The 57,671-nt window shown below is 47.6% G+C and carries 59 protein-coding genes, 1 tRNA gene, 1 rRNA gene and 1 riboswitch (1 of these 62 running past the window's edge); of the genes, 4 read left to right on the forward strand and 57 right to left on the reverse strand.

The window, feature by feature from the left end; genetic code table 11:
• The 39 genes from AC58QD_RS30740 to pth form a co-directional block, all read right to left on the reverse strand.
• Positions 1–70, reverse strand: a 16S ribosomal RNA gene (locus AC58QD_RS30740); the annotation flags it as partial.
• Positions 71–333: 263 nt separating this feature from the next.
• Positions 334–1,836, reverse strand: coding sequence for a lysine--tRNA ligase (gene lysS / locus AC58QD_RS30745; protein ID WP_497338870.1), 1,503 nt, complete (start codon positions 1,834–1,836; stop codon positions 334–336).
• Between the two features lie 100 nt (positions 1,837–1,936).
• Positions 1,937–2,413: a transcription elongation factor GreA gene (greA, locus tag AC58QD_RS30750; protein ID WP_497338871.1), complete on the reverse strand. Its 477-nt coding sequence runs from the start codon at positions 2,411–2,413 to the stop codon at positions 1,937–1,939.
• A 256-nt stretch (positions 2,414–2,669) separates the two neighbouring features.
• Positions 2,670–3,677 (reverse strand): tRNA dihydrouridine synthase DusB, encoded by a 1,008-nt coding sequence (gene dusB / locus AC58QD_RS30755; protein ID WP_497338872.1) that lies wholly within the window; start codon positions 3,675–3,677, stop codon positions 2,670–2,672.
• On the reverse strand, positions 3,677–3,901 hold the full coding sequence (locus AC58QD_RS30760; RefSeq protein ID WP_497338873.1) for a helix-turn-helix domain-containing protein: 225 nt from the start codon (positions 3,899–3,901) through the stop codon (positions 3,677–3,679). The genes dusB and AC58QD_RS30760 overlap by 1 nt, the downstream gene beginning before the upstream one ends.
• A complete protein-coding gene (folK, locus tag AC58QD_RS30765; RefSeq protein WP_497338874.1) occupies positions 3,871–4,425 on the reverse strand; it encodes a 2-amino-4-hydroxy-6-hydroxymethyldihydropteridine diphosphokinase in 555 nt (184 codons plus the stop codon). Before folK ends, AC58QD_RS30760 begins: the two co-directional genes overlap by 31 nt.
• Before the next feature lie 3 nt (positions 4,426–4,428).
• Positions 4,429–4,791 carry a dihydroneopterin aldolase gene (gene folB, locus AC58QD_RS30770; protein WP_497338875.1) on the reverse strand — a complete coding sequence of 121 codons (363 nt, stop codon included), beginning with the start codon at positions 4,789–4,791 and terminating at the stop codon, positions 4,429–4,431.
• Positions 4,778–5,608, reverse strand: a complete 831-nt coding sequence (gene folP, locus AC58QD_RS30775; protein ID WP_497338933.1) for a dihydropteroate synthase — start codon at positions 5,606–5,608, stop codon at positions 4,778–4,780. Before folP ends, folB begins: the two co-directional genes overlap by 14 nt.
• 82 nt (positions 5,609–5,690) lie before the next feature.
• Entirely contained in the window at positions 5,691–6,569 is an 879-nt protein-coding gene (gene pabC, locus AC58QD_RS30780) for an aminodeoxychorismate lyase (protein ID WP_497338876.1), read from the reverse strand.
• Positions 6,566–7,135, reverse strand: a complete 570-nt coding sequence (pabA, locus tag AC58QD_RS30785) for an aminodeoxychorismate/anthranilate synthase component II (protein ID WP_497338877.1) — start codon at positions 7,133–7,135, stop codon at positions 6,566–6,568. The genes pabC and pabA overlap by 4 nt, the downstream gene beginning before the upstream one ends.
• Positions 7,132–8,721, reverse strand: coding sequence for an anthranilate synthase component I family protein (locus AC58QD_RS30790; protein WP_497338878.1), 1,590 nt, complete (start codon positions 8,719–8,721; stop codon positions 7,132–7,134). Before AC58QD_RS30790 ends, pabA begins: the two co-directional genes overlap by 4 nt.
• A 94-nt stretch (positions 8,722–8,815) precedes the next feature.
• Complete coding sequence (cysK, locus tag AC58QD_RS30795; RefSeq protein WP_497338879.1) at positions 8,816–9,754, reverse strand: cysteine synthase A; 939 nt, start codon at positions 9,752–9,754, stop codon at positions 8,816–8,818.
• Positions 9,755–9,870: 116 nt separating this feature from the next.
• Positions 9,871–10,824 carry a peptidylprolyl isomerase gene (locus tag AC58QD_RS30800; RefSeq protein ID WP_497338880.1) on the reverse strand — a complete coding sequence of 318 codons (954 nt, stop codon included), beginning with the start codon at positions 10,822–10,824 and terminating at the stop codon, positions 9,871–9,873.
• A 55-nt stretch (positions 10,825–10,879) separates the two neighbouring features.
• Positions 10,880–11,755 (reverse strand): Hsp33 family molecular chaperone HslO, encoded by an 876-nt coding sequence (gene hslO, locus AC58QD_RS30805; RefSeq protein ID WP_497338881.1) that lies wholly within the window; start codon positions 11,753–11,755, stop codon positions 10,880–10,882.
• Positions 11,756–11,770: 15 nt separating this feature from the next.
• Positions 11,771–12,535: a type III pantothenate kinase gene (locus AC58QD_RS30810; protein ID WP_497338882.1), complete on the reverse strand. Its 765-nt coding sequence runs from the start codon at positions 12,533–12,535 to the stop codon at positions 11,771–11,773.
• A complete protein-coding gene (nadC, locus tag AC58QD_RS30815; RefSeq protein WP_497338883.1) occupies positions 12,532–13,410 on the reverse strand; it encodes a carboxylating nicotinate-nucleotide diphosphorylase in 879 nt (292 codons plus the stop codon). The genes AC58QD_RS30810 and nadC overlap by 4 nt, the downstream gene beginning before the upstream one ends.
• On the reverse strand, positions 13,403–15,013 hold the full coding sequence (nadB, locus tag AC58QD_RS30820; protein ID WP_497338884.1) for an L-aspartate oxidase: 1,611 nt from the start codon (positions 15,011–15,013) through the stop codon (positions 13,403–13,405). Before nadB ends, nadC begins: the two co-directional genes overlap by 8 nt.
• A 36-nt stretch (positions 15,014–15,049) precedes the next feature.
• Positions 15,050–15,988, reverse strand: a complete 939-nt coding sequence (gene nadA, locus AC58QD_RS30825) for a quinolinate synthase NadA (protein ID WP_497338885.1) — start codon at positions 15,986–15,988, stop codon at positions 15,050–15,052.
• Positions 15,989–16,253: 265 nt separating this feature from the next.
• Positions 16,254–18,224 (reverse strand): ATP-dependent zinc metalloprotease FtsH, encoded by a 1,971-nt coding sequence (gene ftsH, locus AC58QD_RS30830; RefSeq protein WP_497338886.1) that lies wholly within the window; start codon positions 18,222–18,224, stop codon positions 16,254–16,256.
• Positions 18,225–18,325: 101 nt separating this feature from the next.
• Positions 18,326–18,865 (reverse strand): hypoxanthine phosphoribosyltransferase, encoded by a 540-nt coding sequence (gene hpt / locus AC58QD_RS30835; protein ID WP_497338887.1) that lies wholly within the window; start codon positions 18,863–18,865, stop codon positions 18,326–18,328.
• A 136-nt stretch (positions 18,866–19,001) separates the two neighbouring features.
• Positions 19,002–20,495, reverse strand: a complete 1,494-nt coding sequence (tilS, locus tag AC58QD_RS30840; RefSeq protein WP_497338888.1) for a tRNA lysidine(34) synthetase TilS — start codon at positions 20,493–20,495, stop codon at positions 19,002–19,004.
• Positions 20,496–20,510: 15 nt separating this feature from the next.
• Entirely contained in the window at positions 20,511–21,425 is a 915-nt protein-coding gene (locus AC58QD_RS30845; RefSeq protein WP_497338889.1) for a protein kinase domain-containing protein, read from the reverse strand.
• Positions 21,409–22,161 carry a VWA domain-containing protein gene (locus tag AC58QD_RS30850; protein WP_497338934.1) on the reverse strand — a complete coding sequence of 251 codons (753 nt, stop codon included), beginning with the start codon at positions 22,159–22,161 and terminating at the stop codon, positions 21,409–21,411. The genes AC58QD_RS30845 and AC58QD_RS30850 overlap by 17 nt, the downstream gene beginning before the upstream one ends.
• A 170-nt stretch (positions 22,162–22,331) precedes the next feature.
• Entirely contained in the window at positions 22,332–24,824 is a 2,493-nt protein-coding gene (spoIIE, locus tag AC58QD_RS30855) for a stage II sporulation protein E (RefSeq protein WP_497338890.1), read from the reverse strand.
• 364 nt (positions 24,825–25,188) lie between these two features.
• Positions 25,189–25,262: transfer RNA gene (locus AC58QD_RS30860), tRNA-Met, on the reverse strand.
• A 131-nt stretch (positions 25,263–25,393) separates the two neighbouring features.
• Positions 25,394–25,879, reverse strand: coding sequence for a S1 domain-containing RNA-binding protein (locus AC58QD_RS30865; protein ID WP_497338891.1), 486 nt, complete (start codon positions 25,877–25,879; stop codon positions 25,394–25,396).
• Between the two features lie 190 nt (positions 25,880–26,069).
• Positions 26,070–26,390, reverse strand: a complete 321-nt coding sequence (locus AC58QD_RS30870) for an FtsB family cell division protein (RefSeq protein WP_497338892.1) — start codon at positions 26,388–26,390, stop codon at positions 26,070–26,072.
• 110 nt (positions 26,391–26,500) lie between these two features.
• Entirely contained in the window at positions 26,501–27,085 is a 585-nt protein-coding gene (yabQ, locus tag AC58QD_RS30875; protein ID WP_497338893.1) for a spore cortex biosynthesis protein YabQ, read from the reverse strand.
• The gene (gene yabP / locus AC58QD_RS30880) at positions 27,082–27,363 is read right to left on the reverse strand and encodes a sporulation protein YabP (protein ID WP_497338894.1); all 282 of its coding nucleotides are present in this window, start codon (positions 27,361–27,363) and stop codon (positions 27,082–27,084) included. The genes yabQ and yabP overlap by 4 nt, the downstream gene beginning before the upstream one ends.
• A gap of 99 nt (positions 27,364–27,462) precedes the next feature.
• The gene (locus AC58QD_RS30885; RefSeq protein WP_497338895.1) at positions 27,463–27,726 is read right to left on the reverse strand and encodes an RNA-binding S4 domain-containing protein; all 264 of its coding nucleotides are present in this window, start codon (positions 27,724–27,726) and stop codon (positions 27,463–27,465) included.
• A complete protein-coding gene (locus AC58QD_RS30890) occupies positions 27,726–27,998 on the reverse strand; it encodes an HU family DNA-binding protein (protein WP_477541714.1) in 273 nt (90 codons plus the stop codon). The genes AC58QD_RS30885 and AC58QD_RS30890 overlap by 1 nt, the downstream gene beginning before the upstream one ends.
• Positions 27,995–28,141 (reverse strand): hypothetical protein, encoded by a 147-nt coding sequence (locus AC58QD_RS30895; protein WP_497338896.1) that lies wholly within the window; start codon positions 28,139–28,141, stop codon positions 27,995–27,997. The genes AC58QD_RS30890 and AC58QD_RS30895 overlap by 4 nt, the downstream gene beginning before the upstream one ends.
• Complete coding sequence (yabN, locus tag AC58QD_RS30900) at positions 28,117–29,583, reverse strand: bifunctional methyltransferase/pyrophosphohydrolase YabN (protein WP_497338897.1); 1,467 nt, start codon at positions 29,581–29,583, stop codon at positions 28,117–28,119. The genes AC58QD_RS30895 and yabN overlap by 25 nt, the downstream gene beginning before the upstream one ends.
• Positions 29,580–31,265, reverse strand: a complete 1,686-nt coding sequence (locus AC58QD_RS30905; protein ID WP_497338898.1) for a putative polysaccharide biosynthesis protein — start codon at positions 31,263–31,265, stop codon at positions 29,580–29,582. Before AC58QD_RS30905 ends, yabN begins: the two co-directional genes overlap by 4 nt.
• A 182-nt stretch (positions 31,266–31,447) precedes the next feature.
• Entirely contained in the window at positions 31,448–31,990 is a 543-nt protein-coding gene (gene spoVT / locus AC58QD_RS30910; RefSeq protein WP_497338899.1) for a stage V sporulation protein T, read from the reverse strand.
• A gap of 247 nt (positions 31,991–32,237) precedes the next feature.
• Positions 32,238–33,272 carry a peptidylprolyl isomerase gene (locus AC58QD_RS30915; protein WP_497338900.1) on the reverse strand — a complete coding sequence of 345 codons (1,035 nt, stop codon included), beginning with the start codon at positions 33,270–33,272 and terminating at the stop codon, positions 32,238–32,240.
• The gene (mfd, locus tag AC58QD_RS30920) at positions 33,256–36,780 is read right to left on the reverse strand and encodes a transcription-repair coupling factor (RefSeq protein WP_497338901.1); all 3,525 of its coding nucleotides are present in this window, start codon (positions 36,778–36,780) and stop codon (positions 33,256–33,258) included. Before mfd ends, AC58QD_RS30915 begins: the two co-directional genes overlap by 17 nt.
• A gap of 80 nt (positions 36,781–36,860) precedes the next feature.
• Positions 36,861–37,094 (reverse strand): anti-sigma-F factor Fin, encoded by a 234-nt coding sequence (gene fin / locus AC58QD_RS30925; RefSeq protein ID WP_497338902.1) that lies wholly within the window; start codon positions 37,092–37,094, stop codon positions 36,861–36,863.
• A gap of 83 nt (positions 37,095–37,177) precedes the next feature.
• The gene (gene pth, locus AC58QD_RS30930) at positions 37,178–37,738 is read right to left on the reverse strand and encodes an aminoacyl-tRNA hydrolase (RefSeq protein ID WP_497338903.1); all 561 of its coding nucleotides are present in this window, start codon (positions 37,736–37,738) and stop codon (positions 37,178–37,180) included.
• Positions 37,739–37,835: 97 nt separating this feature from the next.
• On the opposite strand from pth, the gene AC58QD_RS30935 reads away from it, so the two are divergent.
• The gene (locus AC58QD_RS30935; protein ID WP_497338904.1) at positions 37,836–38,036 is read left to right on the forward strand and encodes a hypothetical protein; all 201 of its coding nucleotides are present in this window, start codon (positions 37,836–37,838) and stop codon (positions 38,034–38,036) included.
• 106 nt (positions 38,037–38,142) lie between these two features.
• Here AC58QD_RS30935 and AC58QD_RS30940 read toward each other — a convergent pair whose 3' ends face one another.
• The 12 genes from AC58QD_RS30940 to AC58QD_RS30995 all read right to left on the reverse strand — a co-directional run bounded on the left by AC58QD_RS30940 (position 38,143) and on the right by AC58QD_RS30995 (position 49,109).
• Positions 38,143–38,778 carry a 50S ribosomal protein L25 gene (locus AC58QD_RS30940; RefSeq protein ID WP_497338905.1) on the reverse strand — a complete coding sequence of 212 codons (636 nt, stop codon included), beginning with the start codon at positions 38,776–38,778 and terminating at the stop codon, positions 38,143–38,145.
• Between the two features lie 72 nt (positions 38,779–38,850).
• Positions 38,851–40,251, reverse strand: a complete 1,401-nt coding sequence (gene glmU, locus AC58QD_RS30945; RefSeq protein WP_497338906.1) for a bifunctional UDP-N-acetylglucosamine diphosphorylase/glucosamine-1-phosphate N-acetyltransferase GlmU — start codon at positions 40,249–40,251, stop codon at positions 38,851–38,853.
• Between the two features lie 160 nt (positions 40,252–40,411).
• Positions 40,412–40,696 (reverse strand): septation regulator SpoVG, encoded by a 285-nt coding sequence (spoVG, locus tag AC58QD_RS30950; protein ID WP_405460949.1) that lies wholly within the window; start codon positions 40,694–40,696, stop codon positions 40,412–40,414.
• Between the two features lie 113 nt (positions 40,697–40,809).
• Complete coding sequence (locus AC58QD_RS30955) at positions 40,810–41,208, reverse strand: RidA family protein (RefSeq protein ID WP_497338907.1); 399 nt, start codon at positions 41,206–41,208, stop codon at positions 40,810–40,812.
• On the reverse strand, positions 41,208–42,041 hold the full coding sequence (gene purR / locus AC58QD_RS30960) for a pur operon repressor (RefSeq protein WP_497338908.1): 834 nt from the start codon (positions 42,039–42,041) through the stop codon (positions 41,208–41,210). The genes AC58QD_RS30955 and purR overlap by 1 nt, the downstream gene beginning before the upstream one ends.
• A 107-nt stretch (positions 42,042–42,148) precedes the next feature.
• Entirely contained in the window at positions 42,149–43,003 is an 855-nt protein-coding gene (gene ispE / locus AC58QD_RS30965) for a 4-(cytidine 5'-diphospho)-2-C-methyl-D-erythritol kinase (protein ID WP_497338909.1), read from the reverse strand.
• A gap of 117 nt (positions 43,004–43,120) precedes the next feature.
• Positions 43,121–43,303, reverse strand: a complete 183-nt coding sequence (locus AC58QD_RS30970) for a small, acid-soluble spore protein, alpha/beta type (RefSeq protein WP_497338910.1) — start codon at positions 43,301–43,303, stop codon at positions 43,121–43,123.
• A gap of 115 nt (positions 43,304–43,418) precedes the next feature.
• Positions 43,419–43,694 carry a biofilm formation stimulator Veg gene (veg, locus tag AC58QD_RS30975; protein ID WP_497338911.1) on the reverse strand — a complete coding sequence of 92 codons (276 nt, stop codon included), beginning with the start codon at positions 43,692–43,694 and terminating at the stop codon, positions 43,419–43,421.
• Between the two features lie 269 nt (positions 43,695–43,963).
• Positions 43,964–44,863: a sporulation peptidase YabG gene (gene yabG, locus AC58QD_RS30980; RefSeq protein ID WP_497338912.1), complete on the reverse strand. Its 900-nt coding sequence runs from the start codon at positions 44,861–44,863 to the stop codon at positions 43,964–43,966.
• A 1,381-nt stretch (positions 44,864–46,244) separates the two neighbouring features.
• Positions 46,245–47,150: a 16S rRNA (adenine(1518)-N(6)/adenine(1519)-N(6))-dimethyltransferase RsmA gene (gene rsmA / locus AC58QD_RS30985; protein WP_497338913.1), complete on the reverse strand. Its 906-nt coding sequence runs from the start codon at positions 47,148–47,150 to the stop codon at positions 46,245–46,247.
• A gap of 7 nt (positions 47,151–47,157) precedes the next feature.
• Complete coding sequence (rnmV, locus tag AC58QD_RS30990) at positions 47,158–47,721, reverse strand: ribonuclease M5 (protein ID WP_497338914.1); 564 nt, start codon at positions 47,719–47,721, stop codon at positions 47,158–47,160.
• Positions 47,722–47,969: 248 nt separating this feature from the next.
• Positions 47,970–49,109, reverse strand: coding sequence for a resuscitation-promoting factor (locus tag AC58QD_RS30995; RefSeq protein WP_497338916.1), 1,140 nt, complete (start codon positions 49,107–49,109; stop codon positions 47,970–47,972).
• Positions 49,110–49,403: 294 nt separating this feature from the next.
• Positions 49,404–49,567: riboswitch (cyclic di-AMP (ydaO/yuaA leader) on the reverse strand.
• Between the two features lie 264 nt (positions 49,568–49,831).
• Between AC58QD_RS30995 and AC58QD_RS31000 the strand changes: the two genes are divergently transcribed.
• Positions 49,832–50,578 carry an ABC transporter ATP-binding protein gene (locus tag AC58QD_RS31000; RefSeq protein WP_497338918.1) on the forward strand — a complete coding sequence of 249 codons (747 nt, stop codon included), beginning with the start codon at positions 49,832–49,834 and terminating at the stop codon, positions 50,576–50,578.
• Entirely contained in the window at positions 50,575–51,780 is a 1,206-nt protein-coding gene (locus AC58QD_RS31005) for an ABC transporter permease (protein ID WP_497338919.1), read from the forward strand. The genes AC58QD_RS31000 and AC58QD_RS31005 overlap by 4 nt, the downstream gene beginning before the upstream one ends.
• 132 nt (positions 51,781–51,912) lie before the next feature.
• Here the strand turns inward: AC58QD_RS31005 and AC58QD_RS31010 are convergent, their stop codons facing one another.
• Both AC58QD_RS31010 and AC58QD_RS31015 read right to left on the reverse strand, forming a co-directional pair.
• Complete coding sequence (locus AC58QD_RS31010; RefSeq protein ID WP_497338920.1) at positions 51,913–52,680, reverse strand: TatD family hydrolase; 768 nt, start codon at positions 52,678–52,680, stop codon at positions 51,913–51,915.
• A 30-nt stretch (positions 52,681–52,710) separates the two neighbouring features.
• A complete protein-coding gene (locus AC58QD_RS31015; RefSeq protein ID WP_497338921.1) occupies positions 52,711–54,000 on the reverse strand; it encodes an HD domain-containing protein in 1,290 nt (429 codons plus the stop codon).
• 437 nt (positions 54,001–54,437) lie between these two features.
• Between AC58QD_RS31015 and AC58QD_RS31020 the strand changes: the two genes are divergently transcribed.
• Positions 54,438–54,701 (forward strand): AbrB/MazE/SpoVT family DNA-binding domain-containing protein, encoded by a 264-nt coding sequence (locus AC58QD_RS31020; RefSeq protein ID WP_405460931.1) that lies wholly within the window; start codon positions 54,438–54,440, stop codon positions 54,699–54,701.
• Between the two features lie 148 nt (positions 54,702–54,849).
• On the opposite strand, the gene rsmI is transcribed toward AC58QD_RS31020, so the two are convergent.
• The 4 genes from rsmI to AC58QD_RS31040 form a co-directional block, all read right to left on the reverse strand.
• A complete protein-coding gene (gene rsmI, locus AC58QD_RS31025) occupies positions 54,850–55,743 on the reverse strand; it encodes a 16S rRNA (cytidine(1402)-2'-O)-methyltransferase (RefSeq protein ID WP_497338922.1) in 894 nt (297 codons plus the stop codon).
• An 18-nt stretch (positions 55,744–55,761) separates the two neighbouring features.
• Positions 55,762–56,541, reverse strand: a complete 780-nt coding sequence (locus AC58QD_RS31030) for a tRNA1(Val) (adenine(37)-N6)-methyltransferase (protein WP_497338923.1) — start codon at positions 56,539–56,541, stop codon at positions 55,762–55,764.
• A 98-nt stretch (positions 56,542–56,639) separates the two neighbouring features.
• Complete coding sequence (gene yabA, locus AC58QD_RS31035; RefSeq protein ID WP_497338924.1) at positions 56,640–57,008, reverse strand: DNA replication initiation control protein YabA; 369 nt, start codon at positions 57,006–57,008, stop codon at positions 56,640–56,642.
• A 25-nt stretch (positions 57,009–57,033) separates the two neighbouring features.
• A protein-coding gene (locus AC58QD_RS31040; protein ID WP_497338925.1) for a PSP1 domain-containing protein crosses the window boundary here: on the reverse strand, positions 57,034–57,671 show its 3' portion. It continues 166 nt past the right edge of the window; only the last 638 of its 804 coding nucleotides appear in the window; its start codon lies beyond the right edge, outside the window; it ends in the stop codon at positions 57,034–57,036.

Below are 57,671 nucleotides of genomic sequence, written 5' to 3' on the forward strand. Positions count from 1 at the left end.
TCCGCTCGACTTGCATGTATTAGGCACGCCGCCAGCGTTCGTCCTGAGCCAGGATCAAACTCTCCATAAAGGTAGAAATTTGACTTGCTCTTAAAACGAGTCTAGCTTGTTATCGACCATTTGGCCGTTAAAACTTGCACGTTCGTTGTTCAGTTTTCAAGGAACAATCTCTTGCTTGTTGGCACCGTTTCAGCGGCGACCTATATAAGATATCATAAAGCTTATCCGGATTGCAAGTGTTATTTTTAATAAAATTTCCGACACAAAAAGAAACGCCCAGATAACGAAGGACTACTTCGTTTATCTAGACGTATTGTATGCCTAACAAGCCGGTTAATCCAAGCTGCGATCCCGCATAGATGGGAACAACAACACATCACGAATAGACGGAGAATCGGTCAATAGCATCACCAATCGATCGATCCCGATTCCGAGTCCTCCTGTTGGAGGCATGCCATACTCAAGTGCACGGAGGAAGTCTTCGTCCATCTCATGCGCTTCGTCGTTGCCATGCTCACGCTCAACAAGCTGAGCTTCGAACCGCTCACGCTGATCGATCGGATCGTTCAATTCCGTGAATGCATTCGCATGCTCACGGCCCACGATGAATAGCTCGAACCTGTCAGTGAACCGCGGATCTTGTTCATTTTTCTTGGCTAGTGGAGAAATAGCAACTGGATGACCCGTAATGAAGGTAGGCTGAATTAGTGTAGGCTCAACAAAATGCTCAAAGAAAGCATTCACGATATGCCCGAAAGTCATGTTGGTCTCAACTGGCACCTTATGCTCCTTAGCCAAACGATGCGCTTCCTCATCACTAATAGGCTCATTGAAGTTGACTCCAACTACTTCACGGATAGCATCCACCATAGAGATACGGCGCCAAGGCGTTGTTAAGCTGACAGGTTGACCTTGATACGTGATTTCCGTAGAGCCGAGCAGCTCTTGTGATAAATGTGCAATCAGGTTCTCTGTCAAACTCATTATATCCAAGTAATCCGCATAGGCCTCGTACAATTCAATCATCGTAAATTCCGGATTATGGCGGGTCGAAACTCCCTCATTCCGGTATACGCGGCCAATCTCATATACTTTCTCAAGACCGCCGACGATCAATCGCTTCAGGTGCAGCTCAATCGCGATACGCATGTGCAATTGCATATCCAGGGCATTATGATGCGTAATAAACGGACGTGCAGCCGCTCCACCTGCAACTGAATGCAGCGTAGGTGTCTCCACTTCCAAGTAACCTTGCGCATCCAGATAACGGCGCATCGCCGAAATAATTTTGGATCGCAGAATAAACGTGTCCTGTACTTCAGGATTAACGATAAGATCGACATAACGCTGGCGATAGCGAAGCTCCACATCCTTTAACCCGTGGAATTTCTCAGGCAATGGATAGATCGACTTAGAGAGAACCTCTAGTGAATTAACCTTTATTGAAGTTTCGCCTGTCTTGGTTTTGAATACCGTTCCTTTAACCCCTACGATATCGCCGAGATCCAGGATATCAAACGCTTTGTACAATGTACTGCCGATCGCATCTTCTCGGACATAGATCTGAATTTTTCCAGTCAAGTCCTGAATATGGGCAAAGCTGGCTTTCCCCATTCCGCGCTTCTGCATGATCCGGCCAGCAACTGTAACTTCAACGTCCTTAGCTTCCAATTCTTCTTTGGGCATTGGCTCGTATTCGCTCAAGATCGCCTTGGCGTGATGGCTGCGCTCGAACTTTTTGCCGAAGGGATCAACGCCTAATTTGCGAAGCTCGTCCAATTTGTTGCGTCGGATGACCAATAATTCGTTCTCATTCAATTCCAATTCCTGACTCATTCTTATTCACTCCTATAAATAACCGATGTAAAGCCGGACACGTCTTAACCTAAAGCTCGATTAAACAAAAAAGCTCCCGAAGGAAGCTTATCCGTTGGCGTTACTTCTTAATGTCGATAATCTTATACTGGATGACCCCTGCAGGAACCTGTACGTCTACGACCGCATCTCTTTTCTTGCCTAACAACGCCCTGCCTACAGGACTTTCATTAGAAATCTTGTTAAGCAATGGGTCAGATTCGGCTGTGCCCACGATCGTATATTCGACATTCTCATTGAATTCCATATCTTCAAGGGTCACGATACTGCCTACACTGACAGTTTCGATATCCACATCGTCGTTATTAATAATTCTAGCATTACGTAACATCTTCTCAAGTGTGATAACGCGTCCTTCAATAAAGGCCTGTTCGTTCTTAGCATCCTCATATTCCGAGTTCTCGCTAATATCACCGTATCCAATCGCTACCTTAATCCGTTCGGCCACTTCACGACGTTTCACGGATTTCAAAAACTCAAGCTCATCTTCAAGCCTCTTTAGGCCATCAAGTGTAAGAAGGACTTCCTTTTCTGACATATTAACAAATCTCCCGTCATGTGAAGATTTTCATACTGGGAACCGTAGCATCGATTACGTATGAATTTCACTCATTTAATATATTAACCATGTCAGCCCAAGATGACAGTAGGAAAGTATGGTTTTACCGGAAGCCAATCATCTATTGGATGATTATATTTCAACCCGAATGAAATGTCAATCGCAACCAATCCGGGTAAAACCATGGTTTTACCCGTTCTATTCCGCTGTTTCCTGGACCTTTCCCAAGTAGACTTTAGTGAACTAATGCTTGTGAATCTTCCTCTTGGTCGGCTTCTCCGCTATTCACAAACTCGAGCAAGGTGTGGGCCATCTGATCACGACGAGTATGCTCCATCACAGAGTCCTTGACGCGAGCTGAGCCGCGCAACCCTTTTAAATACCAGGCCATGTGCTTGCGCATTTCCCTAACCGCCACGTTCTCACCCTTCAAATCGACCAATCGATCCAAATGAAGCAGAGCAATACGCATTTTCTCAGCTGCGCCTGGTTCCGGCAGCAGTTCTCCGGTAGTTAAATATTGAATAGTCCGATAGAGCATCCAGGGATTGCCGAGCGCCGCACGACCGATCATTACGCCGTCACAGCCTGTATGATCCAATAGCTTCTTGGCGTCCTCAGGCGTGAAAACATCACCGTTACCAATGACCGGAATCGAAACCGACTCCTTCACTTCCTTGATAATATCCCAGTTGGCTTTGCCGCTGTACATCTGTACTCTTGTCCGGCCGTGCACACTGACAGCAGAACCGCCGCCGTTCTCTACGGCCTTGGCATTCTGCACTGCATAAACGTGATCATCATCCCAGCCGATTCGCATTTTAACCGTAACAGGTTTGTTCACGGAACGGACAACCTCGGTGACCATCTTCTCAATTTTTGCAGGATCGAGCAACCAGCGAGCCCCGGCATCGCACTTCGTTATCTTGGGTACGGGGCAGCCCATATTAATATCTATGATATCTGCATTGGTGTGCTGATCGACAATCTTCGCTGCTTCAACGAGTGATTGGGTGTCGCCTCCGAATATTTGGAGACTGAGCGGTTTCTCACGTTCGTCTACGTAAAGCATTTCCATGGTGCGTTGATTGCCGTGGAGAATGGCCTTGTCGCTTACCATCTCCGCGCACACCAACCCGCAGCCGAATTCCTTCGCGATTAGTCGGAATGCAGGGTTGCACACGCCAGCCATTGGCGCCAACACGACATTGTTATTAGTAGATACGTTCCCGATTTGTAACATTATTGATCCTCTCCTTCCTTACGTACTGGCAATAGTTCTGCAGGGTCTATGTTGAGTGCATCCGCAATCTTTTGCATAATTCTTGCTTCAGCTTTGCGGCTTCCCCGCTCAATTGCCCCTAATATAGCTATAGAAACGCCCATTCGCTGAGCCAATTCATCTTGAGTAAATCCTTTTAGCTTACGAAAAGCTCTTACGCGTTGGGCGATTTGGTTCTTTTCCACAGTCTAACGCCTTCCTTTCCTTCCAGTTTGTCCAGATCCTGCTCCAGAGAAACAGCATCTTCCGGTTGCATTGGACGAAGAACATCGAGCAGCGGAATGAGCACGAAAGCACGTTCCCGCATACGAGGGTGAGGGACCGATAGTTCAGCAGATTGGACCTCCACCCTGTCATAGCCCGTATCCATACCCGTGGTACTTCCCTCGTATAAAAGTAATAAATCGAGATCAATAGTGCGGGGGCCCCAACGAATATCTCGTGTTCGACCTAATCTCAACTCAGCAGCGGCCATCTCGTGATAAAGCTGGCTGGGAGATAATCCGGTACGGACCGCGATAACTTGATTAAGAAAAGCAGCTTGCTCCAAGTAACCTACAGGATCTGTTTCATATATGGGGGACTCACTGGCTATTTCAACTGACGGGTGCTGCTGAAGTTGATCTTTTGCATCAGCAAGAAATTGTTCTCTCTCCCCTTGGTTCGAGCCAAGTCCGATGTATGCAATATAAATGTGCTGCTGTACCACGATTCATGCCCGCTTTCTAAGAATGTGCACGGTAACCCCTTCGAAATGAGTGTCGAAAGGGGGGTGAGGCTTCGTTAATCGAACCGCGACATCATTTACACTAGTATACTGATGCAGCAGATCGGATGCAATGGCTTCCGCCAAAGCCTCAATTAGACGGAACGGCTCGCCCTGGACTATGGCTTTCACCCGTTCGTATACCTCGGCATAATTGACCGTGTGGTTCAGATCGTCTGACTGACCAGCCCGAGCAAGGTCGATCGACAGCTCAACATCCGCATGAAACCGCTGGCCAAGCTTGTTTTCTTCTGGGAATACACCATGATAGCCGTAAAATTGCATGCCTTTCAATTCAATTTTGTCCATCTCTATATCCGCCTCTCACAATGGCATCGGCCATTATTGCAATACGCTTCATTTCTCGGACGTCATGAACCCTTACGATGTTGCACCCTTGGGCAATCCCAAGCGCTACTGTAGTTGCCGTTCCTTCTACTGTATCATTGGCGGGAAGCTGCAGCGTTTTTTGAATGACGCTCTTCCTGGAAGTTGCTAGAAGGATAGGGTATCCGAGCTCTGCGATAAGGTACATATTGGACAGCAATAACAAATTCTGTTCATATGACTTGGCAAATCCGATTCCGGGATCCAATATGATCTGTTCGGAAGAGACACCTGCATTTAATGCGATCCTGACGCTGCTGCGCAAATCTTCGACTACATCTAGCAGAAAATCATTATATTCAGCCTTCTGGCGGTTATGCATTAGCACCACTGGGCATTTATAAGTTATTGCAACTTGGGCTAAGTCGGTGTCGCCTCGAAAGCCCCATATATCGTTGATGATATGAGCGCCCGCTTCCAAAGCCTGCCTGGCAACTTCAGCTTTATAGGTGTCCACGGAGATCGGAACTGGCAACCCTGCTTTCACCAGAGCAGCTACGACAGGTACAACTCTCGATAATTCATCCTCCACCGATACCTTGGCGGCTCCAGGGCGTGTAGATTCCCCTCCAATATCAATAATATCGGCTCCCTCCGCTACCATTTGCATAGCCCGCTTAACGGCAACATCAGGGGAACTGTAAAGTCCGCCATCGGAGAATGAATCTGGGGTCACGTTAAGAATCCCCATAATTAGAGTTCGACTGCGCATATCCAGCGTCAGATTCCGACAAGCCATGACGTGTCCTCCACGAAGCACCCTATCATGTTGGACAGGTTTCCACAAAGGTAATGACAGGAACGATGCGGTATCTAACTTCTCATTCATAAGTACACCTCCTGTAAGCTTCCATTAGCTGCCGGGTCCAAGGTTCTGCTTCGTTAAGCCCCTTACCTACTACAGTTACTTCTCCTTGCCCGTCGAAACACTTGCAAATAGGCACTAACTCTTGAATGGAGTTGGTTATGAACAACTCCTCTGAAGCCGCAACTTCATCCCAACGATACCAACCCTCTTCAGTTGGAAGACCGATCTGAGCGGCCAGCTCCAATACGAGTCCTCTTGTGATCCCTGGAAGAATCCCTGTGTCCAGATGAGGCGTGCATAATACGCCGTCTCGAATAAGGAACACATTACTGACGATACCCTCCGCCGCAAAACCCCGCTGATCCAAAAAAAGCCCTTCAGCCCCTACGGCCCAAGGATAGCCTAGCATTTCCCGCTTTGCTCCTATATTATTCATATAGTGGAATGATTTCAAACGAACCGCACCTTCTGGTGTATTGCGAGTAGTTTGCAATAGCTGCAGCGGCTTCCCCCTTACCAGAACGCTTGGATCAGAAGGCGGCAAATCCTTGATATAAATAATGACGTTGGGGTGGTTGTAGGAGGACGCAGGAAGACCAAGGGCTTCCGTTCCAGCAGACACAGAGAGTCTGATATAAGCTTCTTCCAGATTGTTCGCTTCGAGCAGCAGAGCAATCTGTTCACGAAGCTCCGCCTCATCCGGCCTATACTCAATAGCAAGCTGACGACAAGCTTCTGTCAATCGACGCAGATGGCGATCCAGCAGAAAGGGGTGCCCTCCGTAAGTGCGAAACGTCTCGAACACTCCCATCCCATACAAAAAGCCGTGATCATACACCGAGATCACGGCTTCTCGCGCATCTATCACATGGCCATTCATCCAGATTTTCATCGGTTAATCGCTAAAAAATTACGCAGAAGTTGGTGGCCATGATCCGTGATAATCGATTCCGGGTGAAATTGAACACCTTCAATCTGATACTTCTTGTGCCGGAGCCCCATGATCTCCCCTTCTTTGGTCTCTGCCGAGATTTCCAAGCAATCCGGAAGCGTCTCTCTCCGCACAATCAAAGAATGGTATCTGGTGGCGGTATAAGGAGATGGAATACCCTCGAAAATCGAGCGTCCATCATGATAAATCTCAGATGTCTTGCCATGCATCAGCTTGTCCGCTCTTACAACTTCTCCTCCAAATACTTGTCCGATCGATTGGTGACCCAGACACACCCCGAGTATAGGTACTACTCCTTTGAAATGTTCAATTAGTTCTAGGCTGATGCCTGCTTCATTAGGTGTGCACGGTCCCGGCGATATAAGAATATGGGATGGCTTCAGGGCTTCAATGCCGGCCAAGTCGATTTGATCGTTGCGATGTACAACGACTTCCTCGCCAAGCTCCCCTAAATATTGCACCAAATTGTAAGTAAACGAGTCATAATTGTCGATAACCAGAATCATCTCGTCTCAGCTCCTCTCACGCTCTCACTAAACTGAATTGCTTTCCATAACGCCTTAGCTTTGTTCAAGGATTCCATATATTCCAACTCCGGGACCGAATCAATAACGATACCCGCTCCTGCCTGGAATTGTCCGATTCCATCTTGAACAACCATTGTGCGTATAATTATATTTAATTCCATATTCCCATTATAGTCAATCCATCCGATCGAGCCCGTATAAGGCCCTCTCCTTACAGGCTCAAGCTCATCTATGATTTCCATCGTGCGAACTTTCGGCGCACCTGTAATTGTACCGCCGGGAAAGGTAGCTGCGATGGCATCAAATGTGTGTTTACCTTCTGCAAGCTGGCCACGAACGTTAGACACAATATGCATCACATGGGAATAATATTCAATAACCATGAACTCGTCAACCTTTACGGTTCCGTATTGAGAGATACGACCAAGGTCATTACGCAGCAAATCCACTAGCATAACGTGTTCCGCCCGTTCCTTCTCATTGACTATCAGCTCATCCGCCAATCGTATGTCTTCCGCAGCACTGCCGCCTCTTGGACGTGTCCCCGCAATGGGACGTGTCTCCAGAACACCATCGACTAACCGGACAAGTAATTCAGGCGAACCCGAGACAAGGGACAACTCCGGAAAACGAATCAGCCCCATATAAGGGGATGGATTGATCAATCGAAGACATTCATATATATGCTCAGGTGAAGTTTGGAGCTTCCGATCCTGCCTCACCGATAAATTCACTTGAAAAACGTCGCCTTGACTAATATACCGTTGCACTTGCCGAACTGCTTCCATGTAAGCTTCCTTGCTGAATACCTTGATGGTGTCCGTCATGGACTCGACATCAATATGCAGCCAATTGGGGTCCGCAGCGATTTGGGTCAGGCTGTTATTACGGACCATCGCTTCTTCATCTATGGATGCCAATTCATCCAGCTTGTTCCATAGGTCAGCCATTTGCTCTGTGTAAAGCTCTGCTTCTTCATATAGCCGTCTTAAGGTCCCGTCCGATTGAACATCGCCGATCTCATTCGAAGGTAAATGTATATGTACGGTACAGTATACCGAATGCTCTTCATGATCTACGACCCATAGCTCATCTGTTCTCATCCAGTAGTAATCCGGGATTCTGCCATCATCCCGTGCATGCGCAGGCAGCTTCTCAATGGACCGGGCAACATCATATCCCCAATAACCGACACAACCCCCCATGAATTTAGGAGTGCCGGGAACTCTTGGAGAATGATAGGCCGCCATCCACTCCCGTACGACATTCAAAGGCGTGCCTATTGCCTCCATAACTTTACCGCTGACTACACCATTATTGACTTCAAAGTTCGTAATCCAAGCCAGATTACCTCTACCCTGAATGGTAGATGGTGTGCGCAGGCCAAGCATGGTATACCGCCCGCCCTTCCCGCTCTCCAACACAAAAGAGCAAGGATCAGCCATCTTCCAAGCTGGCTCCCATGTAGCCATCCTGTCACGTTGAAGAGGAATTCGACGAATAAATGGCAGGTGTGTATAGCGTTCCGCCCATTGCTGCCATTGTTGCAACGAAGTTAAAATCAAGGAGCCCCCTCCTGACGACTGAAAGAAATTAAACACGCCCCTCGATGCGAGGGGCGCCGTTCATGCTAGTATAACCGATAATCCTATTATTCGTCTATTCGTCGAATTGATACAGTGGAGTGCTCAAGTAACGCTCTCCATTGCTTGGAAGAATAGCGACAACGCGCTTGCCTTTGCCTAGTTCCTTTGCGACCTTAAGCGCTGCGAATATAGCTGCGCCCGAGGAAATGCCGCCCAGAATTCCTTCTTCCTTGGCCACGCGGCGGGAAGTTTCGAAAGCATCTTCATTCTCGACTGTGATAACTTCGTCGTAAATGCTTGTATTCAGAATATCAGGTACGAAGCCCGCACCGATCCCTTGAATTTTGTGAGGACCTGGCTTACCGCCGGAAAGAACAGGGGAAGCGGATGGCTCTACTGCGTAGATCTTGATGTCCGGGAAGTTCTCTTTCAATATGGAACCTGCACCTGTGATCGTGCCGCCTGTTCCAATACCAGAGATGAATGCATCCAGCTTACCGTCATGGCCATTGATCGCTTCCACGATTTCTGGACCTGTAGTTTCAAGATGCACCTTAACATTCGCTTGATTCTTGAATTGTTGCGGAATGAAGTAAGTTGCGTTCTCAGCAGCCAAATCTTCGGCACGCTTGATTGCGCCTTTCATTCCTTCCGGTCCTGGTGTCAGAATCAATTGGGCTCCATAGGCGCGAAGCAGGTTGCGGCGCTCAATACTCATTGTTTCTGGCATTACCAGGATTGCTTTGTAGCCCTTGGCTGCCGCTACCATCGCAAGTCCAATTCCTGTATTTCCGCTCGTAGGCTCGATGATCGTATCGCCGGGTTTTAGCTTGCCTTCCTTCTCAGCCGTCTCGATCATGCTGATCGCAATACGGTCCTTCACGCTAGCTCCCGGGTTCTGATATTCCAATTTAACGTAAATCTCAGCATAGTCGTCAGGAACAACTCGGTTTAATCTAACCAGAGGGGTATCCCCAATTAATTGTGTGATGCTTTGTACTAATTTCGCCATCGTAAACCCTCCCAAGGTCCTAATTATTATTCCGAGTAAAACTGTCGGCTTTATTACTTTTTATCTTATCAATGGGCCTATTGAATGTCAACACTAATTTGTCAGGAGAAGCCAAATTATTTGAATTCTGGCATAAGGACTGTCGCCTTGTGACTCTCCCGTATTCTATTCAACAGTTCCTTCAACGGAACAGCCTTCTGCAGCGCTAACTCATGACGTATAAACTCCCTGGTATCCGCGTCGATAGTCTTATTCGTTTCTTTTTTCTCTAATAGCTGCAATATCACAAATCCATTCTTAGAAGGAATCGGTTTGCTAAGCTCGTTTACCTTCAGCGTGCGGGCTGTCTGAACGATATAAGGAGGCAGGAACGGATCTGTGTCCTCGACCCACCCTATATCCCCGCCCTGCCTTGCCGACTCTGTATCTGTTGAACGCTCTTTGGCCAATACACCGAAATCATATCCATTGTTCCAATCCACTATGAACTGGTTAGCTTCTTCCTTGGTTTTGACCTCCGCCTTCAGCAGATGATAACGAATGAAGCTCTTGAATTCCTCCGGATGCTCCTGTATGTACTTTTGCACTTCAGCATCAGAGACTTTGATATTCCTCGTCGCAAGCCGCTCCAAGAGCAGCTTGTAATACACATCTTCACTAAGCTCCGATTTGGTCAAGCCCAACTGCTCTTTCATCGATTTGTAAAAGTCTTCCTCGCTCTCATACCCGTGCTGCATACGTACTAATTCTTTATCTATTTCTTCACGCGTCACTTTGACTTGTAGTTCACCGGCTTCTTGACGAATCGCTTCCCGATCTATCAGTAAGTTCAACAGCTCCGCTCCATACTTATCTTGCAAGCGGCTTATCAGATCTTGATATTTAATCTTAGTGTCACCGACAATGGCAACGACTTGCTCCGGATTCTTCTGCCCGCCTTGATTAGGGGATACAGTAGGCTGCGGAGGATTCGTTTGCGCTTGTTTCCCATTGCTCAGCAAGATCGTCAGTACCAGTATGCAGGCCAGCAAGAATACGATTGCTCCCCAAAGAAGTTTGACACTCCTCATCCTGATTTCTCCTCTATCTCTTATCCCAATTTCTACCGATTATAACATTCTTTCTCTATGTTGTTTTGTTAATTAAAGCTTGCAGCTGTTGTTCGTCAAAATGATAAGCTTCGTTGCAGAAATGACATACGACCTCAGCCTGCCCTTGCTCCTCAAGTAGAGACTCCAGCTCTTCACGGCCTAAGCTGACCAAGGTCTGCTCCACACGCTCCTGCGAGCATTTGCAGCGAAAATGAAGCTCCATCCGTTCTTTCACCTCAACACCCTCAAGCAGCTCTTCGAGAATTTGCTCCAACTGCTTCCCCTCATCCAACATCGCCGTAATAGGAGGAAGCTGGGACAACCGGACTTCGAGCTCACCGATTTCTTCATCGGTCATGCCAGGCATAAGTTGAATAATGAATCCGCCAGATGCCTTCACAGAAGAGTCAATATCTACTAGAACACCTAATGCTACTGCAGAAGGAGTCTGCTCGGATTTGGCAAAATAGTATGTGAAATCATCGCCAAGCTCACCCGAAACAATGGGGGTGCTGCCGCGGTAAGGCTCCTTCATGCCAAGATCTTTAATAATGTAGATAAAGCCGTCCATTCCGACAGCTCCTCTAACGTCCAGCTTGCCTTTCTCATTAAGAGGAAGATCTACTGTAGGATCGTCCACATATCCGCGAAGATCCCCTTTGGCATTGGCATCCACGACGATTTGCCCTATGGGACCATCTCCCTTTACCTGCACAGTCAGCTTCTCTTCACCTTTCATCATTGCGCCCATCATGGCACCAGCCGTTAACGTACGTCCCAAAGCCGCTGTCGCTACTGGGCTGGTATGATGCCGACCACGCAGCTCCTCCAGTATACCGGTGGTATTAGCAGCAAAAGCTCTTACCTTACCGTCTAATGCAGTTCCGCGTATCAAATAATTTTGTTGCATCTAATGTCCTCCGCTCTAGCTGTTTCGTTCATATATGATTTGCAAGCCTTGAAGGGTCAACAATGGATTCACGATCTGAATCGTCCGAGACTCTCCGGAGATCAACTCGGCCAAACCGCCTGTCGCCACAACCTTAGTCTTTGTCTTATATTCTTCCTCGATTCGTTGAACAATACCGTCTACTTGGCCGGCAAACCCAAAAATGATCCCGGCTTGCATCGACGTTACCGTACTGCGCCCTACTGTGCTTTTAGGCCTAACGAGCTCAATCCGAGGCAATTTGGCGGCCTTCTGATACAAAGCTTCCGTTGAAATCCCAATTCCAGGCGCTATTGCCCCGCCAATATATTGGGCCTTCTCATCAATGTAGCAAAAAGTAGTGGCTGTGCCGAAATCGACGACGATGAGAGGCGGTCCATACAGCTCAATGGCAGCTACCGCATTTACGATGCGATCCGCTCCTACTTCACGCGGGTTCTCATAACGGATGTTCAGCCCTGTTCGGGTGCCAGGCCCCACGAACATCGCTTTTTTATGCAAATATTTATCGCAGATATTTTCTAAAATATGAATCATAGGAGGCACAACGGATGAAATCATCACACCTTTAATTTGATTAACCGTTATGCCTGCGTAATGAAACAAATTGTAAAACATGATGCCATACTCATCTACGGTTGAAGAGCGGTTCGTGCTTACTCTCCAATGGTGAAGCAGCTGCTTTCCCTCATATAGACCAAGTACAATGTTAGTATTCCCTACATCGACGACCAGAATCATGCGCTGGGCCCCTTCTTAGTGTCAAGATCCAAGCTGATATCTAGTGATTGAACTGAATAGGTTAATCGTCCGACGGATATGACGTCCACTCCAGTGAGTGCTATCGAATGCAACGTCTCCAGCGTAACAGAGCCTGATGCTTCGATAATGACATGGGGAGCCGCTTGACGAATACGTTTCACTGCTTCCGTCATTCGCCCGTTATCCATATTATCGAGCAAGATGATGTCTGCTCCGGCCGAAATGGCCTGCTCCATCTCATCGAATGATTCCACTTCCACTTCGATCTTCATGGTATGCGGAATGCCCTCACGTGCTGCGCGAACGGCTAATTCAATGCCTCCCGCACCTTTAATATGATTATCCTTGATCATAACCGCATCATAGAGACCGAACCGGTGATTGTGCCCTCCGCCTACACGAACAGCATACTTCTCCAACATGCGATGTCCAGGCGTTGTCTTGCGAGTATCGACCAGACGAACAGGCAGGTTCTCTAATGCATTCACATATTCATTCGTGCGTGTTGCAATTCCAGATAAACGTTGCATCAGATTCAGAGCAAGCCGTTCCCCAAGTAGGATACTCCTGGCGCTGCCGCTTACTTCAGCCAGGACCGTGCCCTTGGTAACGGATTCTCCCTCTTCAACCAACGGAACAAACTGCAGTTCTGGATCCACGATTGCAAAAACTTGTTTCGCTATAGGCAGTCCTGCAATGGTGCCGGATTCCTTCACATGAATAATACCTTTAGACCGGCGGTCCAAAGGTATAGTCGTCGCTGTCGTCATATCGCCAGTACCAATGTCTTCCTCTAACCATAGACGGATATTCCGGCTCAAAAGTTCCTGATTCAACAACATTTCTTTAGTCATGAATGCGTTCCTCCGTAAACCCTTTATCTCGTTCCATCACGATATGTTTGCGCCAGATCAGATCATCCCTCTCAGGGAAATCTTGACGATAATGTCCGCCCCGGCTCTCTTCCCGATTCAAGGCCGATTGCGTCGTTAGTAATGCGCATGTGAGCAGATTGGCAAATTCAATTTCTTCCCTCTTCGTAAGGCAAGACTCGAATACTGACAATTGTCGTTTCAGCTCCTCGAGACCCTTCTCTAACCCCTTGGCATTTCGAACCAACCCGACGTACCTAAGCATGATCTTCTGCAGCTTCAACCGTTTCTCCACAATGGCTTGCATAGGCCCTACCGGTTTATGGCTATGTTCTGAAAAGTCATCTGTTACATCCTGATCCGTTAATCCTGCGATATGCTGAATGATACGACGGCCGAATACGATTGCTTCGGATAATGAATTGCTTGCCAGTCGATTCGCTCCGTGGACACCGGTAGAGGACACTTCTCCGCAAGCATATAACCGTTTAATGGAAGTCTGCCCGTTCAAATCGGTCCGAATCCCGCCCATCATATAATGAGCCGCTGGTGCAACAGGAATCCAATCGGTAGTCACGTCCAGACCATAGGTCAAGCAATATTCGTAAATATTAGGAAACCGGTGTCTCACCATATCTGCAGATTCGTGCGTAATATCAATATACACGAAAGTAGATTTGGTATCCTCCATTTCATTCACAATCGCTCTGGCCACAATATCTCGCGGAGCCAGCTCGAGTAGCGGGTGCACCTTTTCCATGAACCGCTCTCCCTTAATGTTGCGCAGAACAGCTCCTTCTCCACGCAGAGCTTCTGAGATTAAGAAGCGCGGAGCTCCTGGGTAACACAGGGAGGTAGGATGGAATTGTACGAATTCCATGTCGCGAATTAACGCACCTGCTCGATAGGCCATGGCAATCCCGTCACCTGTGGCGATTTCCGGGTTGGTCGTGTATCTGTATAACTGTCCAGTGCCGCCGGAGCACAAGATAATAGCCTTTGCCTGCACATAGATGCGTTGCCCGTCCGGCTTTTGAACCAGAACCCCTTTACACTCATTCTGATAAGTTATTAAGTCAATCACATAATGATCGTCCCATATTTGAATCTTCTCGCTTTGTTTCGTCTTCTCCGACAGGGCACGCACAATCTCTGCCCCTGTGGCATCCCCCTGTGCATGCAGAATACGTCGTTGGCTATGAGCACCTTCCTTGGTAAGAGCGAACTCGCCGTTCTCCAGATCGAATTGGGTACCCAACCGAATAAGATCCTTAACGCCTTCGGGTCCTTCATGTACAAGCACATCTACGGCTTCATGGTCACACAGCCCGGCTCCAGCAATTAACGTATCCTGCCGGTGATATTCTGGCGAATCTTCATCTGAGATTACGGCTGCAATTCCCCCTTGGGCATAACGGGTATTGCTGTCCAGCAAGGATTTCTTCGTTATCATAAGCACTTCATGCGTTTCACTGGCTCGGATAGCTGTGAATAATCCCGCGATCCCCGCGCCAATAACTACAACATCCGTTTGTACATGAGGCAGCTCATCAAGCGAGAAATCGACCAAATAACGTGGTATCATACCATTCACCTTTTATGGGCAAGAGAGTAGCGCATGCTACTTAACTTGTAACATGCGCTCTAGGGAGAGTCGTGCTTGTTCAGCAACTTGAGGCGGTACATAGATTTGTGGTTGCATCGTCTCCATGCAACGAACAATTTTCTTAAGATTGTTTACTTTCATATTCGGGCATACGAGAAATTTAGTAGCAAAGTGGAAGGTCTTGTTCGGGCTATCCATTCTTAATTGATACCCTGTTCCATCCTCTGTACCGACTATAAATTCCTGGCAGTCCGATTCTTTACAATATTTGATAATGGCAGTAGTGCTTCCTACAAAATCACCAAGCTGTACAACCTCAGGACGACATTCCGGGTGGACGACGAACTGCGCATTCGGGTGTTTGGCTTTCATCTCCATAACATCCTTGACCGTCAACATGTCATGGGTGTTACAGTACCCTTCCCAAATAATCATTTTCTTGTCCGTAAACTTGGATACATAGTCGCCCAGATTTTTGTCCGGCACCCATATGATCTCATCCGAATCCACGGATTGGATAACCTTTACTGCATTAGCTGAAGTACAGCAAATATCAGTCTCCGCCTTAATCTCAGCAGAGGAGTTAATGTATGTCACTACGGCAGCGTTAGGATGCTGTCGCTTAAGCGCTTTGAGGCCTTCGACATTGACCATATCCGCCATGGGGCAACCTGCACGCTCGTCTGGAATAATGACTGTCTTGTTAGGAGCGAGGATCTTAGCGCTCTCCCCCATAAAGTGCACTCCGCAAAATACGATCACCTCAGCATCGGTCTGAGCTGCTTTCTGAGCCAGCAAGAAGGAATCACCTCGAAAATCAGCGACTTCCTGAACTTCATCCCTCTGATAATAGTGGGCAAGTATGATGGCATTCCGTTCCTTCTTGAGCTCAGCAATTCGCTGCTTGAGTTCACGGTTCTGCTCAGCTTTACGCTCTAACGCCAATGCTTCCATGTTAGGTCCCCTTCCTTCCATCCGAATACGTGAAAAAGTTCACGCATTAGTCTATTGTAAAAAATACGTAATTTCTCTTTCTAATATACCCTTATTATGAACAGCGACTTTGCAAAATAGCAGTACTCGCGAAAGGGTACATTTTACAACTAATTTACACAACCTGACACAGACTGTCAATGACCAAAAACCATGATTTTGGCGGGTTAAGAAGGTTGGCTTGTAAAAAATCCGGCATCTCCACGAGGGATTGCCGGATTTCGCTTTATTCATCCTTTGGTTCTTTCTTATCGCGATCGAAATCGAGCTTGTTCGCATCGCCTGTTCCGTCTTGAGTGTTAATGTTAACCTTCAGCTGCTCATCGAAGCTGGCCCAATCATCGGACTTCTCCAGTTCTTTATCCGTCACTTTGCCATGCTCGAGCAATTGAGCGATCTGCTCTCTGTCGAGTGTTTCTCTTTCAAGCAAGGCGTTAGCAATCAAATGAACTTGATCCGCATATTGGGTCAAAATTTCTTTGGCTCTGTTGTAACAACGGCTGATTAGGTTCTGCATTTCTTTGTCGATCTCATAAGCAATCGCATCGCTGTAGTTCTGCTCATGACCAATATCGCGTCCAAGGAATACTTGACCTTGGGTCTGACCGAATTGCATCGGTCCGAGCTTCTCGCTCATTCCATATTCCATGATCATACTGCGAGCAATACCAGTTGCTTTGCGGAAGTCATCAAAAGCCCCGGTTCCAACTTCACCGATGTACATTTCCTCGGATACGCGACCGCCTAGCAATCCAGTTATCCGATCAATCAGTTCGGACTTCGTGGCCAGCAATCGGTCCTCTCCGTCCTTCGGAATACTTAGCACATATCCACCCGCGCGACCGCGAGGCACGATCGTAACCTTGTGCACTACGTCAGCATTCTTCTCATAGTACCCAATGATCGCGTGTCCTGCTTCATGATAAGCTATGGTGCGCTTCTCGCGTTCGCTGATTACACGGCTCTTCTTCTGTGTTCCGACGATAACGCGGTCAAATGCTTCCTCGATCTCATCCATCGAGATATCCTTACGGCTGCGTCGGGCTGCGATCAACGCCGCTTCATTCAGCAGATTCTCCAGATCAGCACCGGTAAACCCAGTGGTATAGCGCGATAACACTTCCAACTTAACGTCCTTATTAAGAGGCTTGTTGCGAGCATGTACCTTAAGTACTGCTTCGCGGCCTTTCACATCTGGGCGATCAACTGTTATCTGACGGTCGAAGCGGCCTGGACGCAAGAGTGCAGGATCCAGAATGTCCGGTCGGTTCGTTGCAGCAACGATAATAATCCCCTCGTTGGCTCCGAAGCCGTCCATCTCAACAAGCAATTGATTGAGCGTCTGCTCGCGTTCGTCATGACCTCCGCCTAATCCGGCGCCGCGTTGGCGTCCGACTGCGTCGATCTCGTCGATAAAGATAATACAAGGCGCATTCTTCTTCGCGTTCTCGAATAGATCACGGACACGGGAAGCACCTACACCAACAAACATCTCTACGAAGTCAGAACCGCTGATGCTGAAGAACGGCGTGCCTGCTTCTCCCGCAACAGCACGAGCTAGAAGCGTCTTCCCTGTTCCCGGAGGCCCTACTAACAAGACCCCTTTGGGGATACGAGCGCCTAAGGCTGCGAACTTGCGTGGATCCTTCAAGAATTCAACTACTTCCACCAGCTCTTGTTTCTCTTCGTCTGCGCCGGCTACATCGTCAAACGTAACCCTCTTCTTCTCTTCATTGTAGAGACGGGCTCGGCTCTTGCCGAAATTCATTACTTTTCCGCCGCCGCCTTGAGCCTGGTTAAGCAAGAAGAAGAACAGGATGAAGATGATGACAAACGGAATAATGGAAGTCAGGAACGTAATCCAGACGTTGTCCCCGTCCATCTTCTCATGGATTTCCTTGTTAACAGTGCTTTGCTCTAATAGATCAATCACCCGTTCACCGAAAGGAGCGTGTGTTTCGAAGAGCAGCTTATCTGTATCTGTAGCGGATTGTTTAAATTTCCCCCGAATCAGATAGGTGTAACCGTCAAACTTAACCGACACTTCATCGACATTATTGTCCTTCAGCTCTTGACGGAACTGGGTATAGTCGATCGTTTGCTTGGTATCGTTCTGATTGCTGATGAAATGAACGATTCCTACGGTAACGAGGAAAATGAGTAAATAAAATCCGGTGTTGCGGATGATCCGATTCATCCCCTACCTCCTCTCAATGACACACGTAATATTTTACCACAGGCGGAGTATGCATCACAATAGAACGAAGATCAGCGATGCATAGCGGCCTTAAACTGCCATTAAGACGAATAAACTTCAGGTTTCAAGATGCCTACATAAGGAAGATTCCGATATTTCTCCGCATAATCCAAGCCATACCCGACAACAAAAGCATCTGGAATCGTGAAGCCTTTATAATCAGACTCCAAATCAACTGTCCGTCGTCCAGGCTTGTCAAATAATGTGACAACTGAGATTGACAATGCGTTGCGTCGCTCCAGAACATCAATTAAATAACTCAGAGTGAGTCCGCTGTCAATAATGTCTTCCACTATAAGTACATTGCGGCCTTCCACGGGAACATCCAAATCCTTAATAATCTTGACTACACCTGAAGACTTGGTTGATTGTCCATAACTCGATACAGCCATGAAGTCCAGCTCAAGAGGAATATCCATCCGCTTGACCAGATCAGCCATGAATATGAATGCGCCTTTCAGCACACAAATGACCAATGGATTGCGTCCCTCGTATTCCTTACTCAGTATCTCGCCTAATTCGGCTACTTTCCGTTGGATCTCTTCTTCGGTGAATAAAACTTCTAGTATATCGTTTTGCACAAATGCCGGTCCCCCTATTCTTAAGCTTACATCTGCCATTCACGCACAAACGGCTTTGCTGCACAAGCTCTTACCCTATACTATGAATACATAGGGGAGCTCATTCTATTTAGGTCGTTCCGAAAAACCAGTGGATTCATGCATTAGGAACGAACCGCATAACTAACACCTCAGTTGTATCAGACGTTAGAAGCGCATGCTTGGATCTGCCAAGACCCGGTATCCAAAGAATCCTTCCGGCGGCATCTTCAATAATAGGGGTTCGCTCCCGCACTCGCTGAGGAACTTTTTTGTCAATGAACATATCCTTTACTTTTTTTGATCCATTTAAACCGAGCGGTTGCATCCTGTCTCCATCACGCCGCTTACGGATCGTAATAGGAAAGCTCACATGGTTTAAGTCAAAAAAAGCCTCCGAGTGGGAGGGACGTTGCCTCGTGTCAGCGTATGTCTCCCCTTCGCGGAAGGATGCCAGCTTGTGTGAAGGCACTTGAGCATCTTGATCTCGGGTAGTAAAAGTCAACGCCCCAGCCCATCTGACGGCAACCTGTCCCTCCAGATGTGAGCGCTCAAGGGTCCCCTTCCATTCGGGTTCATCTAATGTTGTTGATTCGATCTGAGAATGCCTGTTAATCAAAATGCGGTCATACTCCCGACACATAACAGCGCCGCCTTGCAAATGGATCTTCGCGGAAGGAGAATTATCTTGCGAGATCATTTCTCTAATCCGTTCAATCCGGTTAAAGTCCGAAGCATCCGATTCGGAGCACACATAGCTCAATATTAGATGAATCAACCGCCTTTGTAAAGCAATATGCAGAGCCGTAAATGCATTTCTAGAGAAGGCGTAGCCATTCTCATCCTCGGTGACTAGCGACGGCCAAGCACGAGTTGCTTCCTGGTTTATAAAGTCATCTTCCTCAACCATTAAATCGGCTAGACGATTCAAGGACTCGGGAAGCTGCGGGTTAAACGTGAGCAGAGCGGGTATTACATCCAAGCGGATGCGGTTGCGTGTATACTTCCTGGAGCGGTTACTGCTATCCTCTGCATAGGGCAGTTCCTTCTCCAGACAGTAACGAACTAGCTCTGCTTTGTATATACGAAGTAAAGGGCGCACAAGTTCCAAATCGTTTAACGATCGCCGTAACGGAATTCCAGTTAGCCCTGACGGGCCTGTCCCTCTAAGAATACGCATAAGTACAGTCTCCGCTTGGTCGTCCGCGTGATGCGCCGTCACCAACCGTTTAGCGCTTATCTTGGCTGCGGCGGCTGTCAAGAAAGCATAACGCTCCTCACGAGCGGCTGTCTGCGCATTCCCCCCCGTATGACGAATGATATCCGGCATATCCACTATGCCCATCTCGCAAGGAATACCCAGGCTAACGCAAAATGCTTCGACTTGCTGCGCTTCCCGATCCGATTCCTCTCCTCTGAATTGGTGGTTGAGATGTGCTGCTGCTATCTTCCACTCCCACTTATTAGACAATTGATGCAGAATATGAAGAAGAGCCGTAGAATCTGGACCCCCAGATACGGCTGCAAGAAGTGTGTCGCCTCGCTCTATGAGGCAATATTGGCGGATATACCGCTCGATTGTATGAATCAATTCCGCGTCTGAACGCTGCATGATTGCCCCCAGTAGTTAAGATTGTAAAAATATGTAGAGGCTCGAGGCAAACAAAACAAGGGAAACCGCAAAGGCCGTCTGAATCCACAAGCTATACTTGCTGCTCTTTATACGTATGCCGCTCTTCAGCATCAATGAACGCCATTCTCGTTCTGCTTCCTGAGAAGTCTTATATTGACCGGTCAGCGCCTTGACTAATACAGGCTTAAATCTCTTGCAGCTCTCGTATTCATTGGTCAAGGCGATCAAATCCTCCAAGCTGCGATTCTGCGGCACCGATTTCACAAATTCAGCGAAACGATTCCTTGTATCGGACAAATACAGGCAAAGAACGGCAAAGGAAAACAAGTCATAAGCTTCGTCCGCTTTACGCGAACCAGCGTTCCAGAAGCCCCGATCGTACACCTCGGTGAATTGTTTGACTGATCGTCCCATCTCTGTTACACCACCGAAATCCACAAGATCAATCTTACCGAACTCTGAAACCAGGACATTATCCGTCTTCAGATCTCCGAATATGTATTTGCGTCGATGAAGGTTGACTAACTTCTTCAAAATTCCATAATGAATGAGCTCGAACCAATCCATCCCATGCTTTTGCAAATATAACTGCGGATGAATCCCCTTCACATATTTCATGACGTAGAAAGGAAGGCTCCTCTCACCCGTAATCATATTGTCAGCGTCCTGCAGATACGTGTCGTCTGCATTCGGACCTTTGGCCAGTGACTTCAGCACATTCACTTCTAATTGCAGATCTATCGTATCGAACCCGATCTTCAAAGCAAACAACGTCTTACCTGCCCGCACCAAATACACTTGACCATTCGCCCCTTCTCCCAGCAGCCGAACAATCTCATATTTGTTCTTGTTCCATTTTCCATGAATCCAAGTCCCTTCAGCCAGGGTAAGCTTAAACGACGTAGTCACTCCAAATCCCGTCCTTATGGTTGGACCTCGCCTGTTGGAAACGATTCTGTTCGCTATGCTCCTCGCGTTCAGCTGCCTGGAAGGAGAAATGTCGAATGACGGTGCGAATAGCCGGTCCGGTTGGGGTAGTTCCCTTTATGTTTAATTTATAGAACATTTGATTGATTTTTGCAAGGTCAGAACTCCAATCTACAAGAAGATCTGCATCCGCTTGCCCCGGAAAATGAAAGACCGCCATTTCACTCTGCCCTCTTCGGGCCTGCAGACTTAGCAACAGGTCACGACAAGCCTCTTGTGCGGCTCTCAATTTGGTCTTCATGCTGGCACTGGTATCAATCAGCAGGGCAATTCGGAGAGACGCATTCTCGCTCCACTCATCAATAACCCGCACCACTTCACCCCGCTTATGAGGAGGCAATGACTCTAACTCGCCATCACCCAGGATCTGCTTCAGCTCTCGATTCACGACCTGATGCATCGTCTGGACGACCGTTTTGCGAGTCATCATCTGAACGGTCTGCGACAATGCGGCTGGCGTCACCAACCGGCTCATCCCCCCGCCTGCACGGGCAATTTCTGCGATCTCATCCATCCCGCGCTCTCCATGCTGATCGCCCCCGTCCGCAACTCCAATCACATTCACTACGATACCTTCCTGATAAGCATGCGCGGCGGCCGCGATTGGGCTAATTCCTTCGTTGGAGCATCCATCCGTTATAAGAATAATTTGTTTCATCATTAGATATTTTCCTCCCCCTAAGAGATTGAGCCTTACACTGGCCGAAACTGCGAATCTATCAACCAGTGTGCCCATTCAGAGAGAGTGGTATAACAGGTAGACGAAAAAAAGCCAGCCTCCGCGAATGGGCGAAGAGTGGCTTCATGGATTATAGAAAGGCTATATAATTAACTTACCGTGCGCGGACGTTCGATTCGTGTGAGTCCTGGCAGGCGGAAGGTCGCCCATTCCGGGCTGAATTTTTCAATCCGCGCCACAACAACCGTCATATCATCGACTATATCCCCCCTATGCTGACGAATGACTCGCTCAAGCAACTGATCCGCCACACCTTGAGGGTCCTCCGTATCAATTTCTTGGATCACTCTGCGCATCCAGAGCTCCTTATTGACTGCATGCCCAGGCGCATCGAATATGCCGTCTGTCATCATAATTAAAATATCGCCTGGTTTCATCTGCATGCTGACCAGATCCACATCAATATCTTTTAATATTCCGATAGGCAAGTTGTTGGCCGAAATCGGGATAACCTCCGTCCCACGTTTTATAAAGCTTGGTGTCGACCCTATCTTCATAAACGTCGTATTGGCGCTGTACAAATCGATTAACGCCACATCAACGGTAGCAAACATCTCATCAGAGGAACGCAGCATCAACACAGAGTTGACTGATTTGATCGCAAGCTTCTCATCCATACCAGATTGCAGAAGCTGTTGAAGAATTGCAAGGGCTGAGCTGCTCTCTGCGCGAGCACGCTCCCCGTTCCCCATTCCGTCGCTAATCGCCACGGCGAATTTGCCATTGCCTAGCTCCACCGTGCTGAAGCTGTCTCCAGAGAGCATATCTCCGTTCTTCGCTGCACCGGCGATCCCTGTCTCTACTTCGTACTCTTTGGCAGAGCCGAACTGGACGGTCGAATAGCCCTCTCCCCGCTCAGACATTTCTTCGTGCCGGACCGCTACTTGCTCCCCGAGAATATCGGAGAGGAGCGGCGCAATAATTTTACGGCACTCGTCGAATCCTCGTGTGTAGCGGTGAACGATCTCGATTTCCACATTCCCTTCATCCAGATTAATAATATCGATACTGTGAATCGACAGTCCCAGCTCTTCCAGAGCATTGCGGATTTGCTCTTCCTGCAGGAACAATTCATGCCCCTCGCGCTTGATCTCCTTGGCCAGATCCTCCATCACTTGAGAGACGCCTGTCAACTGCTCCGATACCAATTGACGGCTCTCTTGAATTTGCCGCTTCCAATGTCGGTCACTGCTGTACCTTTCATATTGATGCTTCATCACATCCAGTACTTGATCGGTTCGCACACATACATTTTTCCATTCACGCGGAATCTCTTTGCGGCTGTATGAAGGCTTCGCTTCAATAGCACTCATCATTTCCGTCATATACGAGTACGTGTCGTAAAATTTGTTGTCCCAGCACTGTTTACGTTTCCAACAATTGGTGCAAGCCTCTTGGGAGACCGCGTTCATGAAGTGTCCAATTTCATCTTCTTTTTGCTCCTTTTCATCCACTTGGGTTATTTGTTTGAAGCTGCGGGATAACTGGCGGAACACCTCCGAGAATTGTTCTACCCGCCCAGCGGTAATATCGCGTACCCTTTTCGCATATTCATGTTGTGATTTGAGATTCTCTTGAGTGCCCGGTACATATTTGGCTAACGTGCGGATCAGGGATCTAGGAGTAAGCAAGAATAAAATTACGGCGGCTACCGATTCCCAAGTGGAGTGTATGACCTCAGATTGATTACCGATATAGACAGATAAGATGGAGGAGCCAAGCAGCATCCCAAGCGCTACTCCCATCCGGTTCGCTTCCTTCAGCAAGCCTGCCAACATCCCGGCAAAAGCCAACAGGCTCATTTGATAGATGGCGCTTACATTCGCAAGACTTACAATAAGCCCGGTAATAACCCCGACCGAAGCCCCTAAAGGAGCCCCTCCTACGAAAGCAAACAACAAAATCAGATAGCGAGACATTACATGCTCTAACGAAATATTTTGCACCATCCACCCGACCATGCCGGTCATGACAGAGGCTAATAGGATTATGAGACAAATGATTTCTTCATTTTTGAGCACATAGTTTTTGCGGGTTAAGGTGAATACAGGAATGGCTTGCATAAAAACGAGTGTTAATACGAAACTTAGCGCGGCTTCCACCGAAGTAAGCATTAATGTATACCAGGTCAATTCTGTATCTACCATATACCCGAACAACTGGACAGAGAAGGCGGATATGAAAACCAGGAACGGTGCGTATGATGCATCCGAATGCTCGTACTTCTCGAGCCCTTTCTGGAGGAGGACAAATACGATCATCTCGGTCACAATGTATCCCGTTCGAATTTCCATCGAGAATAAGCTTCCCGCAACCAGTGCCAGCGCTATCCAGCGGATCAAGTCTTTCCTCGTGAAGTACAAGACGGCGAAGTAAGCGATCGCAAAGGGTGCCAACTGCTCCAGAATCATGGCCTTCCCTAATAGAAAACCCATCACAAGCAATAATGCCGCCCACTTCTTAGCAATAAGGGACTGTATGAATCGATTCTCGGCTAACATCTGTTTGTTTCCATTCTTCACCCGCTGTACAGCACCTGCCCACGGTTGTGAGGCCCAGTTTAACAAATTCCATTTCTGCATATTGGGGAACACTCCTTCATCTTGTTTCGTGTGTTCCCTATTATAAAAGCAATCTAGCATGAAGTTTGTCACAATCAGTTGCTAGATCGAAAGAATTTTCCGACAAAATAACTCGCCATGTAGAAACATACGCCAGCCCTTTTCCCGTAAGGGCTCTTCTTACGCCGCCAGGAAGGCACTCGACTTAAATCAGTCAAAAGGTCCTAGCAATCTAGCATTCTAAACTAGCAGAAATTAGGAAGAACCTGTCGATTCCATTGCTGAAAGGAGAAATCCGACAAAAATTGTTAAACGTCTCACCAAAAAATAAAAACCGCCTCTGCAGCCTAATGCCTGCAAAAACGGTTTGCGGGGGTACTATGTATAGCGGCGGAGGGACTCGAACCCACGACCTCACGGGTATGAACCGTACGCTCTAGCCAGCTGAGCTACACCGCCATATTCAATACGAAAGTATACTGGAGGGTGAAAAAAAAGTCAATTGTTTTGGTGACATTCTCGCCCGAAAAAACAACAAACCCTTGGTAGCTCGGAATAACCGATCGCACCAAGGGTGTTTTATTAAGGAATTAAACGCGTCTTGCTCCTCTTCCGCCCCGCTTGCCTTCGGTATTCTTCTTAAGGGACGAAATCTTCTCTTCACTGTCCTTCAGGAAACGCGACATCTTGTCTTCAAACGTAAGTTTGTTCACAGGAGGTTTCGCTGCGCGACCACCGCGATCGAATCGGCCACCACCGCCGCCACCACCACCTCGGTCTTCACCGCGATCCCGTTGGAAAGGTCTTTCCGGACGTGGGGGTCTTTGCTCCCCCGGGGGCTTATCTACTGATTGCTTGATGGAAAGTCCGATTTTGCCGTCCTTATCCACATTGATTACTTTCACCAACACTTTATCCTCTAGCTTAAGATGATCATTCACATCTTTTACATAGTTGTCGGCGATTTCGGAAATGTGAACTAGACCGGTGACTCCTTCCGAGAGTTCGACGAAAGCACCGAAATGTGTGATGCCTGTTACCTTGCCTTCTAACTTGGTGCCCACTTCAATTGCCATAGAATGAAACGTTCCTCCCTAAGAAATGTTAAGAGTAATTCTCTTGATCTAGCTTACGCATCAGGAGCACATATTGCGCATCCTTAGGACAAAATAGTGGATTCCCCAGCGCTAACCGAAAAGAGCAGTTAATGCAGATTATACAAGATCGCTAAAATGAGGTCAATATGCTCGACCATGGAAGACCATGTTAAGGTTTAGGTGTGAAAAACAAGGTCTCTCCAGGTTTTGTATAATGATACTCTTTGCGTATCTTTTGCAGCATATATTCAGGGTCATTCAACCGCACTACTTCTTTCTTGTAATCTTCGTTCATTGATACTGTCTCCGTACGTTTCATCTCCAACCCGCTGACTTGAGCAGCCTTCGCATCGAGTCTACCTTGTTGATTCCAGGTGATCACAGCAGCCCACGCTAAAAATCCAAGAAAAGTGAGCAAAAGTAACCGGACCCGTCTTCGTGAGCCTTTATGAGGTTGTTCGAGATTAGGTTCAGTTGCCACTTTACGCATATCCTACTAGTCCCTCCTACACGCTATACGAAAAAAATCACATGGTAAGGATTAACTTCGCACGCCATCATTCATGGTGGTAGCCTTCTACTGCAAGATCAAGTACCAGATCAAGGCTTCCTCAGCATTCGATTCCAGAGCTTAACCAGCTTAAGCCAGGCAGTATTCACCCACTTCGGCCTTAGAAAAACAAGCCAAGGTTGAATCAAGCCAAATAGCTTGCGGGTTATGAACCAGAAAGGGTACAGCAATTGTAACACAATTTTATACAGGAAGACAGTAAGTGCCAACAAAAAACCAAAAATTACAATAACAAGTCTATATAACGCAATAATAGGTTTTATAACCACAATCTCAACGGTTTGAATCAGGAAACGTATAGATTTTTTTACGATCCGGATTACGAGCTCTACAAAGCGGGTAAATGCATTGCTAAAAAACTGCATGTACACCCATCCACCCAGGATCAAGCCAAGGAAGACATACAGACGAACTTGTCCATGATTACTGGCGTACAGTCCTCTGAACACAAGCAACGTCGAAACGATCCAATACACGATATCGAGCAACGGAATCATCCAGCGAGGGACTCGAAGCTGGGTTGATAAGACCCGGTAGGCGTCGAATATCGCGCCCATACCTGCTCCGATGCCGACCATCGTGAGTAAAGTAATGAATTGGCTTTGTAAGGTCACTTGAACAACTTACCGAGAAATCCCTTCGACTTCTCATGGGAGTTTGATTCCAAGTAAGTTAGTCCGTTCACGAGTCCCTCGATTGCGACTAACCCTTGATCCAGACTCAGGTTCTTAATATGCAGGTTTTGTCCCTTAACAGCTAGAAACCCGCACTCGGTCTCCAGAAGAAATTCTTCACTGTCGAAGCTCTCCACATTCAAGACGCCTGAAATCTCTAACAGCTTCCGGTTCAACATTTTCACTTCTTGACGTTTGACTTTACTTTGTTCATTCATGGCCTGTACCCCTCCCCTAACACTAGAGTATGGGGGGCTGTCTACTTTTAGAACAAAGAAGAGGCACTATCAAGAGATAGGCCTCATCTGTCTGTGGTGCTAGCTTGTGGAGTTCGACTCCTCACGGATCACTGTATACATCTCGGCGGCTTCGTCTTTCCGGGTTGTCTCTACGATTCGTTCGATCCGGACGGTGACCCGCTTTTGTCCGAATTGAATCAATAGTTCGTCCCCGACCTTTACGGTTGAGCTCGCCTTCGCTTCCCTGCCGTTAATCCAGATTCGTCCCTGATCAGACACATCTTTGGCTACTGTTCGCCGTTTGATTAATCTGGATACTTTAAGGAATTTGTCTAGACGCATTATTTTACCGCTTCTTTAAGCTTGTTACCCGCTTTGAAAGCAGGCACCTTCGAGGAAGGGATTTTGATTTCTTGGCCGGTTTGCGGGTTACGGCCTGTGCGACCCGAACGAGTACGAGTTTCGAACGTGCCGAAGCCGATCAGTTGAACTTTGTCGCCAGTGGACAATGCGTCTGTTACTTCACCTAAAAATCCGTTCAATACCGATTCTACGTCCTTTTTGGACAATCCGCTTTTTGTAGCGATGTTGTTTACCAAGTCTGTTTTGTTCATTTGTGAATTCCTCCTAAAGATTTAAGCTTTTGCTTGTTAAGCTTCGCTTTTATTTTTGCTTGCACGGTAGAAGTATTCTTGATTGCCAAGGAAAATCCTTCTACAAAAGCAGATTTTCCTAAAGTTTTTTTGCTAATTGCCATAACTTTTCCATTTCTTCCAGGTTTGAATGCTCAATTGAACGGCCTTCTGCCTTCAGGCGCTGCTCGATAAAGTTGAATCTGGAAGTAAACTTGCGGTTTGTGGAGGCAATGGCTTCCTCCGGATCAATTTTCATGAATCGAGCCAAGTTCACCACTGCAAACAGCAGGTCCCCAAGCTCATCCACCCGTTCCTCCGGAGAGGCCTCTCGGAGCTCGACGAGCTCTTCCTCAATTTTGGCGTACACATCCTCCATTTGCTTCCAGTCAAATCCGACTTGGGCTGCTTTTTTCTGCAGCTTGTAAGCTTTCATCAGACCTGGCAAATCCCGAGGCACTCCAGCCAATACGGATTGCACTTGCGCTTCGATTCCTTGGCTCTTCTTCTCCTCAAGCTTCATAGCATTCCAATGCTGTAACGCTTCCTCTGCATCACCTGCTGCACGTTCCCCGAACACATGAGGATGGCGGCGTATCAACTTGTCATGCAGCTCTTCCAGCACGTCATAGACGTCGAAAGCCCCGGTCTCCTCTTCCATTTGCGCATGCAGCAACACCTGGAGCAGCAGGTCACCCAACTCTTCGCACATCGCATCAGGGTCATCATCATCGATAGTCTCAAGCACTTCATAGGTTTCTTCGATCAGGTTCTTACGAATGCTCGAATGGGTCTGCTCACGGTCCCAAGGGCAGCCCTCCGGACTTCGAAGAATCTCTACAATCTCATGAAGTCGATCAAAGGATCGTTTGCGAAGATCGGACTCCTCACTAGCAGGAACCCACACAAGAGAGAGATTGCCATAGCCTTCAATTCGATCCAATTCGTATAACGGAACAGTTACAATGCTTTCTTCCCCGTAAACCCCCAGCTGGTGACCTACCACGACTACGTAATCATCCGGATAAGTGCTCATCAAGTGCAGCTTGACCTCAGAAGCCGTGAATCCATCATAGACTTGAGCGATCAAGGTATGTAAGCGGGGCTGAGGTCTGTGACCATCCAGATTCGTTGCATCCAACAGCACGAAGCCATCAATGGGATCGAAGCCAAGACGGGTGAAGGCTTGGTCGAGGAAGCTTTCCCCGCCTATGATCTCAAGCTCAATCCCTAACTCCGGGCATGCGGAACGCAGCATTAGTGTGGTGGACTCGGCAACCATAGGATGTCCAGGAACCGCATAAATGACCTCCTGTTGGGATTGGGATGCTGCCTGAAGCAGCTCCTCCACTATCCTTCCGTAAACCTCTGAGAATGTATTGTTCTCCTCGTAAAGAGCATCAAATGTATGATATGTAAGTCCTTGTTGGTCCAGCCATGCGGTTACCGGATGGTGAGCCGTGCGCAGATATAAAGCTTGGGCGGACTGCAGCCGCTTCCAGACTCCCAGAGTCAGTTGGTTCTCATCTCCAGAGCCTAATCCTACTATAACGATCGATGCACTCATAAGGATCGATTCCTTTCATCTTGGGGTACGATGCGCAGCCTCCGCAGCAGCGGGAGCAGCTTCGGGCCGAGCTTCGGCAGGGCTGCCAGATCGGCAGCCGTAATCGCGCGGGCGCGAAACAGGGCGGCGGCATAGATGAGGCCGCCTAGGGCTACGGCGCTCAGCGCCACAGCCGTTTGCGCCGCACGCTCAGGCGGCGCAGCAGGCAGCGCGCCGAGCGCCAGCGCTGCCGCGCCGAGCCAGGCCGCGAGCCCTGCGGCCATGAGCGCGGCGGCAGCCGCGGGCCCGGCCGCATCGCGGCCCCACGCGAGGCGCGTGGGAAGCATCCGGCTGAGCCGGATGCAGTTCAGTGCGGCCGCCGTGGCGTAGGCCGCAACAGCCGCAACCGCGGCGCCATGAATGCCCCAGAGGGGCATGAGCGCCAGGTTGAGGGCGATCTTGACGGCGACGGCGACGAGCAGGTAGTACACAGGGGCGCGTTCCGCCCCGAGCCCCTGCAGCAGCGTGCCGGAGACGATCTGCACGACGCCGAAGACGGCGGTGCAGGCTAGAATGGCCATTACGCCGGAGCCGTCAGCGTCGGCGTACAGCATAATATTAAGCGGCCTTGCCAGAACAGCCAATCCGACCGATGCGGCTAGTCCGATAAGCCAGGCGAACCGTAAGAATAGACCTGCCGTTCGTCGAATCAAACCCTCATCCCCGCGTGAACGAGCCTCTGTGATAGCAGGGATAAGGACAACAGAGATGGTTGTCACAATCATGGATACCAATTGGACTAGCGGCATCCCGTGATTATACAATCCGAACTCCGCCATTGCCTCAGCTTGATCCAATCCGGAAGCGTGAAGCAACCGCGGCATTGTGAATGTGTCCACCAAGGTTAACAGCGGTAGAACGGCGGCGCCTAGGCAGACGGGCACTGCATATACGATGAACCGCCGCAACAACGGCTGCTTATGCAACTGGCGGCTGGTTCCCGTATAAACTCCGTCTACAAGTTCCGCCACACCCTGCCGGCGGCGATGCGCGCGCCAGAAGAGCAGCGCCGCCACCAAAGCGGCGGCAGATCCCGCCGCCGAGCCGAACGTGGCGCCGGCGGCAATGGCAGCGTCGGAGGCTCCGCGCCCGACGAGCACAAGCAACAGCGTGATCATCACGCCCACGCGCACGAACTGCTCTGCCACCTGGGACACCGCGGTAGGCAGCATATCGTGCAGCCCTTGGAAGTACCCCCGCAATGCGGCGGTCAAGGGCATGAACAGCATGGCGAAGGAGATGCTGCGTATGGCGCTCTCGGTCTGATCGTTGCCGATCCAAGCGGCCAATAGATCTGCTCCCCCATACAACAGCAAGAAGCCGACGATACCTATAGCCGCCATTAACCGATTTGCAAGCCCAAGCACCTGTCTGGCGCTTAAGGCTCTCCCCGCCGCCATCTCCTCGGATACGAACTTAGATACTGCTATCGGGATTCCGGCAGTTGCTAAGACTAGCAGAAATGTATAGAGCGGATATACCGCGTTATAAATGCCAAAAACTCCGTCCCCGGCAATATTCTGCAGTGGAATTTTCTGAATCGTTCCAAGCACCTTGGAAAGGATTGCAGCAAGCCCAAGAATAGCCGCTCCCTGCAATAACCGCTTGGAGGGCTTACCACCAGGACTCACCTGGCTGCTCATACCGTTCCTCCTCAACCATTGGCCAAGCAAACTATAGCATAAGCATTAAGCCTATCATTTGCCTGCAAATGTACATGTCCGTCCTATTATACCTTAACCCCGGCCAAAATAAAAAAGCTTCCCGGTTAAGAAAACTCTTCTCCCGTGAAGCTTCTGTCTTGTCAGCACTTGTAGATGCTGTATTACTGTTCCATTTGTTTGGCCAGGAAAGCAGCAGCCGTCTCTGCCATCTTAAGCTCCATCTGACCCATCTTAATGGATTCGTCCCTCGACAATAAGATAACGGAGCCAATAGGATCTCCTCCAGCCACGATCGGAGCAATCACGAACGAGCTATAATTCTCGTTCAAGTCTTTGGCCAAATCGTATTGACCAGCATTCGTCTCCAATGTGGATCTGCGTTGCTCCATATTCGTCTCCACACTCTGACCAATCTGCTTGTCCAAAAATTCCTTCTTGGAGCCTCCTGCTACGGCAATGAAGGTGTCACGGTCTGAGATAAGGGTTATGTGGTTCGTGCTCTCATATAACGATTCCGCGTACTCCTTGGCGAAATCCCCTAGCTCTCCTATCGGAGAGTATTTCTTAAGTATAACTTCTCCGTCCCGGTCCACGAATATTTCTAATGGGTCCCCTTCTCGAATACGCAATGTGCGGCGAATTTCTTTGGGAATTACGACCCTGCCTAAATCATCAATCCGACGTACGATTCCTGTAGCTTTCATATCTCTGGTTGCCTCTCTTTCCAAATGAAGGTGTGGATATGGCGATCTCTTGTTGTATGGGAGCTGGCGTTGATTTTTGTTATCTGCCCATAGTATGTTACGGCTCCCAAATTCTTATACATTGGACCTACAAAGTGAAGAGGGCATTCGAAGACAATTCCGAATATTTTTGCAGGCACCTGGAACTTTGTTCCCTCGTAAAGGATCGACCCCACTCTTATGAGCGGGGTCAGCTATTGCTTGTTCCTTATTTCGCAGGTGATGCCGATGGTGAAGCAGCAGGAGAAGCTACTGGAGAAGCACTTGGTGACGCCGAAGGAGTCAGATTCTCAAGCTTCAACTCGTAGTTCGGCAGTTCTTTCTCCATGAAATCAGTAATTTGGACTTCAGCCAACTCACTCTTAATGTTAGCCTTTTCCTCATCCAACGTTTTGGTTTTGCGTGAATCGACTCTCATTACATGATAACCGTATTCCGTCTCGATCGGATCACTGATCTTATTCAAAGGCAAGGTAAGAGCGGCATTCTTGAAGTTCTCCACCCATTGGTTAGGATCGGCATCTTCGTACTTACCGCCATTATCTTTGGAGCCTGGATCTTCGGAATATTCTTTGGCTAATGCTGCAAAATCTCCGCCCTTATCGAGCTTGTCCTTTACTTCTTTAGCCCGCTTCAGCGCTTCTTCCTTGGTACGAATATCTTTGCCTGTCTCATCCTGCAGCATGACTAGAATATGACTTACCGTAGCAACATCAAGAGCCTTTGCACTGGCTTTCTCGTCATACTTGGCTTTGACCTGATCGTCAGTCACTTTCTTCTCCGCATTGGTCAACACCGTCATGCTCATCTGAACATAATTCTTAATGTCATCTTGCGTAACATTGAGCTCTTTCAATTGTGTAGCCAGATCCTGGCCATTCTGTTTAAAATAATTAGTGATTTGATCCATTTGATCCTTCGTCTTGGTCTCTGCTTCCTTCTTCGTTGCACTGTCTGCATTCTTAGCCAACAGTCGGAACGAAACGAGCTGCTTCGCCATATGCTCCTGGAAAGAAGGATCGGCTTCATACTGAGCATACATCGGGTAGAAAAATTTAGTTGCACCTACATAGGAGTTAAATTCAGCTCGCGTAACTTTCCCCCCATCTTTGTATGTGGCAACAACTTCACCAGTAACCTCTTTGTCTTTTTTGCCGCAACCGCTCAAGACCGCCATCGTCAGGACAACTGCAATTAAGCCTAATAGTAGTGTTCGAGAATAGGATTTATTGATTTGCAACATCTTGCAACTCCCCTTTCGATTTGATGGCCTCTTTATATTGTACCAAGAATCTTTCCACGAGCTCCACGGATTGTTCAGGCTGGAATCCTCTGCATTTCACCTGAATGATGATTTGCGTGCCGGCAACAAGCTTGATTCGGCCTTCGAATTGTGTGGACAGAGCGTGAAGCTTTTGGCCGTTCAGCTTACCGTTCTCTCGCGGGTCGATTTTGAGCAGAATATCTTCTCCTTTTTGCACTATGGATTCAATCGCATACTGGGCTCCGAATACTTTCAGTCTCGCTACAGTTAACAAATTCATCACTGCATCCGGCAGGTTGCCGAATCGATCCTCGATTTCCTCGTATAAATCCGATGCTTCTTCCAGGGTACGGATATTTGCTACTTTTTTGTACAGCTCAATCTTCTGCATACTATCATAAATATAATCGGAAGGTAAATAGGCGTCGAGCGTCAAGTCAATCTGAGTGCTTACCGGCTTAGCTTGCTCAATTGGTGTACCCGACATCTCAGCCTTACGCTTAGCAATTTCTTCTCCTAGCATTTGTGAATAAAGATCGAAGCCCACAGACGCGATAAATCCATGCTGCTCAGCTCCAAGCAAATTACCTGCTCCTCGAATGGCCAAGTCCCTCATCGCAATTTTAAACCCCGAACCTAGTTCTGTAAACTCTTTTATTGCCTGAAGCCGCTTCTCCGCCACCTCAGTTAGCACTTTATCACGCTGATAGGTGAAGTAGGCATAAGCGATTCGATTCGAGCGTCCCACACGGCCTCGGAGCTGATACAACTGGGATAAACCCATTTTGTCCGCATCGTGAACAATTAATGTATTCACGTTCGGAATATCGACGCCAGTCTCAATAATACTTGTGCTGACAAGCACATCATACTCGCCGTCCAGGAAGTCAAGAATGGTTCGCTCCAACTCCTGCTCTGACATCTGTCCGTGAGCCACACCTACTCGGGCATCCGGTACTAGCATCGAGATTTGCTCGGCCATTTGATTGATGCCTTGCACGCGGTTGAACAAATAGTACACCTGTCCTTCACGCGCCAATTCACGCTCAATCGCTTCACGGGTCAAGGCATTGCTATGTTCAACGACATAAGTCTGCACCGGAAAACGATTCTCAGGCGGAGTCTCGATGACCGACAGGTCACGCACTCCAAGCATGGACATATGAAGAGTCCGCGGAATCGGTGTAGCTGTAAGGGTGAGGACATCCACATTCATCTTCAGCTTCTTCAGCTTCTCCTTATGGGAAACGCCGAATCTCTGTTCCTCATCCACGATCAGCAACCCTAATTCCTTGAATTGAACATCTGCAGATAGCAGACGATGAGTACCGATTACCACATCAACCGTTCCCGACTTAATGCCTTTCATCGTATCGTTCTGTTCCTTCTTGGAACGGAATCTGCTTAACACTTGAATATTGAACGGGTAGCCGGAGAAACGTTCACGGAACGTCTCATAATGCTGCTGAGCCAGAATCGTCGTTGGGACGAGAACCGCTACTTGCTTCCCGTCAATTGCAGACTTGAATGCAGCCCGTATAGCCACCTCGGTCTTCCCGTACCCTACGTCACCGCATAATAGACGATCCATCGGACGCGGCTCTTCCATATCCTTCTTGATTTCCTCAATAGCCCGAAGCTGGTCAACGGTCTCCTCATAAGGGAACATGCCCTCGAATTCCTGTTGATACGGAGTGTCTGAATTAAACGCATACCCCTTCGTAAGCTGACGCTCCGCATATAGCTTGATCAGATCATCCGCGATATCCTGCACTGTACTGCGGACTTTACTCTTAACCTTAGCCCAGTCTGCCCCGCCTAGCTTATAAACCTTCGGTTCCTTTTCCTCGGAACCCACGTACTTCTGAATAAGGTCAATTTGCTCGATCGGCACAGACAGTTTATCGCCGCCAGCATATAGGATATGCATGTAGTCCTTATGCATCCCGTTGATTTCGAGCGTCCCGATCCCTATGTATTTGCCGATTCCATGGTTGACATGGACTACATAGTCGCCTACTTTCAATTCACTATAGCTTTTTATCCGCTCCGCATTGTCAATTTTCTTCTCTACTTTGCGGGCTTTACGATTCTTCTGAGTGAACATTTCGCCTTCGGTTACAACAACCAAACGCACGGAAGGAAGCTCAAAGCCAAGCTGCAGATTGCCGTTGACAATCGTAGGCTCCTCAATGTCGTAGTCATTTAGTACTCTGCGAACGCGATCGATTCGATCCTCTCCATTGGCGAGTACGACTACACGAGCTCCGGTCTTTTTCCAACGCTCCATCTCCGACTTCAGCACATTCATCTGCCCATGGAAATTTTGCATCCCCCTGCACATGAAGTTCACAATATTTTGCGGCTGCGTCTGAGGCACTTGACGAAGGAATAAGGACAAATATAAGGTCGGAAAGGAAGTCCGATGAAGCAGCGATTCATAGGCTTTGGACAACACGAAGCCTGGCAACGTTTTACCTTCTTGAAGCAGACTGGTCGTCCACTCTGCTTCGTCCCGGTCTAATTGCTTGGCAGTCTCCTGCAATCTCGCGGGCTCATCAATGATCAGAACCGCATCTTTGGCCAAATAGCTGATCAGCGTATGCCGTTCCGGATACAGAAGCGATATATACTTGTTGATGCCTTGGAAATGCTGCCCTTCCCTCATACGATCAATATCGTGTCCAATCTCTGCCTTGAGCTTATCCTTTACAGTCCGATCCGTCATCTTGCCTAGCTGCTCTTGGAGAAGCTCATAGGCATGCTGAGCAGCCGATTGTAAACGCTTACTGTCGGCAATGATTTCTTGACATGGTGTAATCTCAACCGAATCAAATTTATCGATCGATCTTTGATCGGATACATCGAAGCTGCGAATGGAGTCTACTTCCACATCAAATAGCTCTACGCGATAAGGAGTCTCCGAGGTCAGGGGGAAAAAATCGAGAATACCCCCGCGAATACTCATCTGCCCTTTGGCATCCACTCGTTCCACTCGTTCGTAGCCGAGTGTTACTAATCGCTGAAGGAGTTCATCTAGTTGAACATGATCTCCCACCTTCAGGTTGAGACGAGAATCAGTGAACACACTTCCAGGCGGCAGCAGCTTGCGGACTCCTGCAAAAGGCGCAACAAGCACCCCTCTGAAATTATTCGACAGACGGGTTAATGCATCGATGCGTTGAGCCATCGTCTCGGGACTGGCTATAGCTGCCTCCGTGACAAGCAACTCATTAGCGGGGTACAAGATCACTTGATCCGCCGGCAAACATTCCAACAAGTCCTCTATTATTTTTTGTGCGGAAAACATATTGTGCGTGACGACAAATAAGGGGCGCTTCAGCTGCTCCAATAAAGCAGCTATCATCACCTGCCGTGAAGAACCCGACAGCCCTGAGACCAGCTGCTCTCTCATCCCAGATTGTACGCCTGACACTATGGTTTGAAAATCCAAATCCTCGGAAAAACTCCGCAGAATCGTTTGCATAAATGACCCTCCTCCAAAAAACCACCAAAAAGAAGACCTAGGCGAGCCTGCCAAGGTCTTGCTCTGTTAAATTAGGAATGCTACTGCAGCGGATTGGTTACCAAATTGAGTTCTGGATTTGCTTCGAGCGCTTGTTCGCAATAAACGCAAGTGAGCTTAACCGTCACATCACCGCTACTGTTGTTATAGGTTATTATATCGCCCCGTTCCTCAGGGGTCAAGAAATGGAACCCCAGGCGATATTCACTGACCTGATCATTGTGTATCCGGCCCATCTCCGAGCCGCAATGCCGGCATATATAATTTACAGTCATGGTATGCCTCCCCATCCCTTCCTATGCTTGTTGATTATGAATTCTAGTATGGACAGGAATGGAGCCTTTTAGCCTTAAATCTTCTATTTATTGAATTTCGCCATTGTCCGTTCGAATGAATGAAGCAAGGAAAATTCCATAGCCTCGAGGGTGGTTCCTAATACGAACGGGAGCTCTCGTTGTTCTTCCTTACGGAAATCTGATAACACATAGTTCGCAATATCCGTTCCAGGCACCGGCCTCGATATACCTATACGTATGCGATTAAAAATTGCAGTACCCGTATGCTGAATAATGGACTTAATGCCATTATGCCCGCCGGGACTTCCTTGATAGCGCAAGCGGATTTGACCGAAGGCGGTATCCATATCATCATAGAGCACAAGTCCGTCTTGAATATCCGCTTTGTAGAAGTCCAACATTGCACGGATGGACTCCCCGGACAAATTCATGTAAGTCATGGGCTTCATGAGAATGACCTTCTCACCCTTCACATGACCCTCTCCTACGAGCGCTTTGAATTTAGCTTGTGTAACGGATATGCCCCAAGCTTTTGCCGCTTCGTCAACCGCCATGAATCCTACGTTATGCCTCGTTCCTGCATACTGTGCCCCGGGGTTTCCTAAGCCTACAATCCACTTCATCCTATTTCCTCCAAAACATTTTGTTTTTGTGCAACAAAACGCACCTGTGAATTGTCATAGCTCATATCCTATTCTACGGTTAAGCGCAGGTGAACGTATGTATACCAACGGTCAAGTGATTACAGATGACCGACACTTTCAAGACCATATCGAATACGGAGTGCCGATTCAGATTTACATGGCTGATCTCCATAGAGATATTGGGTTCGCAGAACGGTGTACGAATACTTTCATCAAAATGAACCAGACCTACTACTGTCGAGAGTGTTTTACATTCGTTTCTAGACCGGGTTACTAACGACAGTATGATTTTACGACAAAAAGGTTACGATTCCAAGCGGAACGTAACCCTTTTGTTAATTTGCAACGTTATAGTTTTCAGTCTGAAGAGTCTTGGAAGTGGTTTACTTAGTATCAACAGCTTCTGCTTGCTCGGCTTCCGCTTGATCTTCTGTACCCTCACTTGCTTCGCCTTCCTCTTCCACAGCCTTCTGAGGAACAAGAATCGTAACAATAACCGCATGGGCGTCTGTCTTGAGTTCTACATCGGATGGAAGCTTCAGCTCTCCTGCCAGTACACTGTCACCTGTACCCAGTTCGCTAATATCTACACGAAGCTCCGTTGGCAGACGATCAGGCAAACAACGGACCTCCACTTCATGCAGCAGCGCCGTCATCACTCCGCCTTCTCGAACTCCAGGAGAGTCGCCATGAATTTCTATGCTGACCTTAGCTTGCACCGGTTCATTCATATTAATTTGATGGAAATCGATGTGCAGAACGTTGCGATTCAGCTTGTGGCGATCCATACCGCCTACCATAACCGGATGGGTGCCCTTGTCAGGCATGTCCATCGTGATGACTCCATTATGAGGACTGCGCAGCAGTGCCGTTAGCGCCTTCTCATCAACGGAGATTGGCAGACTGCCGATTTTCTTGCCATATACGACAGCCGGGATACGTCCGTTCGCACGCATCTGCTTCAATTCAGAACCAGTTGCACTCTTATCGCGAAGTTCTACCTTCAAATTTGTGTCCATTGTGGGAATCCTCCTTCAGACTTCTAGGCATAGGTATTCCCTGATACTTTACCCATCTGAAGGAAATTCGAATCACGATTTATTGTTTTTTGCTTTGATCGCCTTGAAACGCTGTCTTAGCTTATCTGCATACCCCGGCTTATTCGTCTGCCGTTCACGAGCAATTGCGAGATCTCCGGCCTCTACTTCGTGTGTAATCGTAGACCCGGCCACTACATATGCACCTTCACCAATTTTGATCGGCGCAATCATATTTACATTGCTTCCTACGAATGCATCGTCACCGATTTCCGTCAAATTCTTGTTAAACCCATCATAGTTGACCGTAATCGCACCGCAACCAATATTCACGTTCTTCCCTACTTTTGCATCTCCAATATAGCTCAAATGAGACACTTTAGAACCGTCCCCGATAATAGCATTCTTGATTTCAACGAAGTCGCCAATTTTCACTTTCTTCCCTACCTGAGCACCTGGCCTCAAATAGGCGTATGGTCCAACCGAGGTCTCCTCGCCCACTTCCGCCTCTACTAGCACAGAATATTGGACGTTTACCTGATCGCCAATACGGGAGTCCGTTATATCGGCGTTAGGCCCGATTTCACATTGCTCACCAATAATGGTATTGCCTCTAAGCACGGTCCCTGGGTGTATGACTGTATCTGTTCCTATAACAACTTCCTTCTCAATATAAGTATTGCCAGGGTCTATGATGGTTACCCCATTCAGCATGTGTTTCCGATTGATACGCGTACGCATCGCTTGCTCCGCCTCAGCTAACTGAACCCTATCGTTAATACCCATTCCTTCGGAGGCATCGTCTGTACAGTATCCCGCGACTTTATCGCCAGCTTCGCTAAGAATTCCGATTACATCTGTCAAATAGAACTCTTGTTGCGAATTATCGTTCTTCACTTCCCGGAGTGCGGCAAACAATTTCTTCTTATCAAAACAGCAGATGCCTGTGTTAATTTCTTGAACTAACAGTTGCTCCGGAGAGCAATCCTTCTGCTCCACAATCTTGGTCACAAAGCCATTGTCATCCCGTATGATCCGCCCGTACCCATGAGGGTTATCCAGCTTGGCGGTCAGGATCGTGGCACTTGCTCCGTTCTTAATATGCATTTGAATCATCTCGGAGAGCGACTCTGATGTAATGAGCGGCGTATCACCAGTAGTTATTACGGCTATGCCCTCTTCACCCTCCAGCAACTGTTCAGCCTGCTGGGCGGCATGCCCTGTTCCTAACTGTTCCGCTTGAAGCGCATACTCGGCACGATCGCCCAGATAAGCCTTAACGGTATCAGCCCCGTGTCCTACGATGACTACTTTACGATCTGCCTTTACGTCATCGAGAACATCCAACACATGACCAACAAGAGGTTTACCACATACTGGATGCATCACTTTATATAATTTGGATTTCATTCGTTTACCTTGTCCTGCAGCTAAGATAATACCTAGTATTCGCAATGTCAAATCTCCTCCACATGAGTTGGCTTTCCAAAGGCCAACTTCTGATTCAGCCAACTGTGTACTGCACACGAGTACCGATAAGTCAGTCACTCATGAATATATCCCAATTTGCTCAAAAAGAAAAGAGAGCCTATTGGCTCTCATACATGCAAGATATTTATGCTCCTTCTTCAATCATTTCTTCTTCGCTAGAAACTTTCTCATATTCAGCCAGTACAGCAGCTTGAATTTTCTCGCGTGTAGTCGAAGAGATAGGATGAGCTATATCCCGGAATTCTCCATCCGGTGTCCGCTTGCTGGGCATCGCGACGAACATTCCATTATTTCCGTCAATGACTCGGATGTCGTGCACCACGAATTCATTATCAATTGTAATGGAAGCAATCGCTTTCATTCTGCCCTCAGAGTTAACCCGGCGAAGTCGTACATCAGTAATTTGCAATGTGTTCACCACCTTTACCTTATGCAGGACTTGGTTTATACTTCCACATTTCAGTACGAATTCCTTCTAAATTTTTCCGTATTAACGCTGATTTTATAAACTTTTTTTTATTTTTAAACTATTTCGACATTTTTCGCTGCAATTAGTTCAATTTCGACAAGAACATCCTTGGGAAGCCTTGCTACTTCTACTGTTGAACGCGCTGGTTTATGCTCTCCAAAATAGGTGGCATAGATCTCATTTACGGTAGTGAACTGCCCCATATCTTTGATAAATACAGTCGCTTTTAACACATCCTGGAACGAAGCGCCCGCTTCTTCCAACACGGCGAACAAGTTGCGAAATACTTGATGCGTCTGCTCAGCAATCCCGCCTTCCACAATCTTACCTTCTGTATCCAATGGAATCTGACCCGATGTAAAAATAAGGTTTCCAAAAGCAATTGCCTGGGAATAAGGTCCTATTGCTGCAGGTGCCGCATCCGTTTTTATAGGCTGTATCGAGTTCGTCATTAGTTTGTTCCCCTCTCATCAAAATAATTGCCGGGTATGACCGAAATTTGCTTCGTCTTCGGGTCGGCCGCGGTTAACTTTGCTACCGAAATGTAATCCTCAATGAGATGCTCGTCCACTTCAGCTGACTCAATCAGAACGCCTACACCCTGAACCGTTGCCTTGAATTCACGTAGAAGATCGATCATACCTTGGATCGTACCGCCAGCTCGCATGAAATCATCTATGATTAGCACTTTGGATTGTTCCTTGAGCGCTCTGCGTCCTAAGGTCATCGTCTGGATTCGTTTGGTTGAGCCTGACACGTAATTAATGCTGACTGCAGAGCCCTCCGTCACCCGGTTATCTCTCCGCACAATGACAACAGGAAGATTAAGGAATGAAGCGGTTGCATACGCGAGCGGAATACCCTTGGTCTCAACCGTCATCACAACGTCAAGTTCCTTGTCTGCAAAAGCGGTGGCAAATAACTTGCCCACTTCATTAATCAAGTTAGGCTGACCCAATATATCACTCATATACAAATAGCCGCCTGGCAACAAGCGATCGGGCTGTTCCAGTACTTGGCGAATTTCCTCAAGGATGTGCATCGAGGCTGCCTTAGGCACCTTCGGGGTAAATTTAACTCCCCCAGCGGCACCGGCAAGGGTATGTAAATCACCTAGACCCTCTTCTTCGAAAACTTCTTTTATAATAGCGAGATCTTCACTGATCGATGATTTGGCGGAGCCATATCGCTCTGCAAATGTGGTCAAAGGGATTAAAGAGTGGGGGCGAAATAGCAGGTATTGCGTCATTTCTACCAATCTTGCGCTTCTCTTCAGCTTTTTCATTGAGTAACCCCCGATTATTCCGAATAATATAATGAAAATATACCATGAATATACGGGTTCAATCAACTAACTGTACATTTGACCCTACAAAAACAATAAGGAAATGATTAGGTTAACATCCGAACGGCATACACATCTTTGCAAAAACCGCGTAGCCCATTATAAATACGTGCGACTTTTGACTCCTTAGAAACTAGTCCGAATACAGTCGGGCCGCTTCCTGACATTAGAACCCCGTCCGCCCCAAGCCGCAGCATACATTCTTTGATCTGCTTCACTTCCGGGTAGGCTCTCACGGTTACATCTTCCAGTACATTGCCCATTGCTTGGCACACTTCAGCAAATTGCTGATCTTCCAAAGCTTTAATCATTCGAGCTACTGAAGGATGATGAGGTATAGATTGAGCGTTCAGCTTGCCATAGATCTCTTGAGTAGATACATGGATCGGCGGCTTAGCCAGAATGACCCAGCACTGCGGGGGATTCGTAATAGGTTTAAGCTTCTCCCCTCTCCCAGTAGCAAGCGCCGTCCCTCCAGTCACACAGAAAGGAACATCGGAGCCGAGCTCCGCCCCGAGCTCTTGCAGCTCTTCCATCGGAATGTTGAGCTGCCATAACCGATTCAACCCTCTTAATGTAGCGGCCGCGTCGCTGCTTCCTCCAGCAAGACCTGCCGCTACCGGAATCCGTTTGTCTAGATGGATATATACGCCCGTTCGTACCTCGTATCGTTCCTTGATCAACTGCGCCGCCTGAAAAGCTAAATTCTTCTCATCCAGCGGGATGTAGCCGGCTTGGCTTGATATGATAATGGTATCTCTCGGAAGCTCCATCATCTCAAGTCGGTCCGCTAAGTCCACCATCGTCATGATCATCTCTACTTCATGATATCCATCGTCGCGTTTATGCAACACATCCAGTAGCAAATTGATTTTTGCCGGAGCTTTCTCGTAGATTTTCATAGGCCACCTTCTTTTCCGTACTGCTCCCCTCCAAAGGGTTAACTTCCAACATTATATCAAACGGTAAAAAGAAAAGCTAAAGCGATTCCGCCTTAGCTAGTCGTCCATTCTTATGCCTTACTGCTTGCCTCCGCTCAACTGCTGTTCAGCCAGTTGAATAGCACGCTTCACCATGTTACCTGCGTCCTTGGCTTTGATTCCACCCCATCCTTCTTGCTGGACTGTATCATAGAAGCCCAAATCCTTGGCAAGCTCGTTCTTGAACTGTTCGGACATGATTCCCCGTCTTCTTCGACTCATACATGTTTCCTCCCTTTTCGTAAGGATAGGTGTAGTATTCGATAAAACACTCCCTCGCATGCACAACAAAAAACGACAAACAGTGTTTGTCGTTGGTCGTGATCTTCTTGCTATATTAATGTTGAATATAAGTGATGCGAACTTGTCCCTCATCTTGACAGACCATGACTTCCACTGATTCCGTCAGGATATCCGCATAACTGTAAGACACTCGCTTAAATGCATGTTGCTCTTGATCAAGCTTAACAATAAAAACAGAAGGGTAGGTTTCTTCCAAGACACCTGTTCTTTCGACGGTCTTGCGGCGACCGCCATTGGCACGCAGCATAATCTTCTGACCAACGTGAGCCTCTAGGTTTCGTTTGATTTCCAACAGCGCATTTTTAGCCATTGCTTACTACCACCTCTTTCCTTAATTATTATACCTCATCCAGAACAAGCTGTCAAATCAAGCTAAATATTATATCAATGTCGTAAACTCATTGTCAATGCCTTTTACTGCTACATTCTCAGGAATTTGAGCCCATTTTTTCTTCGTTATAATTCACACAATGTTCAAATAATATGCAACCTTCCGATAATTTTCTTGCCCAAAAATAATAGCGCCCTAGGCGCTAAGCTGAAAAAAGTAGATTTTTGTTGCATTTTGTAAAAATGAAATTATGCTTGTTGCTCCGCAGTAACCGGTGGTTGCTTTTCTACGGCCGGTTTCATCTTAGGGAGTCCTACTCTGTAGCTGCCCTGCGTCTCAATGCCGCCAATGCCCTGAATCCCGCTAATGGTATTATTAATAACGTCCATAACGTTTATCGTTTCTTTAAACGAGGTATACGCTGTCTTGATGGCAATACACGCAGGATCCAAAGCATGAATCAATACACGAGCAGGGGAACTCGCAAAGTTAGCTCCTGCCTGCAGCAGTGCCTCGAAGTGCGACTGGCAAGCACCTGCAATTACAATGAGTGTATCCAGATTCCGCTCGTACTCTCTTGCTCTCTTGACCGAATCCACAAAATGACGGGAATGCTTATAACTCGCAAGACTACCTGGATCCAGTACCCGTAAGTTCTTCAGAATCCCATCGTGTCCCGTAACGACTACAATGTTGGGCTTCACTTGCGGGAGGAGTCTTTGGAGGGCGTGCGGCATCTCATTCTCTGGCACATAATACCCCTCTGCCGGAACCCGAAACTCGCCGTATATCAACATGCTTTTGCGCAAGTAGTTAGGATCTCCGTCCAGGTGCAGCACTTTACCAGGCATCTCAAAATAGGAATGCTCTGCGGTTGGGAATTGCGTCGTCCAGTTCGGTTGATTCCGCTCCCTCTGCCGCATTTGGTACCGAGCCAAGTCCCGTAACGATTCATTCACCTTCATCTGCGATTGCAATTGCCCAGCCGGCCTTGCCTCCTTCATCAACATCAGGTCATGGAATGGAGAATCGGCGAGAAGCCGAAAATCGACTCCTTTGATGATCACCCTGCTGTTCTCCACCTTCTGAATTTTAAATATGACGTCACCGCCATATGATTTTCGTACGACCAAGTCGCCTAGCTTCATTGCCAAATCGCCTCCTCGACTATCCTATGTATGACTGGGCTAATGAGTGACGGGGGGAGGTGGAGATGCGTTGGGGAGATTAGAAAAGAGAGAGGGAAAGAAAGAAACGGAAACGGAAACAGATAAGGAAAAGGAAACAGATAAGGAAAAGGAAACAGATAGGGAAACGGATAAATAATAGCAAAAACCGCTTCGATGATCGAAATGGCTTCCGGCTCCGTTATAGACGTGTTGCTTCGATTGTACAGGCCTTCGGCTTGGTTGCAACACGTCTATAAAAGTCGCTTCTCCAGCTCATTTCGAGTCCTCTCCGCTCCATTTGCGCACCCTTAGTGCACGCCTCTCCACCTTCGGGGGAGGGTATAAAAGTACATAGCAAATAGCGCTTCGATGATCGAAATGGCTTCCAGCTCCGTTATAGACGTGTTGCTTCGATTGTATAGGCCTTCGGCTTGGTTGCAACACGTCTATAAAAGTCGCTTCTCCAGCTCATTTCGAGTCCTCTCCGCTCCATTTGCGCTCCTTAGTGCACGCCTTTCCACCTTCGGGGGAGGGTATAAAAGTACATAGCAAATAGCGCTTCGATGATCGAAATGGCTTCCAGCTCATTTCGACCCTCTCCGCTCCATTTGCGCGCCCTTAGCGGTACGCCGACTAAAGCTAAGCCTTGTTACTACTGGCTATTCTATTTGGTCCATTTCATCACTCAGTCACTAATTAACCCATCTGACTATCCCCTATTTCCGCATTGTGAACTGATTTTCCTCAAAGCCGGCTCAATAACCAATAGTAAAACTTGCTATCCTACAAAAAGCTGTCTTTTCCGCCCAAGTAACCCATACTAGCACTGGTTGCTGATCTCCCCAGGACTAAATAGCAACCATTCTTGAGCCTCCGCTCCGATTCACAGTAGAAGTCGTTCTCAATGGCAGAAAGCAGAGAAAATAAAAGTAGAAATAATTTTTTGAATATTACAATAATATCTGTTTCAGCGGACTGGCGGATGGGTAAGTATTTAGTAACTGATTCGCGGCATAAGAGGTGTACGTGAATATTGAACGGAATGCTGCGGATTGGGAGCATGCTTGAGAAGTTTGAACAATGATCGGGGAACGCTGAGTATGGAGCGATTTGTCAGTTGTGACAGGTCGATGCTTAAGCGGGCGGATTATTCAAGACATGGCTTGGTTCGGAGCGCGCGCATGTGAGAGAACAGTGGATGAGCGGATGAGCGGATATATAGGCAGGTTTGAACTAGCGCGGTGAAAATAACCGGGCCACTTAGCGCTAGTTCTAATCCTTAGTTTGTTTGCAAGATTATTTTCTATAGTTTCCAAGTGCACGGACGACGAATTACGTCCGAAATGAGGGAATCCTATGACTAAGAGGACGGCTTATTGAGTGTAGCGGCTAAAGCGCTGCTCAGACGAGCGAATTCCTCCAGCGTGAGCGTTTCGCCTCTTCGGACAGGATCGATGCCACACGACGCCAGTACGGCCTCGAGATCGGCTTTACGCTCTTTGCTGAAGAAAGCGGCAAGTAAATTGTTCGAGATCGTCTTACGGCGTTGTACGAAGGATGCTTGTATAACCTCGAAGAGAAACGATTCATCGTCGGTCTCTACCGCAGGCTTGTCTCGTAGCTTCAAGCGAATCACGGCCGAGTCTACGTTGGGTTGCGGAACGAAAACTGTCGGCGGCACGATTCTAACAATCTCTGGGACACAGTAATACTGAACAGCGATGCTTAAGCTGCCGTATGCCTTTGTCCCAGGCTTAGCGGACATACGCTCAGCAACTTCTCGTTGAATCATCACTACGATGTTCTCAACTGGAAGCTTGTCCTCTAACAGCTTCATTATGATGGGAGTCGTAATGTAGTAGGGCAAGTTGGCGACAACACTTACCTGAGAGCAATCTCTGAAGTGTTCCGCCCACAGCTCGCGCAGATTCAGCTTTAACACGTCACCGTGCACAATCCGAGCATTTGGATAGGGTGACATGGTGTCAGCGAGAATAGGTATTAATCTCTGATCAATTTCAACAGCGACAACGGTGCCTGCAGCTTCTGCCAAAGGTTGAGTGAGGGCACCAATCCCGGGGCCTATCTCTAAGGCCCCTTTACTTTTATCGAGCTCTGCAGCCGCTACGATATGATGCAATATATTGGAATCGGTCAGGAAGTTCTGACCCAGGCTTTTTTTCAAAACAAGCCCGTTTGCTTTTATAATGGCTTTCGTTCGCTTAGGCGACGATACCATTTCATTTGCATCTATTGGGATAGACATATGCGGTTCACAATCCTTTTTCGATAAAATCTTGATACGCCGCTTCAAACTCTTCCCGTGTTATACGGAACATCGAGCAGCGCTTCAGAAACTGTTTGCCATTGCAGCAGCCAATGCCTAGCCGATTACCAATGGCTAACCGCCGTCTGGCCGCATCGGGATGAACAAGCAGTCCTGCTGCAACCAGATCCGTTTGCGAAATTTGCGCAGCAGGCTCCAGTTCAGAACCGGATAATTCATAGTCTGTCCTTACTTGGGACAAAGCTTTGCGTATAGCTTCGTCGGACGCGTTCTCGACACCAATATCACCCTTCTTGGATGCTTCTTGCTGGGTTAGAAAAGCATGCTTGCAGCCAGGGACCCGTGACGTAATGATATTGCGAATTCGTTCACCTGCATGGTCGGGATCGGTAAATACGATAACACCTCTGCGCTCTTGAGCCAGGGCGATCTTCCGGATCACATCCGAATTGATTGCAGACCCGCCGGTCTCTATAGTATCAGCCTGAACAGCGCGATGAATCGCTATCGTATCATCCCTGCCTTCCACAACAATGACTTCTTTGATCACCTTAAAACTCGTCCCTTTCTTTCACAAAAAATACTTCGAAAAATCTAACTAAATCTGAAACAAAATAAGCCTGAATTCCGTTAGAATAGCATACATAAATTAATACATCAAAAACGACAAAAGAAGAGGGGCGGTCGTCCTCTTCTTCGACTTACATAAGGTTCTATTGTACACTATACCCGATTTATTGGGATTTCATCAATGCTGAACGCCTTGCCGGGAACGTTCCAGATTAGCTCAAGCCCCTCTTAACTAGAAGCCGGCTTATCTTTTCCGATAATGTAAACCTTGTATCCACGTTTCAAGCCAAAGCGTTTGGCGTAGTCAAGATTGTCGAAATAAACATCAATTTTGTTGCCCTTCACACCACTGCCAATATCTTCAGCGCGACGAAGTCCAATACCTTCAATGTAAACCCACCAACCAATAGGAATTACTTTGGGATCTACGGCGATTGTGCGTCCTTCAGTCACTCTCGTGCCCGAATACGTTAGGCCGTACTGGGGATGATCACTCGTCTTTCCAGTAGAGCCGACATCAACGGAATAAGCGGTTAATGTAACATTATTCAAGATTTGCTTATATCCGAATGTTACCCCCGGCTTAGACACCTCTTCAACATTAGGTGAGGCTGCAGATAGTACTACAACTGGATTCTTGGTTCCAAGAGCAACTACTTTGTTAACGCTCTCTGCCGATACCTTCATATCCACTACATTCGCAGATACAAGAACACCGTCTTCGAATACTTTTTCTATTTTCTTGGCGAGAACACCCTCTACGCCCTCCGATACGACCTGCTCTTTGCCTTTCAGCAAGTTCGGATCATTCTTCTGAACGGTTTCATACGGAATGGGTTCCGTCTGATCCTCAAGCGATATGCTAACTCTGACCACCTGTACTGAATCGTTGCCAATTAGACCGGTGTCCTGAGAAGGGAATACCTTATCAAGCTCTCCCACCGTGACATTCAAGTCCTGCAAAGCTGCAGCAACCGTTCTTCCTGTCGTGTACTTTGTTTCCGTCTTCCCATCGGCCGTTAATTGAATCGGAGTGGCATGATCGATCACGACTGTGTCCCCATGCTTCAGCTTAGCCTCGAGAGGCTGGGACAATCGATCATGTTCTCCGACCGTAATGGCCAGTTCATCCAGTAGGCGTTGAAGGACCCCTTGTTTAGTGCTCACAACGGTTTCTTGTCCATTCACTACTACGGATACGCTCTTGGTAGCCGTACCGTACAACAACACCAAAAACATGAAAGTCATAGCGATTGAAAATGCAGAAAGGGCAAATATCAAACGCACGTTTTCACGCTTCCATCGCAATGCGAAGGTCATGCTGGATGATCGTTTTACATGGGGTTCTCCTTGGTGAATAGCTCCCACTTCTTCGGTCCTCCTTATAAGCCCCGCCGTCTTTTGTGTTACGCGATCGGTTTAGACGCGACTATGGATTATTATTTGTGCCACCTTCGCTTTCCGCTTGTTGATTTTTGGGCCAACCGCCCCCTCCTATCACTATGAGGAGCCTGATCCAAATATCACCACTTCGGAAAAAAAAGATGCTTCTCTTTCGCTTTAACGCTTTACTTGGTTAAGACGTTAAAAAGCCAAGAAGAGGGACTCTTCTCGGCTGTTGCGAACCATGCTAAATCAAATACAAGCATAGGCGCCCGACAAAGTGCCTCTCTCTTCACGCTTACGAGGTTAGCTGTCGGATTCGGACGTGAGAGTCGCCCTATTCGCTCGAAGACACTCATCGTCTTTCTTACGAAATTCACCCCAATGATAACCTGATCTGGTTCCCCCGTTTTTCATTTCTGAAAACTCAGCGATTGGAAATTGATAGCAATATGAAGTTAAGTTATTATGAAGGTTAGTGTACGATGTTCCTCCGATGCTGTAAAGCTAGCGGAGTATGCAAAAACAAGCAAATAAGCTTATTTTGTGTATTTAATCACACTTTTTCAGTTCTATAGCTCCCTGCTTCTCTTCCGGACGTATGTTTTCATTATTTTCGGGTCATTAGTTGAAAAAAATAGGTAAAAATGTACTTGAAATTTCTAAAAAAGATAGGATAAAAGGATCATTTTATCGGAGGCGGACGCATGAAACCGATTTTGGAAGTGGAAAATTTGTATGGCGGTTATTTCAAAAATAAATCAATATTGCATGATCTTACTTTTTCTGTTAACTCTGGCGAGATGATCGGATTAATTGGGTTGAACGGAGCAGGAAAGAGCACGACCATTAAACATCTCTTAGGACTGTTACAGCCGCAGCAGGGTACAATTCGTATCGGCGGACAAGAGCCGCTGCGTGACGAGCATCAGTTCCGTTCTGGTCTCGCTTACGTACCGGAAGCTCCAGAGCTGTATGAAGAGCTTACTATTAAGGAGCATTTGAAGCTCACTACCATGGTATATGGACTTGATGAGCAAGAATTCGAACGCAGATGCGCTGTTCTCGGTGCCCAATTCCAGATGAGCGACAAGCTTGACAGCTTTCCTCAGCATTTGTCGAAGGGCATGAAGCAGAAGGTGATGATTATGTGTGCGTTTCTTGTCGAACCTTCACTCTATATTGTAGACGAACCTTTTCTCGGACTTGATCCGCTCAGTATGCGCTCGTTGTTAGAGCTTATGGTCGCTCGAAAGCAAGAAGGTGCCGGACTGTTGATCAGTTCTCATATTTTGTCGACAATTGAGAAGTATTGCGATCGTTTTATTGTGCTTCATAAAGGTCGCACGATCGCATATGGCACACTTGAGGATATCAAAGAACAGGCTGGCATACAACAAAATATTTCATTAGAAGAATTATTCTTCTCCTTGATTGGGGAGGGCGTCAAATGAAGGTGCCCACCTTATTGTGGCAGCAAAGGCACAAACGCCATCTAGGTATCGCAATGCGGTACACTAGGGATATGGGGAGGAGTGGATTTTTCAGCTTTATGCTGTTTGCCAGCATTGCGCTGGCTTACTTTTACGCGAATTCTCTCAAGCAATTGCCAGAAAACTTCCCTTTTACGCTAGTGTTAACCCTCCTCTTGCTGCCCGTTATCACGGTAAGTCCGGTTCGCACGCTGCTTCGAGGCGCGGATAGCGTCTTCTTGCTTCCTCTGGAATCCAACATGTCCGCTTATTTCCGAGCGGCTTTCCGTTATAGCTTCATTGGACAAGCTCTATTGACCTTTTCTGTTGTAACCGCGTTAGGTCCGCTCTACCGATATGGATTCGGTGAGGACGCTGTCCCGCTATTAGTGCTTTTGTTCCTAATAATCGCTTTAAAGCTCGCCAATCTGCTGGGGAATTGGAAGGAAGCTAATTTAGTTCGAGCCGGACACCGACGTCTTATTGCAGCGGTAAGATGGGTCAGTACCTTTATCGTCCTGTTCCTCTTGTTCCGCTACGGATTCACTCTTGCTGGATTGTCGTTCTTACTCCTATTTGCTTCTGTAAGTTTATTAATCCGGTTGCTGCCCTCACATCAGGTTCATTGGACACAGCTGATTGCACGCGAAAGGACGCATCAATCCTATTTTTCCTTGTTCTTCAGCTGGTTTACAACCGTTGAGGAAATGCCTCCCATAGTCAAAAGGCGACGCTATTTATCTTTTGCAACAGCGAGAATTGGCTTCCGTCAAAGCAATTCCTATGTCCTCTTGTATGCCTTAACGCTTATTCGGTCAGAATTAACGAGCATTGTGCTCCGGTTGCTTATGATTGCAATCGTTCTATTACTTACAAGTACGGACCCATGGATGGCATCATGCTTGTACATGTTCTTCGCGCTAGTCATACACGTACAGTTATCCGCTCTGCGTGAATATCATACATATGCTGTAATGCCTGCGCTCTATCCGCTGCCAGGCGAAGCCATGCGCCACGCGGTGGCCGCAGTGGCATTTCGCGCGCAGCTCGCCGTTCTTGCGCTGCTCACGGCCGCGCTGCTCGCAAGTGCCGCGTTCGCGCCGTGGATGGCGCTGCTGCCAGCGGCCGCCGTGACCGCGGCCGGCGTCGTGCGCCAGCGCATGCGGCGCGAGCGGCCGGCGTAGCCGCGGGCGCGTCGCGCGTGCGCGGGCGCGTCGCGCGTGCGCGGGCGCGTGCTTGCGCGCGACCGCGCGAGGCCGCGCCGAGTGCGCCGCCGCCGCAGGCGCAAGCAGCCAAAAGGCTGTTCCGTTTGCCCCCTAGGGCAATCGGAACAGCCTTTTGGCGTTCGCCGTCGTGAGCGCGGCGAATTGCTCTAGCGGCAGGCCGACAATCTCGGCCGCCGATTCGGCTACGAGCCGGACATAGCCGGTCTCGTTGCGCTTGCCGCGATGAGGATGCGGCGTCAAATAAGGGGCGTCGGTCTCTATGAGCACCCGATCGATCGGCACCTTCGCCAGCACCTCTTTGGGCTGCTTCGCGTTCTTGAAGGTGATCGGCCCGCCAAAGGAAATATAGAAGTTCATATCCAAGCACATCTTAGCTGTTTCCCAACTCCCGGAGAAGCAGTGCATCACTCCGCCTACATCCTTTGCATTCTCCTCCTTGAGAATCTTCACCACATCATGATGCGCATCGCGATTATGAATCGAGATCGGCAAGTTCGCTTTACGCGCTAACTGAATCTGCTCGCGGAAGACTCGCTCCTGTACGTCCTTGGGTGACGTATCCCAATAGTAGTCCAATCCAATCTCCCCAATTGCGACTACCTTCGGATGAGTTACCAAAGACTCCAACCACTCCAAATCGCCTTCCTTCATGTTAACGGCATCTTGCGGATGCCAGCCGACTGTTGAATAAACAAAGTCATATTGCTCCGCTAAGCGGATTGAGCTTGGAATCGTCTCCCGATTGAAGCCAATATTGATAATATGACTTACTCCGTTCTCGCGAGCTCGAGCAATCGCCTCATCCCTGTCCTCATCAAAAGCTTTATCGTTCATATGGGTATGTGTATCAATAATCATGCTAGTTTATAAGCTCCTCTTCGATTTTCTTTAGGCCCCCCAACCAAATCTGGCCCTCCACTCCACTGGCATCTGCAATGATTGTTCGAATAACAGATCCTCCGGAAAGTATACACGCTTTTCGCCCTGATGAATTTCGCTGATCGATCTTACGATCTCCGATTTGCGAGAAATTTCAATAAGCTCTTCTTTACCATCCAACAGCATAATCGGCAAGCTTTCTTCGCCGCTCCCTGCCCGGTACACATCATAGGGCACGTCCGTCAAAAAATCGATCTCCATATAATAGTCCGGATCGATCCCGAAGCGACGCATCCATTCCCTTAGTTCTTCTTCCCATGAATCCGGGTACAAATCCAATGTCAAATATTTATATAATCGCCTATTCAGGAATCTGTCGCATAAATCTGCCAGAATTCGATCTTCTTCGCTTGTCCACTGCGTTAATGTCATCTGAACATAAGATTCATCCAATTGCAAATATTGCTCAATAGACAAAGTACCGCGAAGTAAGCTTGCAAACGATTGCGGCATAAACCCAAAGACGTATTCATCTTGATGTAATTTTTTGGCGCGCTCGAAAATTTTACGCAATACAATCTCAGAGCTTCTCGTAACGGGGTGAAAATAAACCTGCCAATACATCTGGTACCGTGCCATTAAATAATCTTCTATCGCATGCATTCCGCTTTCTTTTACGACCACATGCCCTTTATGAGGCCTTATAACTCGAAGAATACGCTCCAGATCGAAGGTGCCGTAATTAACTCCGGTAAAATAGGCATCCCTTAGTAAATAATCCATGCGATCCGCATCCAGTTGACTAGAAATAAGACTAACCACAATCGATTTGCCATATGATTTACATATAACATCCGATACATTTTTTGGCAGTGCAGGATCCGCTTGACGTAATACCCGATTTACGCCTGTATCGCCCAGAACCAACTGGCATGTCCATTCTTCGTGATGTGTACCGAATACCTTCTCAATGGAATGAGAGAAAGGACCGTGACCAATATCGTGGAGCAATGCCGCGCATAAGGTTAGCAGGCGCTCTTCCTTCGGCCATTCAGAGTAAGCATTCCGTTCGAATTGCGAAATAATTTTGCGTGCTACTTCGTAAACACCGAGTGAGTGAGAGAATCGGCTATGCTCCGCTCCGTGAAAAGTCATGAAGGAGGTTCCCAGCTGTCGAATTCTTCTCAGTCTCTGAAATTCTTTGGTGTCGATTAAATCCCAGATCGCTTGGTCTTGTACATAGATGTACTTGTGTACCGGATCCTTGAACACTTTCTCTTCTTGCAACGGAACGCCCATTTGGAATATCTCTCCTTTCTCATCATCCTAAGTATATACGAAATCGACAAAAACAACCGCAAACAGTTGATATTCCGACAGCAATGACTTCATTCGACAAACTCCACTATTCTATCTCTTATTTTCGACAAAAAGCGATAATTTTGTCGAATAATATCTAATCTAATTCTTCCAATTCTCTCAAATAGTTTTGTGCAGACTATCTGTTCAATTAAATGTCACAACCTTATTGCTCCCAGCCAAGACTATCCTTCCTGTTTATTAGTTCCTTGCAGCGCTTATGTTTTCAAATTTTAAACCGTTTCAACCGGTAAAAAAATAATTTGTACTATCCTTAAAAACAAATCTATCAGGGTTGACTATTATGGGAATGGTTGGTATTATAAATAGTGAGAACTATGTCGAATGATGGCGAATTCAGTAGGGAGGAAATAGAGATGATGAAATCCACAGGAATTGTGAGAAAAGTAGACGAATTGGGCCGGGTGGTCATTCCGATTGAGCTTCGCCGCACGCTAGGAATCGGTGAGAAGGATGCATTGGAGATCTATGTTGACGGAGAACGCATCATGCTTAAGAAATACGAGCCAGCATGTATCTTCACAGGTAATGCAGATAACCTCGTATACTTCAAAGGTAAGATGATCAGTAAAGAATGTTTAGCAGAGCTTTCAGAAATTTATAAATCTATGACAAATTAAAAGACAAAATCAAAAAAATAGGTTATAATAGGAATATAACGAAATTGTTAATTCTAACCTTTTATATATCTCCTCTATATCCCTAAGTCACAACAGCCCATGCTGTTATGCTTGGGGATACTTTTTTTGTTATCGCTTATATTCAATGCTACCCTTTTAAAAGCTCATTATAAATATCGCGCTTGGATACACCACGGTCAGTCGCTGCACGTTTCATGGCTTCCTTACGGTCTATTGCTTGTTCCATATAATGCTGCACATGCTGCTCAACCGACAAAGACTGCCACCAGCTCGTTCCTGCGCGCTCCGCCTGCTCCTCTTGCGTACCATCTGAACCGCTTACCGCTAGGACGTACTCTCCTTTCGGCTCGTGCTGCAGGACGTACTGCAAACACTCATCCGCTGTACCCCTCAATACCTCTTCGTACCGTTTGCTGATTTCCCTCATTATAGCTACCTGACGATTACCTAATCCTTCACTAATCCCCTCGAGCGTCTTAATTACACGATGAGGCGATTCATAGAACAATAAAGTGGCTTCTACATACTTAAGCCGCTCTAACTCCAATCTGAGAGACTTCTTCTCACGAGGCAGGAAGCCCGCGAATAGGAATCGCTCTGTAGGCAAGCCGGACACGATTAGCGCACACAACGCTGCATTAGCCCCTGGGACAGGCACTACGTCAATCTTCTGCTCGATGGCTAATTGTACTAGATCATACCCGGGATCCGATATAGCCGGCATTCCTGCGTCACTAACAAGCGCAATGGAATTCCCTTCTAATAAATGTCGGATTAACTCTGGCCCGCTTGCTCGTTTATTATGTTCATGATAACTAACCAGTCGAGTCGAAATCTCGAAGTGGGTTAAGAGCTTACGGGTTTGCCTTGTGTCTTCGGCCGCGATCCAATCCACTTCCTTTAACACCCGCACAGCCCGATACGTCATATCCTCCAGATTCCCGATTGGTGTTCCAACCAGATATAAGGTGCCTCCGACCTTCACATCCTGATTCGTGAAGCTTTTTTGTATGCGCAGCATGGCAACGTACTCCCTTCACTAGTGATTTCCGTTCTCTCTTAGCTGTTTGGCTTGACCATAATAAATATCTTTTAGCTCTTGGCAATAGCCGTCCTTCTCATGAACAATCAAGGGAGGCAGCAATCTGACTTCTGGTTTTCCATCCCTGATCGCTTCAATTAGTACCATATTCGCTTCTTCGCCAGCACGAGGATGTACGAATCGGATTCTTTTGGGCTCAAGCTTATATTGACGCATTCCTGCAATGATCTCAATAAGCCGTGACGGTCTATGGACCATAGCTACTCGCCCTCCAGTCCTGACTAATCGGGCACAAGCGGCTAACACATCGTCCAAAGTACACAACAGCTCATGACGGGCAGCAGCAATGTGGGGGTTCTCATTCTGTTCTCCGGACGTGATCGGCATGTAGGGAGGATTAACGGTAACCAAATCGAACTGACCGCGCCCCAACGTATGATGCACTTCCTTCAAATCTCCTTCTATTATAGAGAGCTGGTCGTCTAACGCATTCAGTTGCACGTTCCTAAGCGCCATGTTAGCTAATCTAGGTTGAATTTCTACCCCAGTAATATGGGACTTCGTACGTGTCGAGAGTAACAGGGGAACTACCCCGTTGCCAGTACATAAATCGACTATTCTCCCTTTGAAGGGGACAGAACAGAATCGCGCCACCAGCACCGCATCTAATGAAAAAGCAAACACTTCGTCGCTTTGTATAATTCGTATATCTTCAGTCAGCAGATCATCCAGACGCTCATCCGGATGTAATATGATCTCTTCTCGCTTCATTTCCATCCTCATCTTCTCCATCATTCTCTCTTTTCATGACAGCAGTACCGCAAAAACTTCAAAAAAAACCGTAGAGAACCTGGGCTCTCTACAGTACGATCGGCTTATTTATTCAAAAAGGATAAACAGAACAAACAATCCTTCTCCGTCCGCAAATGTCCATAATGCACATTACATATATGAAATCCCTCGTTGTACAATCGAGCCAAGTTATCGTAGCCTTCCCCGACGGATTGCACTTCTTCAGGAGTTCCCGCTTGCACAGTGACAGCACTTGTCTGACTTGCTGCTGTGACGGGTACTTGCGACTCCTTACGAAGAAGCTTGCGCAATTGTTGGTTTTCGATACTGAGTCTTTTGTTCTCTTCGAGTAATAACATAATCTGCTTTTTGAGAAGTCCTGAGCGCTGGTGAATCGCACCCAATTGATCTTCCATTTCATTTATATGTGTAAAAACGTCATTTTTCTCCACGGTCCCACCCCAACGCCGAAATCCGCTAGCCTTGTGTTACAACATCCTCGAACGGGAATGTTTCTACTTTACCATTATCCATCAGTTGAACCCGAATAATACGCTCATCGACTTTCAACCCAATCACTTTACCATTCCCAAGTGAAGTGACTACATAGCTTCCAATTCTCGGAAGCTCTTCGCGAACACTTTCATACTGATCATGTTCATACTTCAAGCAGCACATCAATCTTCCGCACAAGCCAGAAATCTTCGTTGGATTCAGAGATAAATTCTGATCCTTCGCCATCTTGATAGATACCGGCTCGAAATCACCTAGAAATGAGGAGCAGCACAATATTCTGCCGCAAGGACCAATTCCACCAAGCATCTTGGCCTCGTCTCGAACGCCAATTTGTCTTAATTCGATCCTCGTCCGGAATACGCTGGCCAGATCCTTCACCAGCTCACGGAAATCAATCCGTCCTTCTGCGGTGAAATAGAATATGATTTTGTTTCGATCAAACGTATATTCAACGTCCACCAGCTTCATCTTAAGCTGATGCTCCCGTATTTTCTCCTGACACACGTGCAAAGCATTCTGTGCAGCTTGTTTGTTCTCTTCCACTAATTTAGCATCTGCGTCATTGGCTACGCGAATGACTCGCTTTAATGGAAGCACAA

The sequence above is a fragment of the Paenibacillus sp. J2R1T-4 genome (assembly GCF_059692235.1).

Coding starts and splice junctions, on each gene's coding strand:
- lysS (WP_497338870.1), bottom strand. CDS start 1,836: ATGAGTCAGGAATTGGAATTGAATGAGAACGAATTATTGGTCATCCGA.
- greA (WP_497338871.1), bottom strand. CDS start 2,413: ATGTCAGAAAAGGAAGTCCTTCTTACACTTGATGGCCTAAAGAGGCTT.
- dusB (WP_497338872.1), bottom strand. CDS start 3,677: ATGTTACAAATCGGGAACGTATCTACTAATAACAATGTCGTGTTGGCG.
- folB (WP_497338875.1), bottom strand. CDS start 4,791: ATGGACAAAATTGAATTGAAAGGCATGCAATTTTACGGCTATCATGGT.
- folP (WP_497338933.1), bottom strand. CDS start 5,608: ATGGCTTGTCGGAATCTGACGCTGGATATGCGCAGTCGAACTCTAATT.
- pabC (WP_497338876.1), bottom strand. CDS start 6,569: ATGAAAATCTGGATGAATGGCCATGTGATAGATGCGCGAGAAGCCGTG.
- pabA (WP_497338877.1), bottom strand. CDS start 7,135: ATGATTCTGGTTATCGACAATTATGACTCGTTTACTTACAATTTGGTG.
- cysK (WP_497338879.1), bottom strand. CDS start 9,754: ATGGCGAAATTAGTACAAAGCATCACACAATTAATTGGGGATACCCCT.
- AC58QD_RS30800 (WP_497338880.1), bottom strand. CDS start 10,824: ATGAGGAGTGTCAAACTTCTTTGGGGAGCAATCGTATTCTTGCTGGCC.
- hslO (WP_497338881.1), bottom strand. CDS start 11,755: ATGCAACAAAATTATTTGATACGCGGAACTGCATTAGACGGTAAGGTA.
- AC58QD_RS30810 (WP_497338882.1), bottom strand. CDS start 12,535: ATGATTCTGGTCGTCGATGTAGGGAATACTAACATTGTACTTGGTCTA.
- nadC (WP_497338883.1), bottom strand. CDS start 13,410: ATGACTAAAGAAATGTTGTTGAATCAGGAACTTTTGAGCCGGAATATC.
- nadB (WP_497338884.1), bottom strand. CDS start 15,013: ATGATACCACGTTATTTGGTCGATTTCTCGCTTGATGAGCTGCCTCAT.
- nadA (WP_497338885.1), bottom strand. CDS start 15,988: ATGGAAGCATTGGCGTTAGAGCGTAAAGCTGAGCAGAACCGTGAACTC.
- ftsH (WP_497338886.1), bottom strand. CDS start 18,224: ATGAATCGGATCATCCGCAACACCGGATTTTATTTACTCATTTTCCTC.
- tilS (WP_497338888.1), bottom strand. CDS start 20,495: ATGCAGCGTTCAGACGCGGAATTGATTCATACAATCGAGCGGTATATC.
- AC58QD_RS30850 (WP_497338934.1), bottom strand. CDS start 22,161: ATGAAACAAATTATTCTTATAACGGATGGATGCTCCAACGAAGGAATT.
- spoIIE (WP_497338890.1), bottom strand. CDS start 24,824: ATGCAGAAATGGAATTTGTTAAACTGGGCCTCACAACCGTGGGCAGGT.
- AC58QD_RS30865 (WP_497338891.1), bottom strand. CDS start 25,879: ATGGCAATTGAAGTGGGCACCAAGTTAGAAGGCAAGGTAACAGGCATC.
- AC58QD_RS30870 (WP_497338892.1), bottom strand. CDS start 26,390: ATGCGTAAAGTGGCAACTGAACCTAATCTCGAACAACCTCATAAAGGC.
- yabP (WP_497338894.1), bottom strand. CDS start 27,363: ATGAATGAACAAAGTAAAGTCAAACGTCAAGAAGTGAAAATGTTGAAC.
- AC58QD_RS30885 (WP_497338895.1), bottom strand. CDS start 27,726: ATGCGTCTAGACAAATTCCTTAAAGTATCCAGATTAATCAAACGGCGA.
- AC58QD_RS30890 (WP_477541714.1), bottom strand. CDS start 27,998: ATGAACAAAACAGACTTGGTAAACAACATCGCTACAAAAAGCGGATTG.
- AC58QD_RS30895 (WP_497338896.1), bottom strand. CDS start 28,141: ATGGCAATTAGCAAAAAAACTTTAGGAAAATCTGCTTTTGTAGAAGGA.
- yabN (WP_497338897.1), bottom strand. CDS start 29,583: ATGAGTGCATCGATCGTTATAGTAGGATTAGGCTCTGGAGATGAGAAC.
- AC58QD_RS30905 (WP_497338898.1), bottom strand. CDS start 31,265: ATGAGCAGCCAGGTGAGTCCTGGTGGTAAGCCCTCCAAGCGGTTATTG.
- spoVT (WP_497338899.1), bottom strand. CDS start 31,990: ATGAAAGCTACAGGAATCGTACGTCGGATTGATGATTTAGGCAGGGTC.
- AC58QD_RS30915 (WP_497338900.1), bottom strand. CDS start 33,272: ATGTTGCAAATCAATAAATCCTATTCTCGAACACTACTATTAGGCTTA.
- mfd (WP_497338901.1), bottom strand. CDS start 36,780: ATGCAAACGATTCTGCGGAGTTTTTCCGAGGATTTGGATTTTCAAACC.
- fin (WP_497338902.1), bottom strand. CDS start 37,094: ATGACTGTAAATTATATATGCCGGCATTGCGGCTCGGAGATGGGCCGG.
- pth (WP_497338903.1), bottom strand. CDS start 37,738: ATGAAGTGGATTGTAGGCTTAGGAAACCCCGGGGCACAGTATGCAGGA.
- AC58QD_RS30935 (WP_497338904.1), top strand. CDS start 37,836: ATGTATACCAACGGTCAAGTGATTACAGATGACCGACACTTTCAAGAC.
- AC58QD_RS30940 (WP_497338905.1), bottom strand. CDS start 38,778: ATGGACACAAATTTGAAGGTAGAACTTCGCGATAAGAGTGCAACTGGT.
- AC58QD_RS30955 (WP_497338907.1), bottom strand. CDS start 41,208: ATGACGAACTCGATACAGCCTATAAAAACGGATGCGGCACCTGCAGCA.
- purR (WP_497338908.1), bottom strand. CDS start 42,041: ATGAAAAAGCTGAAGAGAAGCGCAAGATTGGTAGAAATGACGCAATAC.
- ispE (WP_497338909.1), bottom strand. CDS start 43,003: ATGAAAATCTACGAGAAAGCTCCGGCAAAAATCAATTTGCTACTGGAT.
- AC58QD_RS30970 (WP_497338910.1), bottom strand. CDS start 43,303: ATGAGTCGAAGAAGACGGGGAATCATGTCCGAACAGTTCAAGAACGAG.
- veg (WP_497338911.1), bottom strand. CDS start 43,694: ATGGCTAAAAATGCGCTGTTGGAAATCAAACGAAACCTAGAGGCTCAC.
- yabG (WP_497338912.1), bottom strand. CDS start 44,863: ATGAAGCTAGGCGACTTGGTCGTACGAAAATCATATGGCGGTGACGTC.
- rsmA (WP_497338913.1), bottom strand. CDS start 47,150: ATGTCTATCCCAATAGATGCAAATGAAATGGTATCGTCGCCTAAGCGA.
- AC58QD_RS31000 (WP_497338918.1), top strand. CDS start 49,832: ATGAAACCGATTTTGGAAGTGGAAAATTTGTATGGCGGTTATTTCAAA.
- AC58QD_RS31005 (WP_497338919.1), top strand. CDS start 50,575: ATGAAGGTGCCCACCTTATTGTGGCAGCAAAGGCACAAACGCCATCTA.
- AC58QD_RS31010 (WP_497338920.1), bottom strand. CDS start 52,680: ATGATTATTGATACACATACCCATATGAACGATAAAGCTTTTGATGAG.
- AC58QD_RS31015 (WP_497338921.1), bottom strand. CDS start 54,000: ATGGGCGTTCCGTTGCAAGAAGAGAAAGTGTTCAAGGATCCGGTACAC.
- AC58QD_RS31020 (WP_405460931.1), top strand. CDS start 54,438: ATGATGAAATCCACAGGAATTGTGAGAAAAGTAGACGAATTGGGCCGG.
- rsmI (WP_497338922.1), bottom strand. CDS start 55,743: ATGCTGCGCATACAAAAAAGCTTCACGAATCAGGATGTGAAGGTCGGA.
- AC58QD_RS31030 (WP_497338923.1), bottom strand. CDS start 56,541: ATGGAAATGAAGCGAGAAGAGATCATATTACATCCGGATGAGCGTCTG.